Raw genomic sequence first — 50,902 nt, 5'->3', positions numbered from 1 at the left:
ACGGCGAGGAACTGGGCTACACCGACCCGCCGGTCCGAGGCCACTCCTTCGAGTTCCGCATCAACGGCGAGGACCCCGGCCGCAACTTCCTTCCCGCCCCCGGCACCGTCGCGCTCTTCAGCCCGCCCGCCGGCCCCGGCGTCCGCCTGGACGCGGGGGTGGAGTCCGGCTCGGTCATCGGCCCGGCCTGGGACTCCCTGCTGGCGAAGCTCATCGTCAGCGGCGCCACCCGGCAGCAGGCACTGCAGCGCGCCGCACGTGCCCTGGCGGAGTTCCAGGTGGACGGCATGGCCACGGCGATCCCCTTCCACCGCGCGGTGGTCGAGGACCCGGCGTTCGCCCCCGAACTGGGCGGCTCCGCGGGGCCGTTCACCATCCACACCCGCTGGATCGAGACCGAGTTCGTCAACGAGATCAAGCCGTTCGCCGCTCCGGAGACGGAGGAGGCGGAGGGCGAGACGCGCGAGACCGTGGTCGTCGAGGTCGGCGGCAAGCGGCTTGAGGTCTCCCTGCCGTCGTCGCTTGGCGTCTCCGCGGCCCCGGCCGTCACGGCCGGCAAGAAGCCCAAGCGCAAGGCGACCAAGAAGGCCGGTTCCGCCGCCTCCGGCGATGCCCTGGCCTCCCCGATGCAGGGCACCATCGTCAAGGTCGCCGTCGAGGACGGCCAGGAGGTCAACGAGGGCGACCTGGTCGTCGTCCTCGAGGCCATGAAGATGGAGCAGCCGCTCAACGCCCATCGCTCCGGCACGATCAAGGGCCTGACGGCCGAGGTCGGCGCCAGCATCTCCTCGGGCGCGGTCATCTGCGAGATCAAGGACTGACGACGGCCGCCCCTCGCGGCGGCAGCCACGGACCGTGAGAACCGCGGGGCCCCACCGTTGACGCGTTGACGGTGGGGCCCCGCCGTCATGTCGGGTGCCGTCGCCGCGTCTTCGGGCACCATCCCCGCGACTTCGGGCACCATCCCGCGCCTTGGGGCTCCGTCTCCGCGATCTTGGGGTTCCGTCGCCGGCGAGGGAGCGGCTTCGCCGACATCTTCTCCGGTCGCCGTACCCGTTCGCATCCGCTCGGAGGCGTCCTCCGGATGGCGGTGGCATGCTGGACGCAGACGGCGGGACGGGCACGGCGGGATGGAGGACGGGCGATGGCGACGGAGACCGAGCGTGCGGCCGCGCGGGAGACCGGGGATCCGGTGCAGGCGCCCATACGCCCGATGCGGGCCGATGCGCGGCGGAACTACGAACGCCTGCTCTCCGAGGCGCGTACGGCCTTCACCCAGCACGGCACGGACGCGTCACTCGAGGACATCGCCAGGCGCGCCGGCGTGGGCATCGGTACGCTCTACCGTCATTTCCCTAACCGTTACGTCCTGATGTGCGCCGTCTTCCAGGGCGAGGTCGACGGACTGCTGGCGTTCTCGCGGGAGTTGCTGGATGCCGACCAGCCGTGCGGCGCGCTGGTGCGGTGGCTGCGGGCGATCATCGCGCATGCCAGCACGTACCGCGGCCTGGCGCGGGCGCTGATGAGCGCCTCACATGACTCGAGTTCGGCCCTGTCGCGATGCAGTGTGCCGATGCGGGAAGCGGGCAGCGCTCTGCTCGTGCGGGCGCAGCAGGCCGGTGCCGTGCGGAGCGACGTCGAGATCGCCGATCTGATGCAGCTCACCAATGCCATTGCGCTGGCCGTCGAGGAGAGCCCGGGGGATCCGGCGCTGGCGGACCGACTGCTGACGCTGACGCTCACCGGGCTCAAGGGAGCGGAAAGCAGGGCCGGTTGAATCCAGGACCCAGACGGCCGCTTGAATGCGGAACCCACGGCCGGTTGAGTCCGGGACCCACAGGGCCGCTTGAATCCGGGACCACGGCCGGTTGAGTCCGGGGACCTCCGGCGGGTTGATTCCGGGGCCCGTGGGACCGCCGTACGGCTCGCTGCCCGAGGTTCAGCGTCGACGGTTTCCTCTGCGCCCCCGCGAATGACCCGACCCCCCGCGAGCCCGGCCCCGCGAACCCTGCGAATGACCCGGCCCCCCGCGAGCCCGTAGCCCTGCCGACCCCGCGGCGGACCCTCGGTCTCCGTCGCGAACGCGCCACCACGGGACACTCAGTCGCGGCTCACCGTGGTGCGCGAGGTGCCCTGCCCGGACCGGCTGGTCCCCCGACCCGCCGGGCCGGTCCACGGACGAGGCGCGGCCGGTTACCTGCGCCGTGGCGAGAGGTCCGCGACCCTGCCGCTGCCGATGGCAGCCTGCTGGTCCGCCAGACCGCCCGCGCTGCGCAGTTGGGGACCGCCGGGCCCCGGCGGATGGCTCCGCCGCTGCCCCGGCAACGGCAGTTCATCGCCGTTCTTCGCTCCCGGCGGTCCCATCCGGCGCGGGCTGCGCGCTGCCGGACCGGTTCCCTCGTGACCTCCCGGCCCGGAAGCGGCCGAGCCGGGGCCGGCGACCGCGATCTGCACGCCCTGGTCGGCGAGGGCTTGCAACTCGGTGGCGGCTCGGTCGTCGTGGAGCGGCGGCTCATCGGTGACCAGCCGCGTGATCACATCGGTGGGCACCGTCTGGAACATGGTGTCGGTGCCCAGCTTCGTGTGGTCCGCGAGGACGACGACTTCGCCCGCGGCCTGGACGAGCGCCCGGTCGACGCTCGCGGACAGCATGTTGGACGTGGACAGTCCGCGCTCGGCGGTCAGTCCGCTGCCCGACAGGAAGGCCCGGGAGACCCGGAGCCCCTGGAGGGACTGCTCGGCTCCGCTGCCCACCAGGGCGTAGTTGGAACCGCGCAGCGTGCCGCCGGTCATGACGACCTCGACCCGGTTGGCGTGGGCCAGGGCCTGGGCGACCAGCAGCGAGTTGGTGACCACGGTCAGGCCCGGCACCCGTGCGAGCCGGCGGGCCAGCTCCTGGGTGGTCGTCCCCGCACCGACGACGATCGCCTCGCCCTCCTCGACGAGTCCGGCCGCGAGGTCGGCGATGGCCGTCTTCTCCGCGGTCGCTAGATGGGATTTCTGCGGGAAGCCGGACTCCCTGGTGAAACCGCCCGGCAGCACCGCACCGCCGTGGCGGCGGTCAAGCAGTCCTTCTGCCTCCAGCGCGCGCACGTCTCGCCGTACGGTCACTTCTGAGGTCTGGACGACGCGGGCGAGCTCACGGAGCGACACCGCTCCGTTCGCTCGCACCATTTCGAGGATCAATTGGCGACGTTCTGCAGCGAACACGAAACTGACAGTAACCCCAACGACCGTCTTGTTTCAGCAGTTTGCGCCGAATAGCAGAAGTTGTTCGCAACAAGGGGCGCGGAATGGTATAGAGCGGGTCAGGCTTCGCGCTGCGCCTTACGGGTGAGCAATTGCCGCGCGGTCTCGCCGATCGAGCCGGAGAGCGAGGGGTAGACCGTGAAGGTGTTGGCGATCTGTTCCACCGTCAGGTTGTTGTCGACGGCGATCGCCATGGAGTGGATCAGCTCGCTGGCGCGCGGCGAGACGACGACGCCGCCCACGACGATGCCGGTGCCCGGGCGGCAGAAGATCTTCACAAAGCCGTCCCGGATGCCCTGCATCTTCGCGCGCGGGTTGCGCAGCAGCGGCAGCTTCACGACGCGGGCGTCGATCAGACCGCTGTCCACGTCCGCCTGGGAGTAGCCGACCGTGGCGATCTCGGGGTCGGTGAAGACGTTCGCCGAGACGGTTTTCAGGTCCAGTGGTGCGACCGCGCTGCCCAGGAAGTGGTACATCGCGATCCGGCCCTGCATCGCCGCGACGGACGCGAGCGGCAGGATGCCGGTGCAGTCCCCGGCCGCGTACACGCCCGGCGCGCTCGTACGGGAGACCCCGTCGGTCCAGATGTGGCCGGACTCCTTGAGGCGGATCCCGGCCTCCTCAAGGCCCATGTCGGCCGAGTTGGGGACCGAGCCGACCGCCATCAGGCAGTGCGTGCCGCCGATGACGCGGCCGTCGGAGAGCGTGACCTCGACGCGGTCGCCGACGCGCTTGGCGGACTGGGCGCGGGAGCGGGCCATCACGTTCATACCGCGGCGGCGGAAGACGTCCTCCAGCACGGCGGCGGCATCCGGGTCCTCGCCGGGGAGCACCCGGCCGCGGCTGGAGACCAGGGTGACCTTCGAGCCGAGCGCCTGGTACGCGCCCGCGAACTCGGCACCGGTCACACCCGAGCCGACCACGATCAGCTCTTCGGGAAGCTCGTCCAGGTCGTAGACCTGCTTCCAGTTGAGGATCCGCTCGCCGTCGGGCAGGGCGTCCGGTATCTCCCGCGGGTGGGCGCCGGTCGCGATGAGCACCGCGTCGGCCGTCAGCGTCTCCCGGGATCCGTCATCGGCCGTCACCGTCACCTGCCGCGACCCGTCGGGCGCCTGGGCCGGCTCCAGCCGTCCGCGCCCGCGCACGACACGGCCTCCGACCCGGGTCACCGAGGCGGTGATGTCATGGGACTGGGCGAGCGCCAGGCGTTTGACCCGGCGGTTGACCTTGCCGAGGTCGACGCCCACGATGCGCGCGGGCGTGTCCACGTACGGGGTGTCGTCCGCGACGATGATCCCCAGCTCCTCGTGGGAGGAGTCGAAGGTGGTCATCACCTCGGCCGTGGCGATCAGCGTCTTCGACGGGACGCAGTCGGTGAGGACCGACGCACCGCCCAGACCGTCGCGGTCGACGACGGTCACCTCTGCGCCGAGCTGTGCGCCGACCAGCGCTGCTTCATAGCCGCCGGGTCCGCCACCGATGATCACGATCCGAGTCACATGCTCCATTCTCCCGCACGGCACCGGGAGCCACTCAACGGGGGGCTCGGATGACGTTCCGATGACTTTCCGATCACGCGTCGACGGGTGTCCGGTCGCGCGCGCCCGCTGGGCCCGTCCCCGCGTACCTGCACCGGGGCGTACGGCCGGGCGGTACGGGCCCGTTGTGCGCGCCGCCGCCGAGCGCGTCATCCGTACGACCGGGCACCCCGGGAAACCCCGGAGCCACTCCCGTACTCTCGAAACATGTCGCTCTACGCCGCGTACGCCGGCAACCTCGACGCGCGGCTGATGTCCCGCCGCGCCCCCCACTCGCCGCTTCGCGGCACGGGCTGGCTCTCCGGCTGGCGGCTCACGTTCGGCGGCGAACAGATGGGCTGGGAAGGCGCGCTCGCGACGATCGTCGAGGCACCGGCCGCCGAGGTCTTCGTCGCGCTCTACGACATCGCGCCGATGGACGAGGACTCCTTGGACCGCTGGGAAGGCGTGGGACTCTCCATCTACCGGCGCACACGGGTGCGGGTGCACACGCTCGACGGCGACATGACGGCCTGGACGTATGTCCTCAACGGCTACGAGGGCGGGCTGCCCTCAGCACGCTACCTGGGCGAGATCGCCGACGCGGCGGAGTCGGCGGGAGCACCGCACGACTACGTGATGGGGCTCCGCAAGCGGCCCTGCTGAACCCGTCCGGGGGGGGCCGCCGCGCATCTCGGCATCCGGTCCCGTTTCCCGCCATCCGGACCGCACACAGGGCACCCGACTCCCGTACGACCCTTGCGCCACACGACCGAAACCGGTTTCCGCCAGTGCGGATGCGTCCAGTGTCCGGAGTTCGTCTACGCGCGTAGGCGTTTACCGGCTACCCTCATGCGCGTGAACGCATCTGTTTCTTCGGACATCCCCGGCGCCCCCGACGCCGATGCCGCCGCCGCCCGCCTGCGGGAACTCACCGGTGCCGACACCCATGACGTCGCGCTCGTCATGGGCTCCGGCTGGGTCCCCGCCGCCGAGGCGCTCGGGGCGCCCGAGCATGAGTTCCCGGTCACGAACCTGCCGGGCTTCCCCCCACCGGCCGTCGAGGGCCACGCGGGGAAGGTGCGCTCCTACCGGATGGGCGACAAGCGCGCCCTGGTCTTCCTCGGCCGCACCCACTACTACGAGGGGCTCGGCGTCGGCGCGGTCGCCCACGGCGTACGGACCGCCGCGGCGGCAGGCTGCAAGACCGTCGTGCTGACCAACGGCTGCGGTGGCCTGCGCCCCGGGATGCGCCCCGGCCAGCCCGTCCTCATCAGCGACCACATCAACCTCACCGCCACCTCCCCCATCGTCGGCCCCAACTTCGTCGACCTCACCGACCTGTACTCCCCGCGCCTGCGCGCGCTCTGCAAGGAGATCGACAGCTCGCTCGAAGAGGGCGTCTACGTGCAGTTCCCCGGCCCGCACTACGAGACCCCGGCCGAGATCACCATGATCCGGACCATGGGCGCGGACCTCGTCGGCATGTCGACCGTCCTGGAGGCCATCGCGGCCCGGGAGGCCGGCGTCGAGGTGCTGGGCATCTCGCTGGTCACCAATCTCGCGGCCGGGATGACGGGTGAGCCGCTCAATCACGAGGAGGTGCTCCAGGCCGGACGCGACTCCGCGGCCCGTATGGGGAGCCTGCTGGCACAGGTCCTCGGCCGGATCTGAGCCCGTTGCCTGAGATTCCTCCGCAGGGCCGGGTACACATCCGGCATTCGCGAAAACCGACACAGGAGCGCATCACCGTGGCAGTCGCACGCGACACAGCGGAGCTTATGGACCGGGCCCGTGCATGGCTGGCCGAGGACCCCGATCCGGAGACCCGCGACGAACTGGTCAGGCTGCTCGAGAGCGTGGACCCGGCCGACGTCGAGGACGGAGCGGAGACCGAGGCGCTCGCCGAACTGGCCGACCGCTTCGGCGGCACCCTGCAGTTCGGCACGGCAGGACTCCGAGGCGAACTGGGCACGGGACCGATGCGGATGAACCGCGCCGTGGTCATCCGCGCGGCCGCGGGCCTCGCCGCGTATCTCCGCGGCAAGGGGGCCCCGTCGGGGGACGACCCCGGCCTGGTCGTGATCGGACACGACGCGCGCTACAAGAGCGCCGACTTCGCGCGGGACACCGCCGCCGTGATGACCGGTGCCGGACTGCGCGCCGCGCTCCTGCCGTACCCCCTGCCCACGCCCGTCCTCGCCTTCGCCATCCGGCACTTGGGCGCGGTCGCGGGCGTCGCCGTCACCGCCAGTCACAACCCGCCGCGCGACAACGGCTACAAGGTCTATCTCGGCGACGGCTCACAGATCGTGCCGCCCGCGGACGACGAGATCGCGGCAGAGATCGCGGCGGTCGGCAGCCTGAGGGACGTGGCGCTTCCCGAAACGGGCTGGGAGACGCTCGGTGACGAGATCGTGGACGCGTACGTGGCCCGTACGGACTCCGCGCTGACCGAGGGCACACCGCGCGACGTCCGCGTGGTCTACACGCCCCTGCACGGCGTGGGCCGCGACACCTTCGTCGCCGCCTTCACCCGCGCGGGCTTCCCCGCCCCCGTCGTCGTGCCCGAGCAGGCCGACCCCGATCCGGCGTTCCCGACCGTGGCCTTCCCCAACCCGGAGGAGCCGGGCGCGATGGACCTCGCGTTCGCGACCGCCCGCTCCGAGCGCCCGGACATCGTCATCGCCAACGACCCGGACGCCGATCGCTGCGCAGTCGCCGTGCCGGACGCCTCCGTCGAAGGGGGCTGGCGGATGCTGCGCGGTGACGAGGTGGGGGCCCTGCTCGCCACGCACCTCGTGCACAAGCGGGCCGGCGGCACGTTCGCGACGACGATCGTCTCCTCTTCGCTGCTCTCCCGGATCGCGGCCGCGGCCGAGCTGCCGTACGAGGAGACGCTCACCGGCTTCAAGTGGCTGGCCCGGTCCGACGGGCTGGCTTACGCGTACGAGGAGGCGCTCGGCTACTGCGTCGACCCTGGAGGCGTCCGCGACAAGGACGGCATCTCGGCGGCGCTGCTCGTCGCAGAACTGACGGCGGAACTGAGGCAGACGGACCGCACCCTGCTCGACCTGCTCGACGACATCGCCGTCGAGTACGGGCTGCACGCCACGGACCAGCTTTCCGTCCGGTTCGAGGACCTCTCGCGGATCGCGGCGGCGATGGAGCGGCTTCGCGTGGAACCTCCGGCGGCGCTGGCCGGGCTGACGGTCACCTCGGGCGAGGACCTCTCCAAGGGCACGGACCGGCTGCCGCCGACGGACGGTCTGCGGTACCTGCTGGCCGGGGACGACAACCGGGGCGTGGAGGGCGCGCGCGTGGTCGTCCGCCCGAGCGGCACGGAGCCCAAGCTCAAGTGCTACTTGGAGGTCGTGGTCCCGGTGGGCGGCCAGGACGAACTGGACCGTGCACGGGCGACGGCCCGGACGGTTCTGGAGGAGTTGAAGCGGGACCTGGCGGCGGCCACCGGTATCTGATCCCGCCGCCGCCCCGCCCCGCTCACGTCCCCCGTCCGCGGCCCCGGCCGCACCGTTGGACGACGGAGGGCTGCGGCGTTCCGGGGATCAGGTCCGCTCCCGCGCCGGAGCGATGGCACGACGTCTCCGGACGGTTGGCACGCCGTCTCCGGACGGTTGGCACGCCGTCTCCGGACGGTTGGCACGACGTCTCCGGACGATTGGCACGCCGTCTCCGGACGGTTGACACGACATCCCGGTTCCATTGACGCAACGTCACCCGACAGCTGACGCGGTCCCCTCCGGGCGCCGGACCCGCTGAGAGCCGGGCCTCCTGGGAGCCGGTCCCCCCGTGAGCCGGGCCCGAGGCCACAGGCGCAGGGCGCTCCGGTCAGCCGACGGCGAGGAGGACCGCCAGCAGCAGCGCTCCGGCGGCGCTCGGCGCGATGACCTCGTACGCCCAGCGCACCACCGGCTCGCCCTGCGCGGCGTCGTCCTCCGCATGCAGCTCGGCGAGTTTGCGGAGTTCGACGATGGCTTCGTCGGACGGTGCCTGGCGCACATCGGACAGCGCCTCCGTGCCGTACTGGTCCTGCGCCGCCTCGCGGTCCGCCCGGCGCGCCGCTTTCTTGCGCGCCCGCAGGGAGACCGGGATCGCCCAGAGCTGGTACTTCCGCCCGCCCGCGAAGACCTCGCTGGACAGCGATGCCCGTACGTCCTCCACCGACGCCCAGGGCAGAGAGATGGTGCGGAGCGGATTGCGCACGCGGAGCCTGCGGGTGCCCGCGAACACCGCGGGCCGCACGGTGTATGCCGCCAGCAGCGGCACGACGAGCAGAAGCGCGGCCAGAGCCAGCCACGGCGTACGGCCCTCTCCGCGGAACACCGCGTCGATGCCGAGCCAGCAGGCGAGGGCCAGCATCAGCACGCCCCCGGCGATCCCGGCGGGCGAGCGGTAGATGCGGTCGGCGTACTGCGGCTCCTCCTGCCGAGGCGCGGGCTCGGGGGTGGTGGCGTCGTCGGGGCTCGTCATGGGCCCGATTCTGCCCGATCGTCCGGATGCCGGAGATTGCGGTCCGGTCTCGGATTGCGCACGGCGGCCGACACGGGCGATGCGGACCCGAGCGCGAGGGGGCGCATGACTCCTCCCTGCTCGCGGATGCGGCGCTCGATGCGGCCGCCGCCCGGCAAGCTGACGACCCCGCAGAGCCCCTACGCCGGCGTGCGCTGACGGCCGCGTCGCCGTCACCCCGTCACTCCACCTCCGCCAGGACCTCCCCCAGCCTGCCCAGCCCCTCCGCGATGCGGTCATCCGGGAGTCCGTACGACAGGCGCAGATAGCCGTTCGCGCCGAATGCCGTTCCCGGGGCGAGGGCGATCTGCGCGTGGTCGATCAGGGCCGTGGCCAGGTCGTCGGAGGTGTCCAGCCGCGTGCCGTACAAGGTGCGGCCGAGCAGGGCTCCGGCGTCCAGGAAGAAGTAGTGCGCACCCTGCGGTTCCGTGGCGCCGACGTGGGGAAGCTCGCCGAGGAAGCCGCTGACCAGGCCGTGCCGGTGGCGCAGTACGGCCCGGATCTCCGAGACGAACACGTCCTCCTCGCCGCGCGCGGCGGGCAGGACGCCGTGCTGGACCGCGCTGGCCGCGCTCGACATCGTGTGGTGCTGCAGGTCGGCGAGGGCCGCGATCACCCGCTCCGGCCCGTACGCGTAACCGGCGCGCCAGCCGGGCACGGCGAAGGACTGCGAGAACGAGCCGAAGCTGACGACGTGGTCGCGGGCTCCGGCGACGAGGTGGACGGGGTGGGCGTGCACGGCGCCGGGCAGCACCAGGTCCCCGTAGCACTCGTCGAACAGGATCCACAGATCGTTGCGTACGGCCCAGTCGGTGATCTCGGCCAGCCGGTCGGGAGGATAGACCGCGCCCGTGGGGTTGTTGGGAGTGTTGAGCACGATCATGCGCGTACGCGGCGTGCGGAGGGCCTCCAGCCCCTCGACCGTGGGGACGAAGCCGGTGTCACGGGTGGCGACTCCCACGGGATTGGCGCCGACCAGCCGGATCTGGGCCATGAACGTCCCCCAGGCGGGCTGCGGCACGAGCACGTCGTCGCCGTGGTTCAGCAGGGCCAGACAGGCCAGATGCAGCCCGTGCCGGGCGCCCGCCGTCACCAGCACCTGCGGCGGTACGCACACGATGCGGCGGGTGCGGGAGATCCGGCCGGAGAGCGCGGTGCGCAGCTCATGCAGTCCGGCGGTTCCGGTGCAGCGGTGCGTAGGCCCCTCCAGCGCGGCGGCGAGGGCGCGGCGCAGGGAGGCCGGCGGCTCGAAGTCCAGCTCCCCGGAGGCGAAGTCGATCAGGTCGGAGTCCGGCCTGCGCCAACGGGCGGAAGCCGCGCGGGTGTCGGCGCGGACGGGCCGGAATCCGAAGATCCGGCCCGCCGCGTCCGACAGGCTCACACCTGACCCGTCACGCCCGCGCCGACGACGATCCATCCGATGTCCCCGGGGCCGTCGCCTGCCGCTCCGGTGAGGGCCGTCACGGCGGCCAGGGCGAAAACACCGGCGATCGCGAGTCGGAACAGGCTGCGGGGCATACGAAGCTCCTTGCGGTCGGCAACAGGGGGACGGAGAGAGTCCATATCGTGAGCCGGAGAAGTCCACGAAGTGGACGGATTTCCCACTTGATGCTTTCCGTTCGTCATGGCTAGCCTCAAGGCCGCGAGGGGGTCGTGAATTGTCCGTGCAGAAACACGAACCGGGGGACGGCGCACCGAAAGCCGGGGCGGAGGGGCCAGCCGGATCCGCGACGGCGGACTACACGCTGCTGGACGAGGACCTCCACATCTACCGCACGGCCCTCGATCTCGGCGGTACGTGTCCCGGCCAGACCGATGACTCCGCGCTCGAACGCCTGGTGCGTCTGGGCCTGCTGGCCGCTCCGGAAGCCCCGGGCGGCCGTTACGAGCCGGTCAATCCGGCGGCCGCGCAGAGCACGCTAGTGGCGGATCTGATGAGGGACGCCCAGGATGCGATCGAGCGCATCTGCCGGATCCGTGCAGCCCTCGCCCCGGCCGAGGCCGTCTACCGCGAGCAGTTCGGCGCGAGCCGCGGCGCACTCGTCGAGCACACCGGTCTCGCGAACATCAACGAGTCGATCCGCGCGGCCGCACAGGACTGCTCCTCGGAGGTGCTCACCTGCCAGCCCGGCGGCGGCCGGCCCCAGGAGGTACTGGAGGAGTCGCTGCCCGCGACCTCGTCCATGCTGGAGCGGGGGGTACGGATGCGCACCATCTACCAGCACTCCGCCCGCGCGAGCCCGGCGACCCAGGAGTTCGTACGGACGATCCAGGAACAGGGCGCGGAGGTCCGCACGTTGGACGAGAGCTTCGACCGGCTCATCGTCTTCGACCGCCGACTTGCCTTCATTCCCGGCCCGTTGGGGCGCACGGATCGAAGCACGGCGGTGGAGATCCGCTCCCCCGCCGTCGTGGCGTTCCTCGCGGACCTCTTCGACCGGGCGTGGCTGCGGGCGACGCCCTTCACCCCGCCCACCCGCGGCCGCCGGACGTCGGAGATCTCCAACGACCTGGGCCTGGCCATCCTGCGCCATGTCGTCGCGGGCGACACGGACGCGGTGACGGCCCAGCAGCTGGGCATCAGCGTCCGCCGCTGCCAGGAGTACATCTCACAGATCTCCACCCGCCTCGGCAGCCGCAGCCGGGCCCAACTGGGTTACCTGGCGGCGGTGTCCGGGCTCCTGGAGGAGCGGGCGCCGGGGTAGCGAGTCAGCGGCCAGGGGCCACGCGGGGGGCCAGGGCACGCCGGGGGCAACGGACGCCACCGGGTCACCCCGGGGGCGGAGGACGGCCGCGGGTCACACCGGGGGCAGCGGTCTGCGGAGCACGCCGTACACCGACCACACCACCGACACGAGCGGTACGGCCACGACCGCGCCCAGCACACCCGCCGCGATGCCGCCGGACACCACCGAGAGGGCCACGACCACGGGGTGCAGCCGTACCGCCCAGCTCATGACGAGGGGGTGCAGCACATGCCCCTCGATCTGCCCGATCACGACGATCAGGAGCACCACGACCCCGGCGACCAGCGGCCCTTGCGACGCCAGGGCCACCACCGCCGCGACGGCGAGCGCCACGGGCGAGCCGACCAGCGGAACGAAGGCGGCGAAGAACTCCAGCAGGGCGAGCGGCAGCGCGAGGGGCACCCCGAGGAGGAAGAGCGCGATGCCGACGAGGGTGGCGTTGATCGCCGCGACGAGCACGATGCCGCGCGTGTACCCGGTGAACGTCCTCCAGGCGGCCGCCCCCGCCCGCTCGACCGGGCGGCGGAGCCGCACCGGCAGCTGGCCGCGCAGCCACCGCCACATCCGGTCGCCGGAGTGGATGAAGAAGACGGAGCAGAACAGCGCCAGTGCGAGGCTCGTCAGGACTTCCACGGCCCGCCCCGCGCCCGTCAGCGCGGTGCTGATCAGCGTCGTCCGGTGGCTCGAGAGGAAACTCCCGATCCGCTCCTGGAGGTCCGAGAGCGCTTCGGGCCGGACCCTGAACGGCGGGCCCTCCAGCCAGCGTTCGATCCTCGCCACGCCGCCGCCGAATTCGCGCCGCAGCTGCGGCCACTCCCCCGCCACGCCCTCTCCGACGAGCGAGAGCGCGGTCAGGAACAGCAGCAGGCTCCCGGCCATGCCGACGGCAACGGCCGCCGCACGGGGCATCCACCGGCCGAGCAGCCCGACCAGCGGCCGCAGCAGAGCGGTGATCACGAGGGCGAGGAACACCGCCACCGCGACGAGATGGAACCGCCCGAGCACCGAGAAGACGGCGTACACGGCGACGCCCACGACGATGAGCCGCCACGCGTAGGCCGCGGCCAGGCGCAGTGCGGGAGAGACCCGCCCGGTGCTGTCGTCCCCCGCACCCGCGCCCGTACGCGCGCGGGTGCGGCCGGGAGGAGGGAAGGAGCGGGTGCGCATCCGGTCCTCACCACCTCACGCCGCGGATACGCAAGACCTCCTATCACCGGCGGGAAGCGGTGGAACGCGACGGCCGCACATTCCCCCCAACGGGGTGGCCCGATGGAACAGCCGGACCCGCCCCGCCGTCAGGTGTGAAGCCCGCCCCGCCCTCTCTGCGAGGTGGCCCGGTAGTGACAAGTTGCTACGCGCGTAGATATGCTCAGCTGGTGACCATGCCCACCACTGTTCCCGCATACGGCACGGAAGCCGCCGAGCGGCTTGCCTCCATGGCGGACGTGACCGCCTCCGAGGCCGCCCTGCGCCGCTTCCTCCACGGCCTGCCGGGGGTCGACGCGGTCGGTCTGCAGGGCCGCACCGCGGCTCTCGGCACCCGCTCGATCAAGACCACGGCGAAGGCGTACGCCATCGACCTGGCGATCTCGATGATCGACCTGACGACGCTCGAAGGCGCGGACACCCCGGGCAAGGTCCGGGCGCTCTGCGCCAAGGGCATCGCCCCCGATCCCACGGACCGCACCGTCCCCAAGGTCGCCGCGATCTGCGTCTACCCCGACATGGTGGCCACCGCGAAGGAAGCTCTCGCCGGTTCCGGTGTACACGTCGCCTCGGTCGCGACCGCCTTCCCCTCCGGCCGTGCCGCCCTGCCCGTGAAGCTCGCCGACACCCGCGAGGCCGTCGCCGCGGGCGCCGACGAGATCGACATGGTGATAGACCGCGGCGCCTTCCTCTCCGGCCGCTACCTGGAGGTCTTCGAGGAGATCAGACAGGTCAAGGAGGCCTGCCGGCGTGATGTTGGGACTCCCCCCGCCACCTCCGGGGGTACCCCCACCCGGAAGGCGTCCGGGGGAGGCGGTGCCGCCCACCTCAAGGTGATCTTCGAGACCGGTGAGCTCCAGACGTACGACAACGTCCGCCGCGCCTCCTGGCTCGCCATGCTCGCCGGTGCCGACTTCATCAAGACCTCGACCGGCAAGGTGGCCGTCAACGCCACCCCGCCCGTCACGCTCCTCATGCTGGAGGCGGTCCGCGACTTCCGGGCCGCCGTCGGGGTACAGGTCGGAGTGAAGCCCGCGGGCGGCATCAGAACCTCCAAGGACGCGATCAAGTACCTGGTGATGGTCAACGAGACACTGGGCGACGACTGGCTCACGCCGGACTGGTTCCGCTTCGGCGCGTCCAGCCTCCTCAACGACCTGCTGATGCAGCGCCAGAAGCTGAGCACCGGGCGCTACTCCGGTCCCGACTACGTGACGGTGGACTGATCCGACATGAGCCCAGCATTCGACTACGCACCCGCACCCGAGTCCCGCGCGGTCGTCGACATCGCCCCGGCCTACGGGCTGTTCATCGACGGCGAGTTCCGCGAGGCCGCGGACGGCAAGGTCTTCAAAACCGTCTCGCCGTCCTCCGAGGAGGTCCTCTCCGAGGTCGCCCAGGCCGGCGCCGATGACGTCGACGCGGCGGTCACGGCGGCCCGTACGGCGTTCACCGCCTGGTCGGCGCTGCCCGGCAGCGAACGGGCCAAGTACCTCTTCCGTATTGCCCGCATCATCCAGGAGCGCTCGCGGCAGCTCGCCGTCCTGGAGTCGCTGGACAACGGCAAGCCGATCCGGGAATCCCGTGACGCCGATCTCCCGCTGGTCGCCGCGCACTTCTTCCACTACGCGGGCTGGGCCGACAAGCTCGCTCACGCAGGCTTCGGCCCCGACCCCAGGCCCCTGGGCGTCGCCGGCCAGGTGATCCCGTGGAACTTCCCACTGCTGATGCTGGCGTGGAAGATCGCTCCGGCCCTCGCCGCGGGCAACACCGTCGTCCTCAAGCCGGCCGAGACGACGCCGCTGTCCGCGCTCTTCTTCGCGGACATCTGCCGTCAGGCCGGTCTGCCCAAGGGCGTCGTCAACATCGTCACCGGTGACGGCGCGACCGGCGCCGAACTGGTGGGCCACCCCGGCATCGACAAGGTCGCCTTCACCGGGTCCACGGAGGTCGGCAAGGCGATCGCCCGTACGGTCGCGGGCACCGACAAGAAGGTCACCCTCGAACTGGGCGGCAAGGCCGCCAACATCGTCTTCGACGACGCCGCCATCGACCAGGCCGTCGAAGGCATCGTCGGCGGCATCTTCTTCAACCAGGGCCACGTCTGCTGCGCCGGTTCCCGCCTCCTCGTCCAGGAGTCGATCGCCGAGGAGTTGCTGGACGCGCTGAAGCGCCGGATGCAGACCCTGCGCGTGGGCGACCCGCTGGACAAGAACACCGACATCGGCGCGATCAACTCCGCCGAGCAGCTCGCCCGGATCCGTGCGCTCGCCGACGCGGGCGAGGCGGAGGGCGCCGAGCGGTGGGCCCCGGCCTGCGAACTGCCCAGCGCCGGCTACTGGTTCGCGCCCACGCTGTTCACCGGTGTCACCCAGGCGCACCGCATCGCCCGCGAGGAGATCTTCGGCCCGGTCCTGTCGGTGCTGACCTTCCGCACTCCGGCCGAGGCCGTGGAGAAGGCGAACAACACCCCGTACGGCCTGTCGGCGGGCATCTGGACGGAGAAGGGCTCGCGCATCCTGTGGATGGCGGACCAGCTCCGGGCCGGTGTCGTCTGGGCCAACACGTTCAACAAGTTCGACCCGGCCTCCCCCTTCGGCGGCTACAAGGAGTCCGGCTACGGCCGCGAGGGCGGTCGGCACGGTCTGGAGGCCTACCTCACCCCGTCGAAGCCGAAGGCGAGCGAAAAATGAGCGCAGCTGACCGACTCAGCGTCTTCAAGACCTACAAGCTGTTCGTCGGGGGCAAGTTCCCCCGGTCCGAGAGCGGGCGGGTGTACGAGGTGACGGACTCCAAGGGCCGGTGGCTGGCCAATGCCCCGCTCGCCTCGCGCAAGGACGCGCGGGACGCGGTCGTCGCGGCGCGCAAGGCGTTCGGGGGCTGGTCGGGCTCGGACGCGTACAACCGCGGGCAGATCCTCTACCGCACCGCCGAGATGCTGGAGGGCCGGCGCGACCAGTTCGTCGCGGAGGTCGCGGACGCCGAGGGCCTGAGCAAGGCGAAGGCGACGGCCCAGGTGGATGCGGCGATCGATCGCTGGGTCTGGTACGCGGGCTGGTCGGACAAGGTGGCCCAGGTCGCAGGCGCGGCCAACCCGGTCGCGGGTCCTTTCTTCAACCTCTCCACCCCCGAGCCGACGGGAGTTGTGGCCGTGCTGGCGCCGCAGGAGTCGTCCCTCCTCGGCCTGGTGTCGGTGATCGCCCCAGCGGTCGTCACCGGCAACACGGTGGTCGTGGTGGCGTCGGAGAAGTCGCCGCTGCCCGCCCTCTCCCTGGCCGAGGTGCTGGCCACCTCCGACCTGCCGGGAGGCGTCGTCAATCTGCTCTCCGGCCGCACCGGGGAAATCGCCGGGCCGCTCGCCGCGCACCAGGACGTCAACGCGATCGATCTCGCGGGGGCGGACGCCGACCTGGCGAAGGAGCTGGAGACGGCGGCGGCGGAGAACCTGAAGCGGGTGTTGCGCCCGTCCCGTACGGACTGGACGGCGGACCCGGGCACCGACCGCATGCTGGCGCTCCTGGAGACCAAGACGGTCTGGCACCCCATCGGCGTCTGACCGCGGCGTCGACCGCCCCCGGCACCGGGGCGAGCCGCAGGCGTACATGAGCGAGCCCCGCCTCCTTCGAAGGCAGCGGGGCTCGCTCATGTACACGGGGCACGGGTACGGCGCGGCGCCCGGGGGTGCCCTACCGCGCCGAGCCGCCGGGCAGCTTCTGCGCGACCGGTTCGAGCAGCTGCGCGTCGTCCATGGACCGGCCGCGGGTGACGCCGTCCGTCACGGACCGGCTGCCGACCGGTCCAATGCCTGTGACCTCGGTGCCCACTTCGTGGTCGAGCGGACCGACGCCCGTGTAGACCAGCGGGTTGAGCAGCGTGGTCTTCGCCGGTGTGGTGACACCGGCGATGCCGTGCCTGGTGCCCTAGCGCAGCGATGTGCCGGGGTCGGCAAGGGAGTTGGTGACAGGGTTCCCGGCCGAGGCCGGGATGACCTCACCGCGCTGTCCGCCGTCGCCGTGTCCGTGTCCGAGCGCGTCGTGCAGCGGGCTCGCGCTCGCCGCACCCCCCGCAGCGAGCGCCGCTCCGGCGGCGGCCACGACGAGGCCGGCACGCAGCAGAGCGCCGGGAACTCCCTGGACCCGGGCTGCCGCAGGGGACTTGGAGCGTGTGTGAGAGGCGATGGGCCACCTGCCATTCTCTTATCGCTGCGTGATCGAGCGATAACGCACCGTAGTTGAACCAAGACTCTGTGCGCGAATGTCCTGCCCCAGCCGGTCGCAACGGCGCACGTATGCGCGACAATGGGCTCCCGTGACCTCCCACCCTCGCTCCGCGCGCGTCGTGCTGCTCACGGGCCCGTCGGGTTCCGGCAAGTCGTCCCTGGCCATCGGGTCCGGACTGCCGGTGCTCAACCTCGACGACTTCTACAAGGAGGCCGGGGACCCGACGCTTCCCCTCCTTCCCGACGGTTCGGGCACCGACTGGGACTCACCGGCGTCCTGGGATGCGGAATCCGCGGTCGCGGCGATCGAGGATCTGTGCCGCACGGGTCGTACGAAAGTCCCGGTGTACGACATCTCCACCAGTGCGCGCAGCGGAGAGACACTGCTGCGGATCGACGGTGCGCCGCTGTTCGTCGCGGAGGGTATCTTCGCCGCCGACGTGGTGGGGCGGTGCCGCGAACTGGGGCTGCTGGCCGACGCGCTGTGCCTGCGCGGCCGCCCCTCGACCACCTTCAGGCGCCGACTGATGCGCGATCTACGGGAGGCGCGCAAGCCGGTGCCGGTGCTGCTGCGACGGGGGTGGCGTCTGATGCGCGAGGAGCCGGAGATCGTGGCACGCCACGCGGCACTCGGGGCCCACCCGTGCGGCAGGAAGGAGGCGCTGGAGCGGCTCGGGGCAGCCGCGGCAGGGCGCGTCTTCGCCGCGATGGAGCGCACGCGCTCGACAACCCTGCACTGAGGAACGGCCGGTGGCGCGGCGCAACCCCATAGCCGCCGGCTCGAACGGCGGCACCCCCACAGTCGCCGGCCCGAACGGCCGGGCACCCCACAGCCGCCGGCCCCACCTCCGCGAGCCCAGCCGCGCACGCACTGCCGCACACAGAAGTGCGGGACCGAGTGGACCCCCCGGCCACTCGGTCCCGCTTCCCTCTCCCCGCCGGTCCCCCGACCTCGGCGGGCCCCCGTTCCCCCGTGCTCCCCCGTGTTCCCCCCCCGGCTCCCCTCCCCGGGTCTCAGGCGACCAGCTCGCCGAAGGATTCCTGCTCGCTCCGGCCGAAGCTGAGCGCCTCGTCCTCGCGCAGCCGGCGGAGCGAGCGCCAGATGCTGCTCTTCACCGTGCCGACGCTGATGTCCAGAATGTTCGCGATCTCCGGGTCTGTACGGCCCTCGTAGTAGCGCAGTACGAGCATCGTGCGCTGCAGTTCGGGCAGCCGGGCGAGCGCCTGCCAGAGCACTGCGCGCAGTTCGGTGCCGCGCATCGCGTCCTGGTCGCCCACCGTCTCCGGCAGTTCCTCGGTCGGGTACTCGTTGAGCTTCCGCCGCCGCCACGCGCTGATGTGGAGGTTGGTCATGGTGCGGCGCAGATAGCCGCCGACCGCGGCCTTGTCACTGATCCGGTCCCAGGCCCTGTAGGTGGAGAACAGCGCGTTCTGCAGCAGGTCCTCGGCCTCGTACCGGTCACCGGTCAGGTGGTAGGCCGTCGCGTACAGGGAGGCGCGGCGCTCCTGCACGTAGGCGGTGAACTCCGCCTCCGACAGGCTCTCCCGTCGCGCCGGCTCCTCACTGTGCGGCTCTCCCCCGTCGCTCCCCCCGTCACGGACCCCCCCGTCACGGATCGTGGTGGCGTCGATGGCCTGCGGGTACCCCCAGCGGTGGCTTACGGAGTACGGCCTTTGACGCCCGGCGCCGCGAGCGCACCCCCGCCCGCTCACGGCACCGGACTTCTCTGCCCCGGACTCGGTCCGCGGGCGAACAGCGCTCCGGGCACCGTCGTGGAGCCGGGTGACAACTGCGCTGGTGGTGCCGGCGTGCAGTGTGTTCATCTCGCGCCCCCCGTCGATGGAGTCTGGTGTCGAATTCCGGTCCCGGGCAGGTCGCCTTCCCGGTGCCCAAAAGACTGCCGGGCCAGTTTCATCGCGCTGTCCGCCGACTGTCACAGCCGTGTTACAGGGGTGACTGGTGCGAGAAAGTCACCGTCCGCGCCCCCGGTACGAAGGTGGTGAGCGGAACCGACCCGGACCTTCGGTCGAACTCCCGGCACTCCTTGGGCCAGAATGACCACCGTGCCTTTCCTGTTGCTGATCGAGGACGACGACGCCATTCGCACGGCCCTTGAACTCTCCCTGAGCCGCCAGGGCCACCGCGTGGTGGCCGCGGCCTCGGGCGAGGACGGCCTGAAGCTGTTGCGCGAGCAGCGGCCCGACCTGATCGTGCTGGACGTGATGCTGCCGGGCATCGACGGGTTCGAGGTGTGCCGCCGGATCCGGCGCACCGACCAGCTCCCGATCATTCTGCTGACCGCACGCAGCGACGACATCGACGTCGTCGTGGGCCTGGAGTCGGGCGCGGACGACTATGTGGTGAAACCGATCCAGCCCCGGGTGCTGGACGCGCGGATCCGCGCGGTGCTGCGCCGCGGGGAGCGCGAGTCCAACGACTCGGCGACGTTCGGCAACCTGACCATCGACCGCTCGGCGATGACCGTCACCAAGAACGGCGAGGACCTGCAGCTCACGCCGACCGAGCTGCGACTGCTGCTGGAGCTGAGCCGCCGGCCCGGGCAGGCGCTCTCCCGCCAGCAACTCCTCCGGCTGGTGTGGGAGCACGACTACCTCGGCGACTCCCGGCTCGTGGACGCCTGCGTGCAGCGGCTGCGGGCGAAGGTCGAGGACGTACCGTCGTCGCCGACCCTGATCCGTACGGTGCGCGGCGTGGGATACCGGCTGGACACGCCGCAGTGACCGCCCGAGCCGCCCGCCCCCGCACCGCCCCGGAGGAGACGACGCCGTGAAGGATGCGTCGCCGCCGGGCCGGGTGCGGGGCTGGGCGGCCAGCGTATTGCGCCTGACCAGCCTGCGCCTGCGGCTGGTGGTGGTCTTCGCGCTGGTCGCACTGACCGCCGCCGTGTCCGCGTCCGGCATCGCGTACTGGCTGAACCGGGACGCCGTGCTGACCCGGACGCAGAACGCCGCCCTGAACGACTTCCGCAAGTCGCTGGAGGACAATGCCGGTTCGCTGCCCCTGCGCCCGCCCTGCGACCAGCTCCAGCACGCCGCGAACCGGATGGCGAGCACCACCCAGCACTACGAGGTGGTCCTCATCGACAAGGAGAGGGACGGCAGCGACTGCGCGGCGCCCTCCGACTCCGGCGTGTTCACGCTCAACGTGGTGCCCGCCGCGCTGCGCAAGGCGGTGAACAAGCAGCGTCCGCCGGACGAGGGCGACGGGTTGCCGTACCACCTGTACTGGCAGCGGATCACCATAGGCGGCGACCCGTTCCTGGTCGGCGGCGCGAAGGTGATGGGCGACGGGCCGACCGGATACATGCTCAAGTCGCTGGCCTCCGAGCGCGACGACCTCAACTCGCTGGCCTGGTCGCTGGGCATCGCCACCGGGCTCGCACTGATCGGCTCCGCACTGCTCGCCCAGGCCGCGGCCTCGACGGTGCTGCGGCCGGTGCAGCGGCTCGGGGAGGCCGCCAAGCGCCTCGGGGAGGGCAAGCTCGACACCCGGCTGCGGGTGTCGGGGACCGACGAACTGGCCGATCTCTCCCGGACGTTCAACAAGACGGCCGAGTCCCTGGAGCATCGCGTCGAGGAGCTGAGCGCCCGCGAGGCCTCCAGCCGCCGCTTCGTCGCCGACATGTCGCACGAGCTGCGCACCCCTCTGACGGCCATCACCGCGGTGACCGAGGTGCTGGAGGAGGAGGCGGACAACCTCGACCCGATGATCGAACCGGCCGTACGCCTGGTGGTCACCGAGACCCGGCGCCTCGGTGATCTGGTCGAGAATCTGATGGAGGTCACCCGGTTCGACGCGGGCACCGCGCGCCTGGTGCTGGACGACGTGGACGTCGCGGACCAGGTGACCGCATGCATCGACGCGCGGGCCTGGCTGGACGCCGTGGAACTGGACGCGAAGCGCGGCATCGTGGCGCGCCTCGACCCGCGCCGGCTCGACGTCATACTGGCGAACCTCATCGGGAACGCGCTGAAGCACGGGGGCTCGCCCGTGCGGGTCGCGGTCCGTACGGGCGCCGAGGACACCGACGCGGCCGAGCTGCTCATCGAGGTCAGGGACCACGGCCCCGGCATCCCCCAGGACGTGCTGCCGCATGTCTTCGACCGCTTCTACAAGGCGAGCGCGTCCCGGCCTAGGTCCGAGGGCAGCGGGCTCGGCCTGTCCATCGCGCTGGAGAACGCGCATATTCACGGCGGCGACATCACCGCCTCCAACTCCCCCGAGGGCGGAGCCGTGTTCACGCTGCGTCTGCCGATGGACGCCTCGCGACTCGCACCGGACACGGAGAGCGACCGCGACGGGGGAGGCGGACGATGAGGCGATGGCTGCACCGGGCCACGGCCGCGGCGCTCGCACTCGGCGTACTGAGCGCCGCGGGATGCGGCATCCGCGGCACATCCGTGCCCGTGGACGCGGGCGCCGCGCCGTCGCGCGCGTCCTGCCAGGTGTCCGGCGACGGCCCGGGGGCGGACTTCGCCGGCTCGGTGCCGGTCCACGTCTATCTTGTCTGCAGCACCCAGCTCCTGCCGGTCGACCGTGCGGTACGCATGCCCGGTGACCGGTACTCCACGGACCGGCCCGCTCTCGCCCGCGCCCTGCTGGAGCAGTTGCAGGACCAGCCGACCGCGGCCGAGCAGGAAGCCGGGTTCGCCACCGAGGTCGTCAACGACCTGACCGTCACCGCCGCGCACGAGGGGGACCCCGGGGGGACCGTGCGGCTGAGCCGGCTGCCCGATGAGCTTCCGCCGTACGCACTCGCGCAGATCGTCTGCACCTACGCGGAGACGCCCGTGGCCGAGAAGCGGGGTTCGGTGTTGCTCGGTGGCCCGTCGGACGACGAGCCGAAGCGCTACCGGTGCACGGACAGCCTGCGGACCCGGCCGGACGTGGCACAGACCACGGGCACTCCGGTGGGGTGACCGCGGAACCGGGCCGCCTCCACCGCGCGTCCCTAGGTTATGTGCACCGTTTTGGCTCCGGCGACCACCTCGCCTTCCGCTTCCGCGCGGCAGGGCTGTTTCTCCTCGTCGCACATCTCTCGGTCGTCGGCTGGCTGACCCTCCGGCCCCGCAGCGTCCCGTGGGTGCCGGCGGCCAATCTCCGCCCGCTGGCGACGATACGGGCGGCGCTCGCGCTGGGCCCCTGGGAGGCCGTGACGGTCCTCGGCCCCTCGCTCCTGCTGCTCGCACCGCTGGGGGTGCTGCTGCCGATCGCGACGGGGCGGCTGGCGGTGCGCGGCCTGGGTACGCCGACGCACACGGTGTTCACCGGGTTCATGATGTCGCTGGCCATAGAGCTGCTGCAGACCGATGTGCCCGGCCGCACCCTCGATGTGGATGTGCTGCTGCTGAACACGGCGGGGGTGACGGTCGCGTACGTGCTGTTCGTACCGCCGTTGCGAGGCCTACTGCTGATCCGCCGCAGATCCTCGACCCGTACGGCGGCTCCCCTCTCCCGGGAGGAGGGGAATCAGGGGCCCACCCCGACGATCCCCAGGGTCGGGATCGCCCCCTAGACCGACGCTTTTTCCCCTTCGCGAACTTACCGTTGAGGTGTCACCTCGATACGACGATTCGCGAAGGAGCCCTCATGGCCGCCCTGGTTCGCCCCCGAGACGGACGGATGATCGGCGGAGTGTGCGCGGCGCTGGCCAGGCGTTACGACATGTCCGTGACCACGGTACGCGTGGTCTTCCTGGTCTCATGCCTGCTGCCGGGACCGCAGTTCCTGCTCTACCTGCTGCTCTGGGCGCTGCTGCCGTCCGAGGACGAGGCCCGTACGGCCTGGTGAGCAGCCACGGCGCACGCTCCGGAAGCGCCGCGGCGGCCCGCGCCGCCGTGAGGCCCACCGCCGCCCGTGACGACCCGCGTCGCCGTGACGGCCCCGCCGCCGCAACCCTTCGGTCCGCACCTGCACATGACGCATGGCCGCGCCCCCACCCGTAGCTCGTACGGGCGGGGGCGCGGCCGTGTCCACGCGGGGTGGAGTCGGGATCAGCCGACCGGGAGCTGGCCACCACCGAGGCCGCCCAGCGGAGTCGAGCCGACCGGCAGACCGCCGAGCAGGCCGGTCTTGGTGTCCTTGGTGCCCTTGGTGGACTTGATGGCCTTGCCGTTGGCCTGGGGAGCGGCGGGGGTGCCGGCCAGGCCCTTGGCGACGGGGATGCCGGCCAGGCCCTTGGCGATAGGCAGCGCCGAGGCGGCCCGGCCGAGGCCGTCCTGCCCGGCCCCGGGGGCCTGGGGCGCGGACGCGGGCACGTTCTTGGTGACCCCTCCCAGCGGCATGCTCTTCAGCGCGTTGCCCGCCGGGGCGGCGGCGGAGGCCGAGCCGGCAGCGGCAGCGGCGAAGGCGGCGCCGAGCACGGCGACACCGAGGGTCTTGGCGGTTCCCTGCTTCATCGAATTACGTCCTCGTGATGGGGAAGTTGCTGTTGCGGCCGGCGGGACTCGGGCATGGCGGAGAAACGGCTACGCACGGACCGTGACCGCAGGACTCCGAAAAGTAGCCACAGGGCGGCACTCGCCGCAAACGACGGAAGCGGCCGGGTGGCGAACACCCCGGCCGCTTCCCGGACTTCCGCCCCGGGGCGCCGATCAGCCCTCCACGGATCCGGAGTCGCTGGTCACAGCCGGTCCGGCAGGGCTCTGCCGGAACAGCCACTCCGCCTTCAACTCCGCATACCCCGGCTTGATCACGTCATTGATCATGGCGAGACGTTCGTCGAAAGGAATGAAGGAGGATTTCATGGCATTGACGGTGAACCACTGCATGTCATCGAGCGAGTACCGGAAGGTCTTCACCAGGTGCTCGTACTCGATGCTCATGCTCGTACCGCTCATGAGCCGGTTGTCGGTGTTGACCGTGGCCCGGAAGTGGAGCCGGCGGAGCAGCCCGATGGGGTGCTCCGCGTACGAGGAGGCCGCGCCCGTCTGGAGGTTGGAGGTCGGGCAGAGCTCCAGCGGGATGCGCTTGTCCCGCACGTACGAGGCGAGCCGGCCGAGCTTGACCGTCCCGTCGTCGGCGACCTCGATGTCGTCGATGATCCGCACGCCGTGACCGAGCCGGTCGGCGCCGCACCACTGCAGCGCCTGCCAGATGGACGGCAGGCCGAAGGCCTCGCCCGCGTGGATGGTGAAGTGGTTGTTCTCCCGCTTCAGATATTCGAAGGCGTCGAGGTGGCGGGTGGGCGGGAAGCCGGCCTCCGCACCGGCGATGTCGAAGCCGACGACACCGAGATCGCGGTAGCGGTTGGCGAGTTCGGCGATCTCCAGGGCGCGGGCCGCATGGCGCATCGCGGTGAGCAGGGCGCCGACGCGGATGCGGTGCCCGTTCTCCCTGGCGCGGCGCTCGCCCTCGCGGAAGCCGTCGTTGACGGCCTCGACGACCTCTTCGAGGGTCAGCCCTCCCTCCAGGTGCTGCTCGGGCGCGTAGCGGACCTCGGCGTAGACGACACCGTCGGCGGCCAGGTCCTCCGCGCACTCGGCGGCGACCCTGACCAGGGCGTCGTGGGTCTGCATGACCGCGCAGGTGTGCCGGAAGGTCTCGAGATAGCGTTCCAGGGAGCCGGAGTCGGCGGATTCCCTGAACCAGACGCCGAGCTTGTCGGGCTCGGTCTCCGGCAGTCCGTCGTATCCCGTCTCACGGGCCAGCTCGACGATGGTGCCGGGGCGCAGACCGCCGTCGAGATGGTCGTGCAGCAATACCTTGGGGGCCCGGCGGATCTGGTCCGGGGTCGGTGTGGTGGTGGTCTCGCTCGTCATTTCCGCACTCTACAGCCTCTCTGCCTACGCGCGTAGAGCATGGTGCGTCATACCGACCGGATACACAACCTTGACCGCGCGCGAGGTTTTGGCACGGCCCGGTTCTGACATCTTCTGTGACATGGCTCAGCAAACGGTGCCGGTGCGGGACGCCCGGCTGGGGCGGGCGGTGGGGGCGACGGGTTCGGGCGAGACGGTGCACGGAGTGCTGCTCCTGCTGCCCGCAGGCGAACCGGAGAGCACACGCAGACCGTCTCCTGTCACTGCGGCGGCCGCGCGCCCCCTGGCTCGGCGGCTCGCCCGGGAGGGCCGTGACCACGGACTGGTGACCCACGTCGTGCGCTACCGCTACCGTGGCTGGAACGGCGAGGCCTCCCATCCGGTCGAGGACGCCCGCTGGGCCGCGGACGAGGCCGTACGGCGCTACGGCGAGGTCCCGGTCTGCCTGGCCGGTACGGACATGGGCGCACGTGCCGCCCTGCGCGCGGCCGACCACCCGGCCGTCAACTCCGTCCTGGCGATGGCACCTTGGCTTCCGGGGCAGGAGTCACGGGAGGGTCCCGATCCGGTCAAACAGCTCCTCGGGCGTCGTGTCCTGCTCGTCCACGGCACGAATGACGAGCGGACCGATCCGCAGCTGTCGTACCGCTACGCGGAGCGCGCGAAGAAGGTCAATCGCGACGTCTGCCGGTTCGAAGTCCACACGGACGGCCACGGATTGAGCCAGCATCGCCCAGAAGTCCACTCCCTCGCCGCTGACTTCGTCCTCGGTTCGCTCTTCGCCCGCGCCTTCAGCCGCCCGGTCGCCGACGCCCTGGCGGCTCCCCCGCCACTGGGCCTGCGGATGCCGCTGGCGGCGGGCTTCGGCTCCCCGCTGCGGCACTGAGGGCAGGGGCCGGCCCCCCATGACGACCGCGCCCACGCCGGGAGTCCGCTGGGTGCCCTCGGCCCGGCCCCCAGCGCATCGCCGGTGCCGTACCCCGAGCGGCCTTCGAGCGAAGGCTCCGATTCCCGGCCGGAGCGGGCCGGGGACCGGGCCCTCGGTCGCACGCCCGGTCCGCCTCAGCGCGGAATCAGTTGACCGCGCCGGGAGAGCAGGAAGCGCTTGAAGGCCGCTACCGGCGGTGTGTCCGGGCGCCCCGCGAGCCAGGCGACGCCGATCTCCCGCACCGCGCGCGGCGCGGTGACCGTCAGCTCCGCAACTCCCGGTCGCGGTACGGCCGGTGGTGGCAGGAGAGCCACCCCGAGACCGGCCGCCACCAGTCCGCGCAGCGTCTCCGCCTCCTCGCCCTCGAACGCGATCCGCGGGGTGAACCCGGCCTCCGCGCACAGCGCGTCGGTGATCCGCCGCATGCCGTAGCCCGGTTCCAGGGTGACGAACGCCTCGTCCGCCGCCTCGGCAAGGCGGATGCGACGGCGCGAGGCGAGGCGGTGGTCGTCGGGGACGACCAGGCGCAGCTTCTGCTCGTCCAGGCGCCGGGCCACCAGGTCGGGGTCGTCCGGGATCGGGGACGTCAGGCACAGGTCGAGGCCGCCCGCGCGCATACGGGCGAGCATGGCCTCGCCGTAGTTCTGGACGAGTTGGAAGCGGACGCGGGGGTGCTGGGCACGGAAGGTGCGCAGCAGGCCGGGTACGGTCTCGAAGCCGAGGGTGTGGAGGAAGCCGAAGGCGACCTTGCCCGCGGCCGGGTCGGCGTCCTCCCGTACGGATTCGGCGGCGCGCTCGACTTCCGCCAGCGCGCGTTCGACCGAGCCGAGGAACGAGCGGCCGGCGGGCGTGAGCGAGAGCGTACGGCCGTGCCGGGCGAACAGGGTCACGCCCAGGTCCTGTTCGAGCCGGACCATGGCCCGGCTGAGCGTCGACTGGGGCACGGCCATGCGCTGTGCGGCGCGGGTCACGTGCTCGTACCGCGCGACCCCCGCGAACTGCGCGAGGCGGGGCGCGAGCAGGGCGGACCACGAGTCCGGGGCGAGTTCCGCCGTCCCGGACTCATCTGTTGCCTGGATGTCTTCTTGGTTGCTGTTCCGTGACACGCGCGGCTCTGAACTGCGTTCATGCACCATGGGAACGATTATGACGACTTCATGCATTGGACGCATGAGGCGGGGGTCCGTACGTTGAAGACATGCCTCCTGCACATACCAGGGCGTCCACCACCCGCGTGGGCGCCTCCCCAGCCCTGTCCCCTCACGAAGAACCGAACTCCGAAGCCACCAAGCTGCGTCCCGGCGGCCCCGGCTATCGCCGGATGAACGCCGCCCTGTTCGCGGCGGGAGTCGCCACCTTCGCGCTCCTCTACTCCACCCAGGCTCTGCTGCCCGCCATCTCCGCCGGATTCGGCGTGACGCCGGACGCGGCGAGCTGGACCGTCTCCGCCCCGACGGCCGCCCTGGCGCTGGCCGTGCTGCCGCTCAGCGCGCTGTCCGAGCGGTTCGGGCGGCAGGCGATGATGACCGCCTCGCTCACCGTGGCCGCGGTCGTCTCGCTGATCGTGCCCTTCGCGCCGGACCTCGGCACACTGGTCGCCCTGCGCACGGTCCAGGGCGTCGCGCTCGCCGGGATCCCCGCGTCCGCGATGGCGTACATGGCGGAGGAGGTGCGTGCGAAGGCGCTCGTCGGCGCGATCGGACTGTTCGTGGCGGGCAACAGCATCGGCGGCATGTCCGGCCGGATCGTCACCGGCTGGGTGGCGCAGATCTCGGACTGGCGGGCGGCGCTCGCGGCGGTCGGTCTGCTGGCGGTGATCTGCACGGTGGCCTTCCGGCTGCTGCTGCCGAAGTCGCGGCACTTCACGCCGTCAACGGTCAGCCCGCGGGCGTTGGCCCGTACGGTCCGCGGCCATCTGTCCGACCCACTGCTGTGCCGGCTGTACGCGATCGGCGCGCTGTTCATGACCGTCTTCGGCGCTGTCTACACCGTGATCGGCTACCGCCTGGTGGGAGAACCGTTCAACCTCCCCCAGGGCGTGGTCGGTTCGGTCTTCCTCGTCTACCTCGTCGGCACGGTCTCCTCGGCCGCGGCCGGACGCCTCGTGGGCCGTCTGGGCCGGCGCGGCGCGCTGTACGCCGCGGTCAGCACGACGGCCGCCGGCCTGCTGCTGAGTCTGTCCGGCACGCTCGCCGCGGTCCTCACCGGACTGGTGCTCATCACCGCCGGCTTCTTCGCGGGCCACGCGGTGGCGTCCTCGTCCGTGAGCCGGGCGGCGAAGTCGGGGCGCGCGCAGGCGTCGGCGTTGTACCAGTCGGCGTACTACCTGGGCAGCAGCGCGGGCGGTGCGCTGGGCGCGCTCGCCTTCCGCACGGCGGGCTGGGAGGGCACGGTCCTCCTCGGCCTGGTGGCCGTCCTCACGGCGGCGGGCATCACGATCTACGCGACGCGCAAGGCGCTGGCCGAGCGTCGCGCCCGTGCCGCGCACCCGTCGAACGGCTGCGCCGGCCCGGCCCCGGCGCGGTAGTGGTCCGCGGGCCTCACGGAGAACACGCAAGGCCGACCGCCGAATTCGGCGGTCGGCCTTGCGCACGCTGGATGTGTGTTTGCTGCCGAACGTGACCGGCGGGGGGCCACCGGTCCCGTCTACCCGTACGGGGAAATCGCAGGTCAGGCCAGGCGGTCCAGCACGACCGGGGTGGGCTCGAACGCCGCGTCCGCCGGGGCCACCAGCACGCCGCCCTCCAGGGCCTCCAAGGCGTAGGCGAACTTCTCCGGGGTGTCGGTGTGGAGGGTCAGCAGCGGCCGGCCCGCCGCCACCGGGTCGCCCGGCTTGGCGTGGATCTCCACGCCCGCGCCCGCCTGCACCGGGTCCTCCTTGCGGGCGCGGCCCGCGCCGAGGCGCCAGGCCGCCAGGCCCACCGCGTACGCATCGAGGGCGGCCAAGCGGCCGGACTCGGACGCGGTGACCACATGCTGCTCGCGGGCGGCCGGCAGGGTCGCGTCCGGGTCGCCGCCCTGGGCCGCGATCATGCGGCGCCAGACGTCCATCGCCGAGCCGTCCGCCAGTGCCTTCGCCGGATCGGCGTCTGGCAGGCCGGCAGCGTCGAGCATCTCTCGGGCGAGGGCGAGGGTGAGCTCGACGACGTCCGCCGGGCCGCCGCCCGCCAGGACCTCCACGGATTCGCGGACCTCCAGGGCGTTGCCTGCGGTGCGGCCGAGGGGGGTCGACATGTCGGTGAGCAGGGCGACGGTCTTCACGCCGTGGTCGGTGCCGAGGCCGACCATGGTGGAGGCCAGTTCGCGGGCGTGGTCGATGTTCTTCATGAAGGCGCCGGAGCCGACCTTTACGTCCAGCACCAGCGAACCCGTACCCTCCGCGATCTTCTTGGACATGATCGAGGAGGCGATGAGCGGAATGGCCTCGACCGTGCCGGTGACGTCGCGAAGGGCGTAGAGCTTCTTGTCCGCGGGCGCGAGACCGTCCCCCGCCGCGCAGATGACGGCGCCGGTGGAGCGGAGGACGTCGAGCATCTCCTCGCCCGACAGCTGCGCCCGCCAGCCGGGGATGGACTCCAGCTTGTCGAGCGTTCCCCCGGTGTGGCCGAGTCCGCGGCCGGAGAGTTGCGGAACGGCCGCTCCGCAGGCGGCGACCAGCGGGGCGAGCGGCAGGGTGATCTTGTCGCCGACGCCGCCCGTCGAGTGCTTGTCGGCGGTCGGGCGCGGCAGGGACGAGAAGTCCATGCGCTCACCGCTCGCGATCATCGCGGCGGTCCAGTGGGCGATCTCGGCCCGGTCCATGCCGTTGAGCAGGATGGCCATGGCAAGCGCGGACATCTGCTCGTCGGCGACCTCGCCACGCGTGTACGCATCGATGACCCAGTCGATCTGCGCGTCCGTCAGACGGCCGCTGTCGCGCTTGGTACGGATCACCGAGATGGCGTCCATCAGGGGTTCCATCACATGTTCCTTCGTTGGCGCTTGAGGTCCGCCAGGCCGAACGCGTAGGGCAGCAGGTCACTCAGCGGACGCGGCCCGGAGTCGGAGTCGATGAGGAGCTGCGGGCCGCCGTGCTCCCACAGGAGCTGGCGGCAGCGGCCGCACGGCATCAGCAGGTCCCCGTCGGGGTCGACACAGGTGAAGGCGGTCAACCGGCCGCCCCCGGTCGCGACCAGTTCGGAGATCAGGCCGCACTCGGCGCACAGCGCCACCCCGTACGAGGCGTTCTCCACATTGCAGCCGCTGACCATACGGCCGTCGTCGACGTACGCCGCGGCGCCCACGGTGAAGCCCGAGTACGGGGCGTAGGCCCGGGACATGAGGTCCCGGGCCCGCGTCCGCAGGGCTTCCCAGTCGTAGGAGGACTGATTCACTTGCCCTGACCCTTCCGGTACGGCCTGCCGATGGCTTTCGGGACGCGCAGGCGCTGCGCGGCCAGTGAGAGCACGAGCAGCGTGGCGACGTACGGGGTCGCGTCGACGACCTCCGTCGGCACAGTGTCGGTGAAGAAGTACCAGGCCGTCAGCAGCACCGCGATACCGCCCGCGGTCAGCGCCTGCCGCAGCCGGCCCGAGCGCAGACCCCACACCATGAGGGCGACCAGCAGCGCGGCCAGGAGCAGCAGCAGACCGTGCACGGTCTCGCCGCCGCCGCGGAGCTGGAGGCTGTCGGTGAAGCCGAACAGGCCGGCGCCCATGGCGACTCCGCCCGGCCGCCAGTTGCCGAAGATCATCGTGGCGAGACCGATGTAGCCGCGGCCGCCGGTCTGGCCGTCCTGGTAGAAGTGCGAGGAGACGACCGCGAGGAACGCGCCGCCGAGCCCGGCAAGGCCGCCGGAGACGAGCACGGCCGCGTACTTGTACCTGTAGACGTTGACGCCGAGGGACTCGGCGGCGACCGGGCTCTCACCGCAGGACCGCAGGCGCAGGCCGAAGGCCGACCGCCACAGCACGTAGAAGGTCGCGAAGAACAGGCCCACGGCGAGCAGCGTCAGCCAGGACACGTCCGTCACCAGACCGCGGAGGATGCCCGCGATGTCGGAGACGAAGAACCAGTTGTGGTTCTCGATCGAGCCCAACCACCCGGAAAGACCAGGGATGTTGAAGGTGCCCAGCGACTCCATCGGCGGGGACTGCTTGTCGTTGCCGCCCGCCTGCGCGGCCCCGCTGCCCTCGGCGCCGAACAGCAGCTTCGCCAGGTACTGCGCGAAGCCCAGCGCCAGGATGTTGACGGCCACACCGGAGATGATGTGGTCCACACCGAAGGTGACGGTCGCGACCGCGTGGACCAGCCCGCCGAGCAGACCGCCCACGACGCCCGCGACGACCGCCCACCAGGGCCCGTACTGCCAGCCGGCCCAGCCCGCGCCGAAGGTGCCGAGGATCATCATCCCCTCGAGGCCGATGTTGATGACACCGGCCCGCTCCGACCACAGACCGCCGAGACCGGCCAGGCCGATCGGCACGGCCGCGGCGAGCGCGCCGCTGTACTGGCCGCTGGAGGTGAGGTCACCCGCTCCGGTGAGGGCGCGCAGTGCGGAGAGCGCGAGGAGGACGCCCGCGACGATCAGCAGGACCACGGGGTAGGTGAGCTTCCTGCCCCCGTCCTGCTTCTTTCCGGCGGGCTCGCGCGCGGGCACCTTTGCCGTGGTCGCGCTCATGCGGACACCTCCGCGTTGTCGTTCTTACGGGCCTGGGCGGCGAGCTGGGCGCCGACCTTGCGCTGCTGGCTCTTGAGCCCGTAGCGGCGCACCACCTCGTAGGCGATGACCACGCAGAGCACGATCACGCCCTGGATCACGCCGACGATCTCCTGGGCGTAGCCCTCGAACTCGAGCTGACTGCCGGTGCGCTCGAGGAAGCCCCAGAGCAGCGCGCCGAGCGCCATGCCGACCGGGTGGTTGCGGCCGAGCAGGGCGATGGCGATGCCCGTGAAGCCGATACCGGCGGGGAAATCGGTGCCGTAGTTGTACGAGACGCCGAGCAGGGTCGGCATGCCGACGAGTCCGGCGACGACACCGGAGAGCACCATGCTGGTGACGACCATGCGTTTGACGCTGACACCGCTCGCCTCGGCGGCCGACTCGGACTGGCCGACGGCGCGGAGGTCGAAGCCGAAGCGGGTGCGGCTGAGCCCGAACCAGTAGAGGAAGCCCACGAGCACCGCGACGACGATGAAGCCGTCGACGGGGTCGGGATCGGTCGGGATCGTGAAGAAGTGGCTGGACTCGGGGAGGTTGGGCGTGTGGATCAGGTTGCCCTCGCGCTCGCCGAGACGGGAGGCGGCCAGGAAGTAGCCGATGACCGAGGCGGCGATCGCGTTCAGCATGATCGTGCTGATCACCTCGCTGACCCCGCGAGTGGTCTTCAGCAGACCCGCGATACCGGACCAGACGGCGCCGACCAGCATCGCGACGATGATGATGACCGGGATCTGGATGAAGCCCGGCAGGGTCAGCGCGCCGCCGACGACCGCGGCGAAGAAGGCCGCGATGCGGTACTGCCCGTCGACACCGATGTTGAACAAGTTCATCCGGAAGCCGATGGCGACGGCGACCGCGGACAGGTAGTACGGGATCGCCTTGTTGATGATCCAGACCTGGCTGTCGCTCTTCGACCCGTAGTCGACCATCACCTGGAACGCGTGGACCGGGTCGTCGCCGTCCGCGACGAGGATCAGCGAGGTGATGACGAGCGCGGCGACGATCGCGAGGACGGGCGCGGCGAGCCCGAGGATCAGCCGGTCCTTGTCGAACTTCAGCTTCACTTCTCGCCCCCCTCGTCCTCGTGGTGCTCGAGGTGGCCGCGGGCGGCGCCGGTCATGGCCGAACCCAACTCCTCCGGGGTGATGGTGGCGGGGTCCGCGTCCGCGACCAGGCGGCCGCGGTACATGACCCGCAGGCTGTCCGAGAGCCCGATGAGCTCGTCGAGGTCGGCGGAGATCAGCAGCACCGCCAGGCCCTCGTGGCGCGCCTCTCGGATCTGGTCCCAGATCTGCGCCTGCGCACCGACGTCCACACCGCGCGTCGGGTGCGCGGCGATCAGCAGCTTCGGATGGTGGCTCATCTCGCGGCCGACGATCAGCTTCTGCTGGTTGCCGCCGGACAGAGAGGCCGCGGTGACCTCGATGCCGGGGGTCCTGACGTCGTATTCCTTCACGATGCGCCTGGTGTCGGCGCGGGCGCCCTTGAGGTCGAGCAGTGAGCCCTTGCTGTTGGGGCGCTCCGTGACATGGCCGAGGATGCGGTTCTCCCACAACGGGGCCTCCAGCAGCAGCCCGTGGCGGTGCCGGTCCTCGGGGATGAACCCGATGCCGTCCTCGCGGCGCTTGCGCGTCGGCGCGTGCGAGATGTCGACCCCGTCGAGCGTGATGACACCGCCGTCGGGATCGCGGATGCCCATGACCGCCTCGACCAGCTCGGCCTGGCCGTTGCCCTCGACACCGGCGATGCCCAGCACTTCGCCCTTGTGGATGGTGAGGCTGATGCCGGAGAGGACGGCGCGTACGGCACCGTCGGCGTCGGTGGCCGACAGGTGCAGGTCGGAGACCTTGAGCATCGCGATGTCGGTGACCGTGGACTCCCGCGTCTCCGGCGAGGGCAGCTCGGTGCCGACCATCAACTCGGCCAGCTGCTTGGGCGTCACGTCGGAGGGATGCACGGAGGCAACCGTCGTGCCGCGCCGGATGACGGTGATCTCGTCGGCGACGGACAGGACCTCGCCCAGCTTGTGGGAGATGAAGATGACCGTGAGGCCCTCTTCCTTCAGCTCCCGCAGGTTGTCGAAGAGCGCATCGACCTCCTGGGGGACGAGGACGGCGGTGGGCTCGTCGAGGATGAGCGTCCGGGCGCCGCGGTAGAGGACCTTGAGGATCTCCACGCGCTGGCGGTCGGCTACGCCGAGGTCTTCCACGAGCACATCGGGGCGGACGTTCAGCCCGTACGCGTCGGAGATCTCCATGACCTTCGCGCGCGCCTTGGCGCCGATGCCATACAGCTTCTCGGCGCCGAGGACGACGTTCTCGAGCACCGTGAGGTTGTCGGCCAGCATGAAGTGCTGGTGGACCATGCCGATTCCGCGCGCGATGGCGTCGGCCGGGCTGTGGAAAGTGACCTTCTCGCCGTCGACCGTGATCGTGCCCTCGTCCGGCTTCTGCATGCCGTAAAGGATCTTCATCAGGGTGGACTTGCCGGCGCCGTTCTCACCCACGAGGGCGTGCACGGTGCCTCGTCTGACGGTGATGTCGATGTCGTGGTTGGCCACAACTCCGGGGAACCGCTTGGTGATCCCTTGAAGTTCTACGGCAGGGGCGCTCTCTGCCGGGGTGCTGCTGCTGGACGCTTTGATGGCGCACTCTCCTCGAGGGAAGGAGCCGTGTTCTTGGGAGGGCGGGAAGGCGACGGTATCGCGAATACGGCGCGCTACGCGCGTAGTGTTCGGGGCGAGGGTGCGGGCTCGGCAGAGAGGCGTTTCCCCTCTGCCGAGCCCGTGGGACCGGTCAGAGCAGACCTGGGATCAGGGGCTTTCGTTGACCTTGACGTCGCCGCCGACGATCTTCTTCTTCGCGGCGTCGATCTTGCTCTGTATGTCGTCGATGTAGCCGCCGGACGTGGCCAGGCTCACGCCGTCCTTGGAGAGCGGGTAGGCGTTGGTGCCGGTGAGCGGCTTGCCGTCCTTGACGCTCTTGATCACATCGAACACGGCCACGTCGACGTTCTTGACGACCGAGGTCATGATCGAGTCCTTGTACTTGGCCAGACCGGGCTGTTGGTACTGATCGGAGTCGACGCCGATCGCCCAGGTGCCCTTCTTGGCGTTGATCGCCTCGATGGAACCCGCACCGGACTGGCCGGCAGCGGTGTAGATCACGTCGATGTTCCGGTCGAGCATGCCCTTGGCCTTGGAGTTGGCCGCGGCCGGGTCGTTGAAGCCCTTGTCGTTGTTGGCGTACAGGTACTCCGAGCTGACCTTGACATCCTTCTTGGTGTCCTTGACGCCCTGCTCGAAACCGGCCTGGAACTTCTGGATAAGCGCGTTGTTCACACCGCCGATGAAGCCGACCTTGTTGGTCTTCGTCTTCAGCGCGGCGGCGACACCGGCGAGGTACGAGCCCTCGTGCTCGGAGAAGACGATCGAGTCGACGTTCTTGCCCGGTGAGACGGAGTCGACGACCGCGAACGTGGTCTTCGGGAACTCCTTGGCGACCTTCGTGATCGACTTTCCGTAGTTGAAGCCCACGCCGATGACCGGGTTGTAGCCCGCCTCGGCGAGCGAGGTCAGCCGCTGCTCACGGTCGGCCTCGGTCTCGTTGTTCTTGGCCGTCAGCATCTTCGACTTGACGCCGAGTTCCTTCTGGGCCTTGTCGACACCGCGGGCTGCGGATTCGTTGAACGAGTGGTCATCACGGCCACCGACGTCGAAAGCAAGGCCGACGCCCTTGTTCTTGCCCGCGTCGTCCTCGGTGGACGACTCGCCGCACCCGGCGGCGGTGAATGCGAGTGCCGCGGTTGCGATGCTCGCGGCAGCGATCTTGGCTATCCGTCGCAAGACGGCACCCCTTCACTTGCTGGATGCGCACTGACCGGCGCTGGTTCGCGGCATCGTAACGCGCGTAGATGTCAGATAAAGGTCTGGTTCGAAGCCGTTATCGATTCGACGCGAAGCACACCGACGAAACACCTACGGACGGTGAAAATGCCTACGGACGGTGGCCGTCGAGGAGCGCGGCCGCCGTGAAAAGCTCCACACCGACCGTGATCGCTTCCTCGTCCACGTCGAAATCGCCGCAATGCAGGTCCCTCCGGGTGGTGTCCCCGACGGGACGCACACCGAGCCGGGCCATCGCACCGGGCACATGCTCCAGATACCAGGAGAAGTCCTCGCCACCGAGGCTCTGCTCGGTGTCCTCGACCGCGTACGGGCCCCGCCGGACGGCCATCGCGTCGCGCAGCAGCTCGGTGCTGCCCGGCTCGTTGACCACCGGCGGGACGCCGCGAATGTAGTTGATCTGCGACTTGGCCCTGTGCAGGGTCGCAACCTCGTCGATGGCGGCGTGCACCAGGTCGGGGGCGGCGCGCCAGGCCGGAAGGTCGAGGCAGCGCACGGTGCCGGAGAGCTCGGCGTGCTGCGGGATGACATTGCAGGCGTGACCTGCCTGGATACGGCCCCAGGTGACGGCCAGGCCCGAACGGGCGTCGATACGGCGGTTGATCAGCGCGGGAACGTCCGTGGCGACCTTCGAGGCGGCCGTGACCAGGTCGGTGGTCAGATGCGGGCGCGCGGTGTGTCCCCCGGGGCCGTCCAGCGCCACCTCGAGGCGGTCGCAGGCGGAGGTGATCGGGCCCGTCCGCAGGCCGACCACGCCGACCTCGACCTTGGGATCGCAGTGGACGGCGAGGATCCGTCCCACGCCGTCCAGCACGCCCGACTCGATCGCGTCGGGAGCACCGCCGGGCAGCACTTCCTCGGCCGGCTGGAAGATCAGCCGGACCGGGTTCGGCAGGCGGCCCTCCCGGGCCAGCTCCGCCAGGACCAGCCCTGCGCCGAGGACGGCCGTGGTGTGCACGTCGTGCCCACAGGCGTGGGCCCGGTCGGGCACGGTCGAGCGGTACGACACCGTCTTGGTGTCCGGGATCGGCAGACCGTCGATGTCCGCCCGCAGCGCCAGCATCGGCTGAGCGCCGTCCCAGCCCTCGGTGCCGATGTCGCACACGAGCCCGGTGCCGACGGAGAGGACCCGCGGCTCGAGACCGGCCTGCTCGAGGCGGGCCATGAGGGCGGCGGTCGTACGGAACTCCTGATGGCCCAGCTCGGGGTGCATGTGCAGATCGCGACGGAAGGCGATGAGCTCGGAGCGCAGGGCGTCCGGGACCGTCCCGGGAAGCTCGGGATGCGCGGACGGGGCGGCGTCGGTCTCGGGGGACATCAGTTGGTTCACCCTCTGAAGAATACGACTGCCGCCCGGGCAACTGTCCGTCGATCAACAAAAGTTCAGCCGGATGGGGCGGAAAAAGATGGAGCGGGCCGCATGAGGGGACCCGCCGTTGGGTATGACGAGAGGTTCACTTCCTCAGGGCGCCGCCACCGGCACGGACGGCAGTCGGTGCACGTCACGGGCGGTTCCGGTGACCCCGGACAGGAAGCCGTGGGCCCGCGGGGAGGCCGTATCGGTCAGCCAGGCCGGATCGATGTCGCAGACGGCGACTTTCACCTCCGTACCCGCGAGGGCGAGCGGGAGGGTGTGGACGACGGTCGACGGGAAGCTCAGGACCGTCCGCCCGATGGGGCCGCGCCGGGCGATCAGCTCCAGCGGCAGATCGGGCCGTACGATCTCCAGCCCCGCCGCCTCGGAGAGCCGCTTGAGCTTGTCGGTGCCTTCACGGCGGTGCGCGAAATAGCGCGTCGCGCCGTGCGTACGGGCGAGGGAGCGCACCGCGTCGATGTAGCGGTCGAGGTCCACGACGCCGGTCTCGGCCAGCGAGGTCCCGACCAGGTCCGCGCCCCGGGTGAGTGCGGGCGGTCCGAAGCGCGCCCGGGTCCAGGCGAAGTCGTTGGCGGTGACGGTGACACCGGCGGGCGGCTCGACGGGCATCGAGCTGAACACCTCGACCGTCCTGCGGCCCTCGCGGGGCGTGAGCCTGCGGCGCGCCACCGCGGACACCGGAGCGAAGACGGCGTCGCGCGCCCCGCGGCCGCGACCGGTGCGGTGCCAGCGCACCAGGCGTTCGCCCCGGGCGAGCTGGGAGACGAACTCCATGGTGGCGGTCCCGTCGTCCACGACGACCAGGTCCCGCGCGCCGGTCAGGGTCAGCAGGAGCTGGACGTACCGGGAGAACGGGTCGCCGATGACGATCCGCCGGGCCCGGCGCAGCGCGGGCGTCAGGGCACCGATGGTCTGGAACGGTGCGGCGGCCCCGCCGCGTGCGTCCTCCCAGCGGACGGTGAACCCCTCGTCCCTCGCCAGCTCCGCCATCCGGCGAAGCTGGCCCCGCGTCATGGGGTCGTTCGGGGAGAGGACGACGACCGTGACGGTGCCGAGGTGGGGGGAGGCGGCCAGGTCGCCGGTGGCCCGGTCACCACCGTCGCTCCCGGCCTGCTCGGGCGCGGCGCGCCGGGCGTCGGCGTACGACCACTCCAGGACGTTGAGGAGCTGGACGGGGCTCTCGACGAAGGCAAGGGTCTCGCCGGCGCCCCGTAGGCCCGGGGCACGCGTGGAGCACGCAAGTGCGGAGGCGGGGGCAGGCGGGAGGGAGCCCGGGGAGGCGGGGGCCTCGGTGCTCTGCTCATGACCGCCCGAGTCCCGGACGGGCCTGCCCGGGACAGGGCTCCCGGGCACGCCTTCCCCCGGCTGGTCCCGGAGCCCGTCGCCACCGGCAGGCGTACGGGGCGCGGCGGTGCCGGGCGTACGGGGTCCGGTGGCCGTGCGGGGCCCGGCCGTTCGGGGTCCGGCGGTGACGGGCGTACGGGGTCCGGCGGTGACGGGCGTACGCCGCTCCCGGGCCACGTCCGTCCCGCCCGCCGTACCCGCGGCGTCCGCCGTTCCGGCCGCATGTGCGGTGGCTGCCACACGCGCCTCCTCCGCCGCGTGAGCCGGGCCCCGGGGCCCGTCCGGCGTACGACGGCCCCGGTCGGCCGGTCCGTGCGGTTCCGCCCGCCGTGGCGCGTCGACGGGCCCAACAGGTGCGCTCACCGCGGTCACCTCGCGTTCTCGCGCCGGTCCGCCCCGCTGCTGCGGGGCGGACCGGCTGGGGAGGCGGGGACGAACCCCGTCCACATGCCTTGCGCGGATCCCCACGCCCTCGGATCAGACCGCGGCCGGTTCGCGAATCTCGGTCTCGGCCTCGGCGATGACACCGGGGACGCGGCGGAGCTTCTTCATCGGACCGAGCTCGCTCTCGTAGACCTTCTTGATGCCGTCGCCCAGCGAATCCTCGATCGTGCGGATGTCGCGGACGAGGCGCTGCAGGCCCTGCGGCTCGACCGAGGCGGCCTGGTCCGATCCCCACATGGCGCGGTCGAGGGTGATGTGGCGCTCGACGAACGCGGCGCCGAGGGCGACCGCGGCGAGGGTGGTCTGCAGGCCGGTCTCGTGGCCGGAGTAGCCGATCGGCACGTTCGGGTACTCGGCCTGGAGGGTGTGGATCACCCGCAGGTTGAGCTCCTCGGCCTTGGCCGGGTACGTGCTGGTGGCGTGGCAGAGAAGGATGTTGTCGCTGCCCAGGACCTCGACCGCGTGGCGGATCTGCTTCGGGGTCGACATCCCCGTCGACAGGATGACCGTACGGCCGGTGGAGCGCAGTGCGCGCAGCAGCTCGTCGTCGGTGAGCGAGGCCGAGGCGACCTTGTGGGCCGGGATGTCGAACTTCTCGAGGAAGGCGACGGCCTCCGTGTCCCACGGGGACGCGAACCAGTCGATGTCCTTCTCCTTGCAGTACGCGTCGATCTGCCGGTACTCGTCCTCACCGAACTCGACGCGGTGGCGGTAGTCGATGTACGTCATCCGGCCCCAGGGGGTGTCCCGCTCGATGTCCCACTGGTCGCGCGGGGTGCAGATCTCCGGGGTGCGCTTCTGGAACTTCACGGCGTCGCAGCCGGCGTCGGCGGCCACGTCGATGAGCTTGAAGGCGTTCTCCAGCTCGCCGTTGTGGTTGATGCCGATCTCGCCGGTGATGTAGACGGGACGGCCCGGTCCGGCGATCTTGTCACCGAAGGTGCGAAGGCGCGGGGTGGTGCTCATCTAAGACAAATCCTTCTCTAGAGGGAGGGGCCGAGAATCCAAGAGGCGATCTCCCGGACCGCCCCGTTGCCACCGGGGGTGGAGGTGACCGCGCGTGCGGCGCCGCGCACGACGTCGTGCGCGCCGGAGACCGCGACCGGCCAGCCGACGAGGCCGAAGCACGGGAGGTCGTTCACGTCGTTGCCGACGTAGAGCACGCGTTCAGGGGCGATGCCCTGCTCCTCGCACCACTGCTTGAGTGCGAGGTCCTTCCGGTCGATGCCGTGCAGCACGGGGAGTCGGAGCTTCCGTGCCCGTGCGGCGACGACCGGGTTCTGCTCCGTGGACAGGATGAGCATGTTCAGCCCGGAGCGGCGCAGCGCCGCGATGCCGAGGCCGTCGCCCCGGTGCACGGCGACCATCTCCCGTCCGTCGGAGTCGACGAGCACCCTGTCGTCGGTCTGGGTGCCGTCGAAGTCGAGTACCACCGCGTCGATGTCGTCGCGGGTGGGGAGCGCGCCGGGGCGCGGCGCGTCGAGGAGGGGCGCGAGGGCGCGGGCGCGCGCCAGGTCGTGCGGGTCGTCGACCTCCAGCACGCGCGCGGGGTCGGTCCGTACGAGCTCGGTACGGCCGAAGAAGCGGTGCCCGGCCTCGCGGAAACCGGTCGCGTCCATGGCGTACGCGGCTCCGGTCTCCAGCAGGTCCTGCGGGCGGTCCTGGCGGCGCGGACGGTACGACTTGTCGTGGTTGATGCCCGTGGCGGAGCCGCTGTCGGCACCGGCGCCGCCGGCCGCGTCCGTCTCGCCCACGCCGCCGCCGTCCCGCCAGACGAAGCCGTGGAAGGGCGCGACGGTCAGCGCGCTGTCGGCGCCGCCCTCGACGATCGCGGCCGCGACGCCGTCGATGTCCTCGCGGACGAGGAACGGGCTGGTGCACTGGACGAGCAGCACGGCGTCCACCGCGCGGCCGTGCATCGCCTCGTGCGCGTCCATGGCGTGCAGCACGGCGGCTTCGCTGGTCGCGGTGTCGCCCGCGATGGCTGCGGGCCGCTGCACGACGTCGGCGCCGGCGCCGCGCGCCGCGGCGGCGATGCCCGGGTCGTCGGTGGAGACCACGACATCGGTGACGACCCGGCTCGCCAGGCATTCCCGGACGGCGCGCACCACCATGGGCACGCCTCCGACAGCGGCGAGGTTCTTGGCGGGCACGCCCTTCGACCCGCCTCTCGCGGGGATGACGGCCAGCACGGTGGGGGGCATCGGGGCTCCTTCGGGGAGTTCGGGGGCTTTCGTCGGCGCAGCCGGGACGGTGTCGGTCACAGCTCCCCCATCCGCCGGATGACCGGGGCCACCCGCTGGACGCCGTGCCGGTAGGCGCCGCGCGCCACGTCCCGTACGGCGCTGCGCACGATCCGCCGTACGCCGCCGGTCTCCTCGCTCACGGCGCTTGCCCCGGGCAGGGGCTCGCCCTGGGGGCCGAGGTGGTGGCGAGCGAGGATGCCGGGCAGATAGCCGGGCGCGGTGGCGGAGGTGTAGTACGGCTCGAGGTGCGGCAGGGCCTGGGCGGAGAGCAGTGCGGCGACGCGCTCGCGCGCGACGGTGAACGCGTCCTCGTAACCGCCGTCGGCGGCGACCCCCTGGCGGCTCAGCCACAGCGCGTCGGGCTCGGGGCGGTGTCCCGCGTCCAGGTCGTCCCAGGAGGCGAGGCAGCCGGAGCCGAGGAAGTGGTGGTTGCCCAGGGCCTCGCGCACGCCGAGGTCGGTGAGGACGGCGGTGGGGATGCGGCGGTGCAGGGACTCCAGCGCCGCGGTGGAGCTGACGGTGACCAGCAGGTCGGTGCGGTCCAGCACCTCGCCCATGTGCCCATAGACGAGGCTGCAGTTGGCGGGGAGGCCGCCGGGGATCCTGGCGGCGAGCTTCTGGTACGGCAGTTCCTCGATGTGCGTGGTGTGCTCGCCGGGCTTGCTGCGCAGCTTGACCCGCACCTCGCGCTCGGGGTGCTTGCGGGCGTGCTCGGCGGCGCGGCGCAGCAGGTACATGCGGTCGGCGCGGGTGACGGGCACGGAGGGCTGGGCGGCGAAGACGACGGTGTACGGGCGGTCGCCGCAGGTGTGTCCGTCGTAGGGCGCGCCCCCGAGGAAGGGGAGCGCGGTCTCGACGACGCCCGAGGCGTCCGCTCCCACACCGCGGTAGACGGAGCGGAAACGCTCGGCATCGTGGCGGGAGTTGGCGAGCACCAGATCGGCGCCGTGGCGTAGGAGGAGGCCGTCGGCCAGCTTCTCGTAGACGACGCCGACGTAGCCGGTGACGACGACGGGGCGTTTGGTCCGGCCCTCCCAGGTGCGGGCGAGACCGTGCAGCACGGCCTGGACGGCGCCGCCGACGCAGGCGAGGACGACGACGTCGTACGTCTCGCGGCCCGTGGTCCGCAGGAACTCGACGGCGGTGACCTCGCGCAGCGAGTCCGCGTGCACGCCCACCTCGCCGAGCTGGCGGGGGGTCGGTGTCGCGCGGCCGCGCAGGAGGAAGCCGTCGAGCGCACTGTCCGATATGAGGCGATGTGCGGTGAGTGCGCCCCACTTCCATCGCGTGTCGGAATCGGCGAGCACGGCTACCCGCGTACGGTGACTGCTACTGGCTGGCACGTCGACGACGCTAGGAAGCCATTCCGATTCGCGGCCCAACTCAGGCGCAACAAAGGGTTAACAGCACATCGACGAATGGCGAATCGGGGCGCGGGAGCATCGGGTTAACTGTTCCGCCATGTTTCGTTCACCCACAGGCTCACCACAGGTCAAGACGAATGCGAGGGACGCGCCTACCGTCTCGCGAGTGGTCAAGCTCTCCGTCATCGTGCCGTTCTACAACGTGCAGACATACGCGCCCGACACCCTGAGAAGTCTGCGCGCGAACGCCGGACAGGATTTCGAGTTCATTCTCGTCGACGACTGCTCGGCGGATGAGACTCCGGAAATCCTGGACCGGGCCGCGCGCGAACTCCCGGGAGCCGTCGTCGTACGGCACGAGCAGAACGGAGGGCTCGCCACCGCGCGCAATACCGGCATCGACGCCGCGCGGGGCGAGTACCTGACGTTCCTCGACGGCGACGACTGGCTGCGGCCCGGCTACTACCGGGAACTCCTCGCCGCCATCGAGGAATTGGAGTGCGACTTCCTGCGCACCGACCATGTGCAGTGCACCGCGCGGGCCCGCTCCGTGCACCGCGTCCCGCACGGGCGCCGCAATGTCGTCATGGACCCGCGTGCGGCCATCCTGCCCGCCGACCGCAGCACCTCGGTGGACTACGCGTACGCCTGGGCGGGGATCTACCACCGGCGCCTGGCCGACGAAGGAGTTCTGCGCTTCAAGGACGGACTGCGCACCGCCGAGGACCGGCCCTGGATCTGGCGGCTGCACCGCGAGGCGAAATCCTTTGCGGTCGTAGGGCTGCTCGGTGTCCATTACCGGCGCGGGGTCGCATCGTCCCTGACCCAGATCGGGGATGTACGGCAACTCGATTTCATCCGGGCTTTCGATCAGGTCGTGGAAGAGACCGCACGGGATTCGGATGCGGACCGACTTCTTCCAAAAGCGGTGCGCACTTATTGCGCGATCATTTCCCATCATCTGGGCAGCATCGAGAGGTTCGAACCCCCCGTGGCACGCAAGTTGCGGTCGATGAGCGCGGCCGCGCTGAAGCGCATGCCGCAGGACGTACTGCAGGACGCACTCGACTCGATGGACCACGAACGCGCGTCCCGGCTGCGGCGGCTGCGCCGCCGGCCCGTGGGCGCGGAGGTGGCCGCATGATGCCGACTGCCGCCCGCCGCGCAACGTCCTCGCCCATGCCCTCCCCCTCCAAGCCCTCCCCCCGCAGGCTGTCGTCCGGCAGGACGACGCAGATCTTCTTCGCCTCCACCCTGTACGGAGCCGCCACACTCGCCGCCGCCCTCGACGCGGACCTCTTCGACCCGGCCGACCGGCGCATCCTGCTGGTCAGCAACAACGCGGCGACCCCCGAGACGACCCCCGCCCTGGACGCCATGCCGGGCTTCCAGCGGCTCCGCCGCCGCTTCGACGACGTGCTGTCCTGGAACGAGACGATCAGCCCCTTCCACCCCGGCGGCTGGTCGCCGCGCATGGACGACGTCCCGTTGTGGGAGCGCCATCTGCGGCTGCTGTGGAACCTCGGTGACGACGACATCGAGCTGGTCGTCGAGTCCATCCAGGTCAATCCCGCCCTCGCGCTCGCCCAGCTCTTCACGGGAGCGCCCATCGACGTCTACGCCGACGGCCTGATGAGCTACGGCCCGACGCGCAACAAACTCGACCCGCTGGTCGGCACCCGTATCCGCCGTCTGCTCCACCTGGACCTGGTGCCGGGCCTGCGGCCGCTGCTGCTCACCGAGTTCGGGGTCGAGCCGCTCATCGTGCCCACCGGCGCCTTCACCCGGGTGCTGGCTGAACTGGCGGAGGACTCCGGCGCCGCCGAGCTCCCGGACATCGAGTCCCCGGCTCTGCTGCTGGGCCAGTACCTCTCCGCCCTCGACATCCTCACCGGCGAGGAGGAGGAGCGGCTGCATGTGACGATGCTGCGCGGGGCCGCCGGACTCGGCCACAGGCGCGTGGTGTTCAAGCCGCACCCCACCGCCCCGGCCCGCTGGTCGCGGATGCTGGAGAAGGAGGCCGGTGAGCTGGGCGTCGAACTGACCGTGCTCGACGCGCCGTTGCTCGCCGAGGTCCTCTACCAGAAGATGCGCCCGGCCCTGGTCGCCGGCTGCTTCTCCACCGCGCTGCTGACGGCGACCGCGCTGTACGGCCTGCCGGTCGCACGGACCGGCACCGGGGTGCTGCTCGAGCGGCTCACCCCGTACCAGAACAGCAACCGCGTGCCCGTCACGATTGTCGACGCCCTGCTGCCGGAGCTGACGGACCCTGATGCGGTCACGGGCTGGACGCCACCGACCGCCCCGGAGGCCGAGGACCGTCTGACCGGTCTCCTGCGGGCCGTGGGGTACGCGATGCAGGCGCAGATCCACCCGGACCTGCGCTCGGACGCCGAGCGGTATCTGTCCACCCGCCTCGACACGCACACCTGGCGTTACTTCAAGCGGCGCCGGCTGACATCGCTGGCGCTGCCCGGCGCGATCCCGTCGCAGCTCGCGTTCCTGCCACGCAACGCCACGGTGCGCAGGGTCGCGCGCAGGGCGCGGGCCGTGCAGCGCAGGATCGCGAAGAAGCGGACGGCGTTCGGATGAGCGCCCCGGCCGGTACGACGACGCGCCCGGCGGTCGGGCCCGGCTCACCGGATTCCGCCGAAGCGGGCCCGGCCCCGGGAGGCGAACAGGGAGGATCGGCGCGGGGAGTTGCCGCCGGTGGCACCACCCGGAGCTGTGCCGCCGCACCGGGCAGGAGTCCGGGGGCTCGCAGCATACGGGGCGCGCTCCCCGCTCCCCGCCTCCGCGCCCTCGACGGGCTGCGCCTGATAGCCGCACTGATGGTCGCCTCCTACCACTTCGGCGGCCGCGACGGCGAGATCGGCGAGGCCTGGGGCACATCGCCCGACGTTCAGTTCCCGACGGCCTCGCAGTTCTTCGCATACGGCTGTCTCGGCGTCCAGGTCTTCTTCGTCATCAGCGGCTTCGTCATCTGCATGAGCGGCTGGGGTCGCCCGCTCCGCTCGTTCTTCGCCTCGCGCGTCTCGCGCCTCTTCCCGGCGTACTGGGCCGCGATCATCCTGGTGACGGCGGTCTTCGCACTTCCCTGGGTCGCGTACGAGGCGGTCTCGCCGAGCGACGCCCTGGTAAACCTGACGATGCTGCAGCAACCGCTGGGCGTCGACCGCGTCCTCGGAGTCTGCTGGACCCTCTGGGCGGAACTCCGCTTCTACGCCCTCTTCGCCCTGTTCGTCGTTCTCCCGGGCGCGAACCGGCAGCGAATCGTCCTGTTCTGCGCCGTCTGGACCCTGGCGGCAGTGGTCGCGGAGGCGGCCGGCGACCCGCTGCTCGACATCGTGCTGATGCCCGAGTACGCGCCGTTCTTCACCGGCGGCATCGGCCTCTACCTCGTCCACCGCGACCGCCGGGACACCACGGCCTGGGGCATCGTCGCGACGAGCTGGCTGATCGGCCAGCACTACGCGGTGAGCCGGCTGTGGCACCCGGCGGACCCCGAGTTCTTCTCGTACCGCCCGTCGTACGGGATCGCGGCCGTGGTGACGCTGGGCTTCGTCGCGGTGGGCGCGATCGCGCTGGGCCGCCTGCGATGGGCCAACTGGCGCTGGCTGACGGTCGCTGGCGCCCTGACCTACCCCTTCTACCTGATCCACGAACACCTGGGCTGGGTCGCGGTCCACGTCCTCCACCGCACGCTGGGCCTCCCGTCGTTCGCGACGCTGGTGGGCACGATCGCGGCGATGCTGACGCTGGCGTGGCTGCTGTACCGGTTCGTGGAAACGCCGTTGACGCCCCGGATCAAGCGGGCACTGGCGACGCGGCGGGCGTGAGGGGGCGCAGGTCGCCCCTTACTGGCAGAAGGAATGCGCTCGCACCCTCGGTCGCAGGCGAGCCCTGTGACTCAACGCGCCGTTGGCCACGATCCGCACACATGACGCGGGTAGGGCCTCTCAGGGCAGGTGAGGCAGCAGCGCCAGCCAGCCGTCGACCTCGGCGCGCAGGGGGTCGTGTTCCTCCAACTCTCCCACGACGTAGGTCAAAGGCGTCAGGACGTTCTTGATCCGCCGCAGTCGGAGGATCTCCGCCCGCTCTGCCTGCCTCCATCGAGCCGCGGCACGCGACGCCTCCGTGCGATCCGGCCCGAGCGCCTCGATGACCCGGCGACACAGGAGCCCGAGGTCCCGCGGTGAGCCGTCGTCGACGCGCCCCAAACGGCTGATCACATACGAGCGGATACTCGTCTCCTCGGCAAGAGATGCCAGCGGATCCAGCCCGCCCGCCTTCCCCTTGCGCTCCACCGCCACCAGAGCGACGCCCGCCCACCGGATCCGGAGATCCGGAGAAAGGGTCCTGTCCTGCATCTCCCCAACTCCTCTCTCACGGACCCTCTCCCAGGATGCGTTCGGCAACGGCACGTGATCAGGGTGAGCAGCCAGATACGCCTCCAGTGCGTCCAGGGGGAGACGCAACTGCTCTTCCGTGGATGGGTGTTTCGGCCCTCCGCTCGAGGAATTGTCAGAGGAAGCTGATCCCTGCGCGTTCAAATGCATCCCTACCTATCTGCAGACTCTCCAGAGATGGCAAATAATGGCCACTGTTGTTGTCGAGTTCCAGGCCGAAGTACTGCCCCCCGCCACCTGCAATATCCGCTTCTCCAGCCGTCTGCACGGGGCGGCCACCTGTGAGGACCGGATGCTTCAGCTCCACGCCGTTGACATGCTTGGGCATCACGACGAGATCGCCCTGTTCGGTGACCGCCCATTTAACTTTGCCAGAGTTGATCGCGTCATCGAACCCTTCCTCACCCACCTTCACTGGCCTGACCCCCAGACGCTCTGCATCTGCCAATTCCCCCGCCAATTTCTCGGGCATGGTGTTGGGGTAGGGACTCAGCCCGAGCGGATCGCTCCAGGTATGAGGGTTGTTCACATAGGAGGAAGGGTTGGGTGACGGCCCGAGCCCGAGTGGGTCGGGACTGGCATAGCGCGATGCTTCAGGGTCGTAGTACCGATGATAGTTGTAGTGTAGACCGGACTCGGGATCGTGATATTGACCAGGAAAGCGAAGAGGCGTATGTGCGGTGTTGCTCGACTGCCATGCGGTAATGCCCCAAAGCGACTTGCGTGCACGCCATGCCACCGCACCCGATTCATCAATGAGCTCGGTCGGAGCGCCCACTAGATCCGTGACGATAGCAAAGAAGCGCGAGTCTATTTCTTCTTGGTTCCTTGCGTCCGTCAAACGCTCGGCTTGCGCAATCGGACTGAGGCCATCGTAGTCCCAGGTGAGAGTTACCGGATGCAGCAGACCGGGGCCCTCGGTGGTTTGCTCGACCAGATTGGAGCCATCCCAGATGAAGCTCGTCTGCTCGGTCACCGTTACAGCATCGCTGGCCAGGCGTTGTTTTCCGATGCGACGGCCGAATGGATCGTAGCGATAGCGCCACACAGTTCCATCCGGCGTGATCACAGACCTCAGCCGATCCTCGGCGTCCCACGAATAACGCCAAACGTCCGGCTTGCGTGACAACCGAGTCTTCCGGCGCACGCTGATTCGCCCCGCCGCATCGTACTCGTACCGCACTCTTCCAGCCTTCGTGAGAAGGGTACCGTCGTAGGTGCGATCGCCTTGTGCGTCCTCTCCGGGGTGGCGGCCGGGCCATGCGGCGTGGATCTGATTGCCCGAGAGGTCATAGGCATATTCCTCCTGCCAGTCACGAGCACTTACCGCAGTTACGCGCCCAGCACCATCAACGCTGAAGTCAGTTGCTCCAGTCAAGAGATCGTCGACACCGAGGAGGTGACCATCCGGGCGGTACGAGTACGCACGATGCTGGACCAGTTCGCCTGCTGTACGCACAGTGCGCGCTGCCAATTTTCCTGCCGGGTCCCAGACCTGTGCGAGCGTGAGGGATTCTCCAATCAGTCGCTGGGTCTCACGCCCCGCAGCGTCGCGAGTGAAGTCGATGGTGTGACCGGAGAAGTTCAATGCCGCCCGGCGCCCCACAGCGTCATAGCGATACGACGTACGAACGTTGGCCGGTGTGACTCGCTCCGCGAGTCGCCCCGTCACGTCATAGTCCAAGGAAAGCTTTTGGCCGTTCACCCACTCAGCAACAGGACGACCCAACGCGTCGCGTTCCCAGCTGACCTCACAATCCGGGTTCTTGGCGCTAACCATCATGCCTACCCGGCTGTGCTCATATGTGGTCCTCACACCGTCAGCATGTTTGGACGTGAGCCGACCCACCGAGTCGTACTCGTAGGCAACGGTCTGTCCCAGTGGATTGGTTCGTTGCGTGACGCGACCAGTTGCGCTGCGCTGGTAGGTGATGCGGCGACCGTCAAAGTCCACCTCTGCTACAAGCCGTCCGGCGGGGTCGTACTCGTAGTCCCAGGTCAAGCCACGAGGATCCATGACCTTCCTGAGACGCAGTGAAGCATCGTGCTCGAACTCATAGCGCGCTCCGTCCGGCCCTGTCCTGGCTGTGAGAAGGTCGAAGTGGGTGTACTCGTATGTGGTGACGCCGCCGTTCGCGCCCTCATGGCGTACACAGTTTCCTTCGCCGTCGTACTCCCAAGACTCCTCGGTCCCGTCTGGAGCAAGCGTGCGGGCTATGTTCCCGGCAACTGTCCAGTAGCGTCGTGTCACCGCTCCCATAGGGTCGGTTACGACGCTCATGCGGCCGAATGCGTCGCGTTGCCCCACCATGCGATTGCCCAGCGGGTCTGTCAATTCCACCACCAGACCAGCGCGATCACAGCGCGCCTGAGTGGTGTTTCCTAGTGCGTCGGTGATGGCGGTCAGACGGCCGGATTCGTCGAAGCCGTATCGGAGGACAGCACCAGACGCATCTATGACAGCAGTGCAATTTCCGCGCGCATCGTACTCGCGCCGCCACATGGTTCCATCTGCCAGGGTCACACAGGTAGGACGCGCAAGATCGTCATACGCATAGCGGGTGGTTCCACCATCCGGGTAAGTGACCAGTAGGGGCTGCCCATTCTTGTCGTTTGCGAAACGGGTGGTGCAGCCAAGCGGATCTGTCCAGGAAACGACGTGGTGGTGGCGGTCGTACTCGGTGCGTGTCACGCCTCCGCACGCATCGATCTCGGCCACTACCTGACATGCATCGTTGATCACGAAGCGGCTGGTGGCCCCTTCGGCAGTGGTAAGCAAGGTGACCCGGAGGTCAGGCCAATCGGAGTCGATCCCGTCGTAGGCGAGGGTGACAGCGATGTGGCCGGCCTCGCCTCCTTCGGCGACACAGCGGTCCCGCTCGTCGTACTCGTACTCGTAGCGGCGCCCGTTGGTGTCCGTCCACGACGTTATGCGAAGCCGTCCGTCGTATCCGAACCGGAGGGGCAGGTCGGAGGAATTGAAGACTTCAGTGAGGTTTCCGTCGGTGTAGCCGTACCGCTTGATCGTGACGTCGGACCCACCCTCGCCCGCACCTGCCAGGGCGAGCGCTGTGACCCGGCCTTCCTCTGTCGTCAGCTTGAGGTCGTAGCCGCCCGAGTGCCGTATCGCCGTCGGGGCGCCATCCGTTTCGTAGTGGAACACGATTTCGTGACCATTGCGGTCGGATATGCGGTCCAGCCTTGCAATGCCAGCAGACGGTTTCGCGAACCAACGGGTGTGCCCCGCGACCACGTCGGTGATGCAGTAACCGCCGTCTTCATTACGAGACAGCGGCCAGCGCGGCCCATTCTCGGAGAGGACCGAGGCGTCCGGTCCTTCCGGGTGCGGATAGTCGAGGATCAGCCCATCTTCGGTGATGAAGACGACACCTTGGGCATCGATCTCCAGTCTCTGGTCCACCGTGGAAGTCCAGGAAGGACCGAACCATTGGCCTGCCGCGTATCCCGACTCCACACGACGCTCGAAGGCCAGGGGAAGCAACCCCGGAAGTTGTATGTCCGTCTGCGGCAGGAACATCTTTCCCGTTGCCATGTCGACAGGGTCACTGCCCTTGGAACGGACGACGTTCTTGAGCCGGTTGTAGGCACCTTTTGCTCCGTCGGCGAGCATGCCGCGGCCGCTTTTGGCCAGCCCCTTGACTCCGAGAGCCATGCTCTTCAGGCCGACCTTGCCCATGCTCAGTGCCTTCATGCCCTTGGCGAGTCCTCCGAGGGTGGTCAGACCCTTCATGCCGGGGATGCAGTCCAGGGCTGCGAAGGCGACGTCCCAGAGGGTGGCTTGGCCGTTGAGGTATTTGTTGAGGGTGTCGGCCAGGACGACGAGGGCGGCGATGAGGACGATCGCGCCGAGGATGGGCCCGCCGATGATCATCGCGATGATGCCGACGATGGCGACGACGACCTTGCAGACGGCGAC

The 50,902-nt window shown here is 70.5% G+C and carries 45 protein-coding genes; 20 read left to right on the top strand and 25 right to left on the bottom strand.

Annotation, left to right across the window (positions count from 1 at the left end; translation table 11 throughout):
- The coding region (locus AB0M26_RS26650) for a biotin/lipoyl-containing protein (RefSeq protein ID WP_365264725.1) at positions 1–821 on the top strand (821 nt) is incomplete at its 5' end.
- Positions 822–1,213: 392 nt separating this feature from the next.
- Positions 1,214–1,777 (top strand): helix-turn-helix domain-containing protein, encoded by a 564-nt coding sequence (locus AB0M26_RS26645; protein ID WP_365264743.1) that lies wholly within the window; start codon positions 1,214–1,216, stop codon positions 1,775–1,777.
- A gap of 416 nt (positions 1,778–2,193) precedes the next feature.
- Here AB0M26_RS26645 and AB0M26_RS26640 read toward each other — a convergent pair whose 3' ends face one another.
- The gene (locus tag AB0M26_RS26640; RefSeq protein ID WP_365264723.1) at positions 2,194–3,210 is read right to left on the bottom strand and encodes a DeoR/GlpR family DNA-binding transcription regulator; all 1,017 of its coding nucleotides are present in this window, start codon (positions 3,208–3,210) and stop codon (positions 2,194–2,196) included.
- 98 nt (positions 3,211–3,308) lie between these two features.
- On the bottom strand, positions 3,309–4,757 hold the full coding sequence (locus AB0M26_RS26635) for an NAD(P)H-quinone dehydrogenase (RefSeq protein WP_365264720.1): 1,449 nt from the start codon (positions 4,755–4,757) through the stop codon (positions 3,309–3,311).
- A 237-nt stretch (positions 4,758–4,994) separates the two neighbouring features.
- On the opposite strand from AB0M26_RS26635, the gene AB0M26_RS26630 reads away from it, so the two are divergent.
- The 3 genes from AB0M26_RS26630 (at position 4,995) to AB0M26_RS26620 (ending at position 8,245) form a co-directional block, all read left to right on the top strand.
- Positions 4,995–5,432, top strand: coding sequence for a gamma-glutamylcyclotransferase (locus tag AB0M26_RS26630; RefSeq protein WP_365264719.1), 438 nt, complete (start codon positions 4,995–4,997; stop codon positions 5,430–5,432).
- 192 nt (positions 5,433–5,624) lie between these two features.
- On the top strand, positions 5,625–6,440 hold the full coding sequence (locus AB0M26_RS26625; RefSeq protein ID WP_365264716.1) for a purine-nucleoside phosphorylase: 816 nt from the start codon (positions 5,625–5,627) through the stop codon (positions 6,438–6,440).
- 107 nt (positions 6,441–6,547) lie between these two features.
- Positions 6,548–8,245 (top strand): phospho-sugar mutase, encoded by a 1,698-nt coding sequence (locus AB0M26_RS26620; RefSeq protein ID WP_365264741.1) that lies wholly within the window; start codon positions 6,548–6,550, stop codon positions 8,243–8,245.
- 370 nt (positions 8,246–8,615) lie between these two features.
- Here the strand turns inward: AB0M26_RS26620 and AB0M26_RS26615 are convergent, their stop codons facing one another.
- From AB0M26_RS26615 to AB0M26_RS26605, 3 genes are all read right to left on the bottom strand, one after another.
- A complete protein-coding gene (locus AB0M26_RS26615; RefSeq protein ID WP_365264714.1) occupies positions 8,616–9,257 on the bottom strand; it encodes a PH domain-containing protein in 642 nt (213 codons plus the stop codon).
- A 220-nt stretch (positions 9,258–9,477) separates the two neighbouring features.
- Entirely contained in the window at positions 9,478–10,677 is a 1,200-nt protein-coding gene (locus AB0M26_RS26610) for an aminotransferase class I/II-fold pyridoxal phosphate-dependent enzyme (protein ID WP_365264711.1), read from the bottom strand.
- Positions 10,674–10,814, bottom strand: coding sequence for a hypothetical protein (locus AB0M26_RS26605; RefSeq protein WP_365264708.1), 141 nt, complete (start codon positions 10,812–10,814; stop codon positions 10,674–10,676). The genes AB0M26_RS26610 and AB0M26_RS26605 overlap by 4 nt, the downstream gene beginning before the upstream one ends.
- A gap of 140 nt (positions 10,815–10,954) precedes the next feature.
- Between AB0M26_RS26605 and AB0M26_RS26600 the strand changes: the two genes are divergently transcribed.
- Complete coding sequence (locus AB0M26_RS26600) at positions 10,955–12,001, top strand: LuxR family transcriptional regulator (RefSeq protein WP_365264706.1); 1,047 nt, start codon at positions 10,955–10,957, stop codon at positions 11,999–12,001.
- Between the two features lie 93 nt (positions 12,002–12,094).
- Here AB0M26_RS26600 and AB0M26_RS26595 read toward each other — a convergent pair whose 3' ends face one another.
- Positions 12,095–13,210 carry an AI-2E family transporter gene (locus AB0M26_RS26595; RefSeq protein WP_365264703.1) on the bottom strand — a complete coding sequence of 372 codons (1,116 nt, stop codon included), beginning with the start codon at positions 13,208–13,210 and terminating at the stop codon, positions 12,095–12,097.
- Positions 13,211–13,425: 215 nt separating this feature from the next.
- On the opposite strand from AB0M26_RS26595, the gene AB0M26_RS26590 reads away from it, so the two are divergent.
- From AB0M26_RS26590 to AB0M26_RS26580, 3 genes are read left to right on the top strand one after another with little or no spacing between them, the layout of a single operon-like run.
- On the top strand, positions 13,426–14,475 hold the full coding sequence (locus AB0M26_RS26590) for a deoxyribose-phosphate aldolase (protein WP_365264739.1): 1,050 nt from the start codon (positions 13,426–13,428) through the stop codon (positions 14,473–14,475).
- A 6-nt stretch (positions 14,476–14,481) separates the two neighbouring features.
- Positions 14,482–15,942 (top strand): aldehyde dehydrogenase family protein, encoded by a 1,461-nt coding sequence (locus tag AB0M26_RS26585; RefSeq protein ID WP_365264701.1) that lies wholly within the window; start codon positions 14,482–14,484, stop codon positions 15,940–15,942.
- Positions 15,939–16,805: an aldehyde dehydrogenase family protein gene (locus tag AB0M26_RS26580; RefSeq protein WP_365264699.1), complete on the top strand. Its 867-nt coding sequence runs from the start codon at positions 15,939–15,941 to the stop codon at positions 16,803–16,805. The genes AB0M26_RS26585 and AB0M26_RS26580 overlap by 4 nt, the downstream gene beginning before the upstream one ends.
- Before the next feature lie 130 nt (positions 16,806–16,935).
- Here AB0M26_RS26580 and AB0M26_RS26575 read toward each other — a convergent pair whose 3' ends face one another.
- Together AB0M26_RS26575 and AB0M26_RS26570 are read right to left on the bottom strand one after the other, a co-directional pair.
- Positions 16,936–17,073, bottom strand: a complete 138-nt coding sequence (locus AB0M26_RS26575) for a hypothetical protein (protein ID WP_365264696.1) — start codon at positions 17,071–17,073, stop codon at positions 16,936–16,938.
- A gap of 96 nt (positions 17,074–17,169) precedes the next feature.
- The gene (locus AB0M26_RS26570; protein ID WP_365264694.1) at positions 17,170–17,343 is read right to left on the bottom strand and encodes a hypothetical protein; all 174 of its coding nucleotides are present in this window, start codon (positions 17,341–17,343) and stop codon (positions 17,170–17,172) included.
- Between the two features lie 214 nt (positions 17,344–17,557).
- Here AB0M26_RS26570 and AB0M26_RS26565 point away from each other — a divergent pair, with 214 nt between their 5' ends.
- Positions 17,558–18,208, top strand: a complete 651-nt coding sequence (locus AB0M26_RS26565; RefSeq protein ID WP_365264691.1) for an ATP-binding protein — start codon at positions 17,558–17,560, stop codon at positions 18,206–18,208.
- 274 nt (positions 18,209–18,482) lie between these two features.
- On the opposite strand, the gene AB0M26_RS26560 is transcribed toward AB0M26_RS26565, so the two are convergent.
- Positions 18,483–19,292, bottom strand: coding sequence for a SigE family RNA polymerase sigma factor (locus AB0M26_RS26560; protein ID WP_365264688.1), 810 nt, complete (start codon positions 19,290–19,292; stop codon positions 18,483–18,485).
- 240 nt (positions 19,293–19,532) lie between these two features.
- Here AB0M26_RS26560 and afsQ1 point away from each other — a divergent pair, with 240 nt between their 5' ends.
- The 5 genes from afsQ1 (at position 19,533) to AB0M26_RS26535 (ending at position 23,280) form a co-directional block, all read left to right on the top strand.
- Entirely contained in the window at positions 19,533–20,210 is a 678-nt protein-coding gene (gene afsQ1 / locus AB0M26_RS26555) for a two-component system response regulator AfsQ1 (protein WP_365264686.1), read from the top strand.
- Positions 20,211–20,256: 46 nt separating this feature from the next.
- A complete protein-coding gene (locus AB0M26_RS26550) occupies positions 20,257–21,807 on the top strand; it encodes a HAMP domain-containing sensor histidine kinase (RefSeq protein WP_365264683.1) in 1,551 nt (516 codons plus the stop codon).
- The gene (locus AB0M26_RS26545) at positions 21,804–22,409 is read left to right on the top strand and encodes a hypothetical protein (RefSeq protein ID WP_365264681.1); all 606 of its coding nucleotides are present in this window, start codon (positions 21,804–21,806) and stop codon (positions 22,407–22,409) included. Before AB0M26_RS26550 ends, AB0M26_RS26545 begins: the two co-directional genes overlap by 4 nt.
- Before the next feature lie 41 nt (positions 22,410–22,450).
- Complete coding sequence (locus tag AB0M26_RS26540) at positions 22,451–23,005, top strand: VanZ family protein (protein WP_365264679.1); 555 nt, start codon at positions 22,451–22,453, stop codon at positions 23,003–23,005.
- 74 nt (positions 23,006–23,079) lie between these two features.
- On the top strand, positions 23,080–23,280 hold the full coding sequence (locus AB0M26_RS26535; protein ID WP_365264677.1) for a PspC domain-containing protein: 201 nt from the start codon (positions 23,080–23,082) through the stop codon (positions 23,278–23,280).
- Between the two features lie 203 nt (positions 23,281–23,483).
- Here the strand turns inward: AB0M26_RS26535 and AB0M26_RS26530 are convergent, their stop codons facing one another.
- Both AB0M26_RS26530 and AB0M26_RS26525 read right to left on the bottom strand, forming a co-directional pair.
- Entirely contained in the window at positions 23,484–23,888 is a 405-nt protein-coding gene (locus AB0M26_RS26530; RefSeq protein WP_365264674.1) for an ATP-binding protein, read from the bottom strand.
- A 195-nt stretch (positions 23,889–24,083) separates the two neighbouring features.
- A complete protein-coding gene (locus AB0M26_RS26525) occupies positions 24,084–25,250 on the bottom strand; it encodes an adenosine deaminase (protein ID WP_365264672.1) in 1,167 nt (388 codons plus the stop codon).
- 121 nt (positions 25,251–25,371) lie between these two features.
- Here AB0M26_RS26525 and AB0M26_RS26520 point away from each other — a divergent pair, with 121 nt between their 5' ends.
- A complete protein-coding gene (locus AB0M26_RS26520) occupies positions 25,372–26,136 on the top strand; it encodes an alpha/beta hydrolase (protein WP_365264670.1) in 765 nt (254 codons plus the stop codon).
- A gap of 176 nt (positions 26,137–26,312) precedes the next feature.
- On the opposite strand, the gene AB0M26_RS26515 is transcribed toward AB0M26_RS26520, so the two are convergent.
- Positions 26,313–27,314, bottom strand: coding sequence for a LysR family transcriptional regulator (locus tag AB0M26_RS26515; RefSeq protein WP_365264667.1), 1,002 nt, complete (start codon positions 27,312–27,314; stop codon positions 26,313–26,315).
- Between the two features lie 62 nt (positions 27,315–27,376).
- Between AB0M26_RS26515 and AB0M26_RS26510 the strand changes: the two genes are divergently transcribed.
- Positions 27,377–28,705, top strand: a complete 1,329-nt coding sequence (locus AB0M26_RS26510; protein WP_365264664.1) for an MFS transporter — start codon at positions 27,377–27,379, stop codon at positions 28,703–28,705.
- A 143-nt stretch (positions 28,706–28,848) separates the two neighbouring features.
- On the opposite strand, the gene AB0M26_RS26505 is transcribed toward AB0M26_RS26510, so the two are convergent.
- The 11 genes from AB0M26_RS26505 to AB0M26_RS26455 all read right to left on the bottom strand — a co-directional run bounded on the left by AB0M26_RS26505 (position 28,849) and on the right by AB0M26_RS26455 (position 42,535).
- Positions 28,849–30,126, bottom strand: a complete 1,278-nt coding sequence (locus AB0M26_RS26505) for a thymidine phosphorylase (RefSeq protein WP_365264737.1) — start codon at positions 30,124–30,126, stop codon at positions 28,849–28,851.
- 11 nt (positions 30,127–30,137) lie between these two features.
- Positions 30,138–30,551 carry a cytidine deaminase gene (locus AB0M26_RS26500; RefSeq protein ID WP_365264662.1) on the bottom strand — a complete coding sequence of 138 codons (414 nt, stop codon included), beginning with the start codon at positions 30,549–30,551 and terminating at the stop codon, positions 30,138–30,140.
- Positions 30,548–31,837 (bottom strand): ABC transporter permease, encoded by a 1,290-nt coding sequence (locus AB0M26_RS26495; protein WP_365264660.1) that lies wholly within the window; start codon positions 31,835–31,837, stop codon positions 30,548–30,550. The genes AB0M26_RS26500 and AB0M26_RS26495 overlap by 4 nt, the downstream gene beginning before the upstream one ends.
- Entirely contained in the window at positions 31,834–32,943 is a 1,110-nt protein-coding gene (locus AB0M26_RS26490; protein WP_365264658.1) for an ABC transporter permease, read from the bottom strand. Before AB0M26_RS26490 ends, AB0M26_RS26495 begins: the two co-directional genes overlap by 4 nt.
- Positions 32,940–34,523, bottom strand: a complete 1,584-nt coding sequence (locus tag AB0M26_RS26485; protein ID WP_365264735.1) for an ABC transporter ATP-binding protein — start codon at positions 34,521–34,523, stop codon at positions 32,940–32,942. The genes AB0M26_RS26490 and AB0M26_RS26485 overlap by 4 nt, the downstream gene beginning before the upstream one ends.
- A 168-nt stretch (positions 34,524–34,691) precedes the next feature.
- Positions 34,692–35,723: a BMP family ABC transporter substrate-binding protein gene (locus AB0M26_RS26480; RefSeq protein WP_365264655.1), complete on the bottom strand. Its 1,032-nt coding sequence runs from the start codon at positions 35,721–35,723 to the stop codon at positions 34,692–34,694.
- A gap of 151 nt (positions 35,724–35,874) precedes the next feature.
- The gene (locus tag AB0M26_RS26475; RefSeq protein ID WP_365264733.1) at positions 35,875–37,101 is read right to left on the bottom strand and encodes an amidohydrolase; all 1,227 of its coding nucleotides are present in this window, start codon (positions 37,099–37,101) and stop codon (positions 35,875–35,877) included.
- A gap of 144 nt (positions 37,102–37,245) precedes the next feature.
- Positions 37,246–38,511 carry a hypothetical protein gene (locus tag AB0M26_RS26470; RefSeq protein WP_365264730.1) on the bottom strand — a complete coding sequence of 422 codons (1,266 nt, stop codon included), beginning with the start codon at positions 38,509–38,511 and terminating at the stop codon, positions 37,246–37,248.
- Between the two features lie 468 nt (positions 38,512–38,979).
- A complete protein-coding gene (locus tag AB0M26_RS26465) occupies positions 38,980–39,912 on the bottom strand; it encodes an N-acetylneuraminate synthase family protein (protein WP_365264654.1) in 933 nt (310 codons plus the stop codon).
- Positions 39,913–39,929: 17 nt separating this feature from the next.
- Positions 39,930–41,150 carry an acylneuraminate cytidylyltransferase gene (locus tag AB0M26_RS26460; RefSeq protein WP_365264651.1) on the bottom strand — a complete coding sequence of 407 codons (1,221 nt, stop codon included), beginning with the start codon at positions 41,148–41,150 and terminating at the stop codon, positions 39,930–39,932.
- A 56-nt stretch (positions 41,151–41,206) separates the two neighbouring features.
- Positions 41,207–42,535: a DUF6716 putative glycosyltransferase gene (locus tag AB0M26_RS26455; RefSeq protein WP_365264649.1), complete on the bottom strand. Its 1,329-nt coding sequence runs from the start codon at positions 42,533–42,535 to the stop codon at positions 41,207–41,209.
- A 187-nt stretch (positions 42,536–42,722) separates the two neighbouring features.
- Here AB0M26_RS26455 and AB0M26_RS26450 point away from each other — a divergent pair, with 187 nt between their 5' ends.
- From AB0M26_RS26450 to AB0M26_RS26440, 3 genes are read left to right on the top strand one after another with little or no spacing between them, the layout of a single operon-like run.
- Positions 42,723–43,700 (top strand): glycosyltransferase family 2 protein, encoded by a 978-nt coding sequence (locus AB0M26_RS26450; protein WP_365264647.1) that lies wholly within the window; start codon positions 42,723–42,725, stop codon positions 43,698–43,700.
- A 35-nt stretch (positions 43,701–43,735) separates the two neighbouring features.
- The gene (locus AB0M26_RS26445; RefSeq protein ID WP_365264727.1) at positions 43,736–45,148 is read left to right on the top strand and encodes a polysialyltransferase family glycosyltransferase; all 1,413 of its coding nucleotides are present in this window, start codon (positions 43,736–43,738) and stop codon (positions 45,146–45,148) included.
- Entirely contained in the window at positions 45,145–46,395 is a 1,251-nt protein-coding gene (locus AB0M26_RS26440) for an acyltransferase (RefSeq protein WP_365264645.1), read from the top strand. The genes AB0M26_RS26445 and AB0M26_RS26440 overlap by 4 nt, the downstream gene beginning before the upstream one ends.
- A gap of 120 nt (positions 46,396–46,515) precedes the next feature.
- Here AB0M26_RS26440 and AB0M26_RS26435 read toward each other — a convergent pair whose 3' ends face one another.
- Together AB0M26_RS26435 and AB0M26_RS26430 are read right to left on the bottom strand one after the other, a co-directional pair.
- Complete coding sequence (locus tag AB0M26_RS26435; RefSeq protein ID WP_365264643.1) at positions 46,516–46,926, bottom strand: hypothetical protein; 411 nt, start codon at positions 46,924–46,926, stop codon at positions 46,516–46,518.
- Between the two features lie 154 nt (positions 46,927–47,080).
- Entirely contained in the window at positions 47,081–50,857 is a 3,777-nt protein-coding gene (locus tag AB0M26_RS26430) for a DUF6531 domain-containing protein (RefSeq protein WP_365264640.1), read from the bottom strand.
- Between the last annotated feature and the right edge of the window lie 45 nt (positions 50,858–50,902).

The sequence above is a fragment of the Streptomyces sp. NPDC051776 genome (genome assembly GCF_040681345.1).
GTDB lineage: Bacteria > Actinomycetota > Actinomycetes > Streptomycetales > Streptomycetaceae > Streptomyces.
This window is presented reverse-complemented; position numbering and strand designations above follow the sequence as displayed.

Excerpts from the sequence above, each read along its gene's own strand:
- AB0M26_RS26515 (WP_365264667.1), bottom strand. The coding sequence starts at position 27,314 with ATGGTGCATGAACGCAGTTCAGAGCCGCGCGTGTCACGGAACAGCAAC.
- AB0M26_RS26465 (WP_365264654.1), bottom strand. The coding sequence starts at position 39,912 with ATGAGCACCACCCCGCGCCTTCGCACCTTCGGTGACAAGATCGCCGGA.
- AB0M26_RS26585 (WP_365264701.1), top strand. The coding sequence starts at position 14,482 with ATGAGCCCAGCATTCGACTACGCACCCGCACCCGAGTCCCGCGCGGTC.
- AB0M26_RS26440 (WP_365264645.1), top strand. The coding sequence starts at position 45,145 with ATGAGCGCCCCGGCCGGTACGACGACGCGCCCGGCGGTCGGGCCCGGC.
- AB0M26_RS26615 (WP_365264714.1), bottom strand. The coding sequence starts at position 9,257 with ATGACGAGCCCCGACGACGCCACCACCCCCGAGCCCGCGCCTCGGCAG.
- AB0M26_RS26505 (WP_365264737.1), bottom strand. The coding sequence starts at position 30,126 with ATGGACGCCATCTCGGTGATCCGTACCAAGCGCGACAGCGGCCGTCTG.
- AB0M26_RS26525 (WP_365264672.1), bottom strand. The coding sequence starts at position 25,250 with ATGACGAGCGAGACCACCACCACACCGACCCCGGACCAGATCCGCCGG.
- AB0M26_RS26475 (WP_365264733.1), bottom strand. The coding sequence starts at position 37,101 with ATGTCCCCCGAGACCGACGCCGCCCCGTCCGCGCATCCCGAGCTTCCC.
- AB0M26_RS26595 (WP_365264703.1), bottom strand. The coding sequence starts at position 13,210 with ATGCGCACCCGCTCCTTCCCTCCTCCCGGCCGCACCCGCGCGCGTACG.
- AB0M26_RS26590 (WP_365264739.1), top strand. The coding sequence starts at position 13,426 with ATGCCCACCACTGTTCCCGCATACGGCACGGAAGCCGCCGAGCGGCTT.
- AB0M26_RS26530 (WP_365264674.1), bottom strand. The coding sequence starts at position 23,888 with ATGAAGCAGGGAACCGCCAAGACCCTCGGTGTCGCCGTGCTCGGCGCC.
- AB0M26_RS26545 (WP_365264681.1), top strand. The coding sequence starts at position 21,804 with ATGAGGCGATGGCTGCACCGGGCCACGGCCGCGGCGCTCGCACTCGGC.
- AB0M26_RS26635 (WP_365264720.1), bottom strand. The coding sequence starts at position 4,757 with ATGGAGCATGTGACTCGGATCGTGATCATCGGTGGCGGACCCGGCGGC.
- AB0M26_RS26495 (WP_365264660.1), bottom strand. The coding sequence starts at position 31,837 with ATGAGCGCGACCACGGCAAAGGTGCCCGCGCGCGAGCCCGCCGGAAAG.
- AB0M26_RS26605 (WP_365264708.1), bottom strand. The coding sequence starts at position 10,814 with ATGCCCCGCAGCCTGTTCCGACTCGCGATCGCCGGTGTTTTCGCCCTG.
- AB0M26_RS26510 (WP_365264664.1), top strand. The coding sequence starts at position 27,377 with ATGCCTCCTGCACATACCAGGGCGTCCACCACCCGCGTGGGCGCCTCC.
- AB0M26_RS26645 (WP_365264743.1), top strand. The coding sequence starts at position 1,214 with ATGCGGGCCGATGCGCGGCGGAACTACGAACGCCTGCTCTCCGAGGCG.
- AB0M26_RS26460 (WP_365264651.1), bottom strand. The coding sequence starts at position 41,150 with ATGCCCCCCACCGTGCTGGCCGTCATCCCCGCGAGAGGCGGGTCGAAG.
- AB0M26_RS26430 (WP_365264640.1), bottom strand. The coding sequence starts at position 50,857 with ATGATCATCGGCGGGCCCATCCTCGGCGCGATCGTCCTCATCGCCGCC.
- AB0M26_RS26630 (WP_365264719.1), top strand. The coding sequence starts at position 4,995 with ATGTCGCTCTACGCCGCGTACGCCGGCAACCTCGACGCGCGGCTGATG.
- AB0M26_RS26435 (WP_365264643.1), bottom strand. The coding sequence starts at position 46,926 with ATGCAGGACAGGACCCTTTCTCCGGATCTCCGGATCCGGTGGGCGGGC.
- AB0M26_RS26620 (WP_365264741.1), top strand. The coding sequence starts at position 6,548 with ATGGACCGGGCCCGTGCATGGCTGGCCGAGGACCCCGATCCGGAGACC.
- AB0M26_RS26560 (WP_365264688.1), bottom strand. The coding sequence starts at position 19,292 with ATGAACACACTGCACGCCGGCACCACCAGCGCAGTTGTCACCCGGCTC.
- AB0M26_RS26535 (WP_365264677.1), top strand. The coding sequence starts at position 23,080 with ATGGCCGCCCTGGTTCGCCCCCGAGACGGACGGATGATCGGCGGAGTG.
- AB0M26_RS26520 (WP_365264670.1), top strand. The coding sequence starts at position 25,372 with ATGGCTCAGCAAACGGTGCCGGTGCGGGACGCCCGGCTGGGGCGGGCG.
- AB0M26_RS26445 (WP_365264727.1), top strand. The coding sequence starts at position 43,736 with ATGCCCTCCCCCTCCAAGCCCTCCCCCCGCAGGCTGTCGTCCGGCAGG.
- AB0M26_RS26580 (WP_365264699.1), top strand. The coding sequence starts at position 15,939 with ATGAGCGCAGCTGACCGACTCAGCGTCTTCAAGACCTACAAGCTGTTC.